This window comes from Drancourtella sp. An12 (genome assembly GCF_002160935.1).
Lineage (GTDB): Bacteria > Bacillota > Clostridia > Lachnospirales > Lachnospiraceae > Sellimonas > Sellimonas catena.
The window spans coordinates 57,672-106,128 of the sequence record NZ_NFLO01000010.1 but is presented as its reverse complement, the minus strand read 5'-3'; the positions used below and the strand labels follow the sequence as shown (position 1 = coordinate 106,128).

The window sequence follows — 48,457 nt, the reverse complement described above, 5'->3', positions numbered from 1 at the left end:
CTATTCACCTTTTCTTCTCTATTATAATATACACTTCTTCAATCATACCATTCTTAAAACAGGGGCGCAATTAAATTTTGGAAAAAACACTTTTCATTTTGAAAATTGTGATGTATACTTTACGTATTAAGTCAGTCAGGTCGAGTCAGACTATTTTTTCCCATGAGACCAGAATAGAAAGGAAAATAGAATATGATGGATATGAAAGAAAAATACGAAACGCTTTCACTGGCAGTACTGAAAGATGTGGCGAAAGCAAGGGGGCTGAAAGGAACATCCGCGTTAAAAAAATCGGATCTGATTGAACGCCTTCTTGAAGAAGATAGAAAAACACAGAAGACAGAGGAAACAGAACCTGTAAGAGAAAACAGGCATGATCATGAGCACGTCCAGAGAGAAGACGTAAGAGGGGAAAAGGGTGCCGGACTGGAACTGTCTGACCTGGACAGCGGTATGACGGCCCATGGAATCCTGGAAGTACTCCCGGACGGATACGGATTTATCCGCTGTGAGAACTATCTTCCGGGAGAGAATGATGTTTATGTTTCCCCGTCCCAGATCCGGAAATTCGGACTCAAGACAGGGGATATCGTTTCCGGAAATACGAGAATCAAGACACAGTCTGAAAAATTCAGTGCGCTGTTATTTGTAACGAAGATCAACGGACTTCCACCTGCGGTTGCAGTGAAACGGAAAAACTTTGAAGACATGACACCGATTTTTCCAAATGAGCGTCTGAGACTCGAAAATGAGAGAAGCAGCACAGCGATGAGAATTGTAGACCTGCTCTCGCCAATAGGAAAAGGGCAGAGAGGGATGATTGTATCTCCTCCGAAAGCAGGTAAGACGACACTGTTAAAAGAAGTGGCTCTCTCCGTTCTGAGAAACAACCCGGAGATGCATCTGCTTGTTCTTCTGATCGATGAACGTCCGGAAGAAGTAACCGATATTAAGGAAACAATCCGCGGGAAAAATGTGGAAGTCATCTATTCTACCTTCGATGAACTCCCGGATCACCATAAGAGAGTGTCCGAAATGCTGATTGAGCGTGCAAAACGTCTTGTTGAGCATAAAAAAGATGTTATTATTCTGCTTGACAGTATTACCAGACTTGCAAGAGCCTACAACCTTGTTGTACCTCCGAGCGGACGTACCCTTTCCGGTGGTCTGGATCCGGCGGCCCTGCATATGCCGAAACGCTTTTTCGGAGCCGCAAGAAACATGCGGGAGGGCGGAAGCCTTACCATTCTTGCCACTGCACTTGTAGATACCGGAAGTAAGATGGACGATGTCATTTACGAGGAATTCAAAGGAACCGGAAACATGGAGCTTGTCCTTGACCGGAAACTTTCAGAAAAGAGAATGTTCCCGGCGATTGACATTCCAAAATCCGGAACAAGACGGGAAGATCTGCTTCTTACCCCGGACGAGCAGGAGGCTGTTTACATTATGCGCCGGGCCCTCAATGGAATGAAGTCCGATGAGGCGGTTGATACGATTCTGAATCTGTTCAACCGGACAAAGCATAATACAGAACTCGTACAGACTGTCAAAAAAATGAAGTTTATTTAAAAAGAGGGTTGCAAAACAAAAACAGGTATGATACAATAAACCCGCTGTTTAGAAGACGATTAGTCGCAGAGAAATCTGTGTGAGACGAATAAAAGCAAGAAGAGGTGAAAATCATGAAAGAAGGAATCCATCCAGCATATCATCAGGCAACTGTAACATGCAACTGTGGGAATACATTTGTAACAGGATCCACAAAGGAAGATATCCATGTTGAAATCTGCTCCAAATGTCATCCATTCTACACAGGACAGCAGAAAGCAACTCAGGCTCGTGGCCGTGTTGACAAGTTTAACAAGAAATACGGAATCGAAAGCAAATAAGATTCAGAAGTACAGGGCTGAGGTTTTCATATCTCAGCTCTTTTTCGTTACTTTAGAAAACTGTTATTTAGCAGAGAAGGAGTTTCAATGAAGTCATCAAATGTAGGAGGACAGGCGGTTCTGGAAGGCGTGATGATGAAACACAAAGACCGGTACGCCGTGGCGGTAAGGAAGCCGGACGGGACGGTTGTTGTGGAGCAGGATGATTACAAAAGCATCGTCGGTTCCCACCAGAAGCTGCTTAAAACACCATTTATCCGCGGAATCTTCAATTTTATCGATTCAATGATTCTGGGTATGAAGACGCTGACGTGGTCAGCCGGCTTTGAGGAAGAAGAGGAGGAGGTGCTGACGGAAAAGGAGGCCAGGAAAAGGGAGAAACTGGATCAGGTGATCAACGGGGTCGTCATGGCGGTTTCTTTCCTGATTGCCATCGCAATTTTTATGGTTCTTCCGTATTTTCTGTCAGATCTGTTCAAGACGGTCATTCCGTCCTATGTTATCCGGACGATTCTCGAAGGCGTGATCCGGATTCTGATTTTTGTCGGCTATATCTGGCTGATCTCCAGGATGGAGGATATCCGGCGTCTGTACCAGTATCATGGTGCCGAGCATAAATGTATCAACTGTATCGAGCATGGACTGCCGCTTACAGTAGACAATGTCAGAATCAGTTCCAAAGAGCATAAACGGTGCGGGACGAGTTTCCTCATGTTTGTTATGATTGTGGGAATTGTCCTTCTGTTTTTTGTCCAGACGGAGTCTCATATTCTGCGGGTTGTAATTCGGATCGCGCTGCTTCCGGTCATTGCGGGAATTTCCTATGAGATTATCCGGCTGGCTGGAAACAGTGATAACGTGGTAGTTAACCTGTTAAGCAGACCGGGGCTGATGCTTCAGGGTCTGACGACAAAGGAACCGGACGACAGTATGATTGAGGTTGCGATTGCTTCTGTGGAAGCGGTCTTTGACTGGAAGGCGTACCTTGCAGAAAATTTTCCGGTCCGTGAAGAATCCGGAAGAAAAGAGGAGGCCGTATGACATTCCGGGAAGCACTGAACTGGGGAAAAGAAAAGCTTCAGCATGCAGGGATTCCGGAATATGATCTGGATGCCTGGCTTTTGCTGGAGCATGTGTCCGGCCTTTCCAGAGCCATGTATTTTGTGAGAGACAGAGAAGAGATGGAAGAATCGTGCCGGGAGCAGTACGAGGAGGCCATAAGAAAGCGCGAAAGCCGCGTCCCGCTCCAGCACATCACCGGGGTGCAGGAATTTATGGGATATGAATTCCACGTCAATGAGCATGTGCTCATTCCCCGGCAGGATACGGAGATCCTTGTAGAGGAGGCAGACCGGGCGGCAGATGATACAGGCGCGAAGCGGATTCTGGATGTCTGCACCGGATCGGGCTGCATCCTGTTAAGCCTTTTAAAAATGAATGAAAACCGGACCGGAACCGGATCCGATCTTTCGGAACCGGCCCTTAAGATGGCGGAGGAGAACCGCAGACTGCTTGAGATTCCGGAAGAACGGGCCGCATTTGTGCAAAGCGATCTGTTTGAAAGAATTGAGGGGACATACGATATGATCGTTTCCAATCCCCCCTACATCAGGACGGAAGAGATCCGGAAGCTCCAGGAGGAGGTCCGGCTCCATGACCCCTACGGGGCACTGGACGGAAAAGAAGACGGGCTGTATTTTTACCGCCGCATCATTTCAGAGGCGGGCGGTTATTTTGACCATCAGGGGACGTTGCTTTTTGAAATCGGATACGATCAGGCGGAGGATGTCAAAAGGCTGATGGAAGAGGCCGGCTACAGTCAGATCTATGTAAAAAAGGATCTGGCAGGGCTTGACCGTGTAGTAGGCGGCGTGTACAATAAAGCAAGAGAAAATGAGGAGGAATTAACAAATGTTTGATAAACTGGACGATTTGCTGATTCGTTTTGAAGAGATTATGGGAGAGCTTCAGGAACCGGACGTTGTCAATGATCAGACGCGGTTCCGCAGTCTGATGAAAGAGCAGAACGATCTGGCTCCGATTGTGGAAGCATATAAAGAATACAAAAAATGTAACGAGACAATCGAGGACAGCCTCGTCATGCTGGAGGAAGAGTCGGATGAAGAGATGCGGGAGCTTCTGAAAGAAGAGCTTGCCGATGCCAGAAAACGTGTAGAAGAGCTGGAGCATGAACTCAAGATCCTGCTTCTCCCGAAAGACCCGAATGATGACAAGAACGTTATCGTCGAGATCCGTGCCGGTGCCGGCGGAGACGAGGCTGCGCTGTTTGCGGCAGAGATCTACCGGATGTATATTCACTATGCAGAACGGAGAAGATGGAAATGTGAGATGATTTCACTCAATGAGAATGGAATCGGCGGTTTCAAGGAGGCAGTCTTTATGATCTCCGGACAGGGCGCTTATTCCAGACTGAAATACGAAAGCGGGGTACACCGTGTACAGCGTGTGCCTGAGACGGAAAGCGGCGGCAGAATTCATACATCCACCATCACGGTTGCTATCATGCCGGAGGCGGAGGAAGTGGATGTTCATATCGATATGAACGACTGTAAATTCGACGTATTCCGTGCTTCCGGAAACGGTGGACAGTGTGTCAACACGACAGACTCTGCTGTACGTCTGACCCATATCCCGACAGGTATCGTAATCTCCTGTCAGGATGAGAAGTCCCAGCTGAAAAACAAGGATAAAGCGCTCAAGGTTCTGCGTGCAAGACTTTACGAGCTGGAGCAGGCAAAGCAGCATGACGCTGAGGCTGAGGCAAGAAGAAGCCAGGTAGGAACCGGAGACCGTTCCGAGAAGATCCGGACGTACAACTTCCCGCAGGGACGTGTGACAGATCACCGGATCAAGCTGACACTTCACAAACTGGATACCGTGTTAAACGGAGATCTGGATGAAATCATTGATTCGCTGATTGCGGCCGATCAGGCGGCAAAACTTGCGAACATGCAGGAAAACTAACTGACAGACAGGATTCCCTATATCGGTATGGCACCGGATGTAGGGCTTTTGTATTCGTGGAAAAGAAGAAGGTATAATACAGTATGGATGAATGGAAATTTAACCGTGTCCAGCTAAAGGATCAGGAACTGATTAAGGAATATTTTCGGAAATACCCGTCAAGAAGCTGTGACAGAACATTTTTTGGAGTTATGCTTTGGGGAAGACATTATAATCTGGATTTTGCCTTTACAGGAAAAGCTATTCTGTTCCGGGAAAAGACAGAGAGCGGGTACGGTTTTGCATGGCCCGCAGGACCGGATGAGGAAATCCGGGAACTGATCCCGCAGATGGAGAAACACTGCGAGGAGCAGGGAGGAGAGTTTCATATGTACGGACTTTCCGAAGCACAGTTTGCCCTTGTCGACAGCTGGTATCCGGGAAAGTACCAGATTGAATATGACAGGGATGCGGCGGATTATATTTATGAGTCGGAAAAGCTTTGTACCCTGTCGGGAAAAAAGCTTCACGGTAAACGGAACCACATCAATAAGTTCAAGGCCACGTATGAGGACTGGGCATATGAGCCGCTCACAAAGGACAATCTGGAAGAATGCTTTCAGATGGCTCTGAAATGGAGAAACGAAAACGGATGTGACGAAGATGAAGAGAAAAACTGCGAGATGTGTGTAACGCTCAATTCTCTGAGACTGTTTCAGGAGCTGCATCTCAAAGGTGGAATTCTTCGTGTAAACGGTAAGATTGTCGCATTTACCGTCGGGGAACCGGTAAGTGATGACACGGTTGTTGTCCACATTGAAAAGGCATTTGCCGATGTGCCGGGTGCATATACAATGATCAACCAGCAGTTTGTGGAACATGAATGTATGGGATACCGCTATGTCAACAGAGAGGATGATGCCGGACAGGAGGGGCTTAGAAAAGCAAAGCTTTCCTATAAGCCGGCAATGCTGCTTGAAAAAGGAGTTTTATCAAAAGTACAGGAGGTATCAGAATGATTGCAGAGAAGATGAAAGGGATGGTGGCGAACAGTTCCGCGATCCGTGCGATGTTTGAGGAAGGAAACCGGCTTGCCGGGATTTACGGGGCAGAAAATGTCTATGACTTCAGCCTTGGAAATCCGAATATTCCGGCTCCGGAAGCGTTGACAAACGCCATGATGGATGTGCTGAAAGAGGAGGATCCGGTTGTGCTGCACGGATATACGAACAGCAATGCAGGGTATGCGGACGTCAGAGAGGCTGTTGCACAGAATCTGAACGAGCGTTTCGGAACTTCCTTTGAAGGAAAGAATATTACGATGACAGTAGGAGCGGCAGGCGGCCTGAATGTCATTCTGAAAACACTGATCAATCCGGGAGATGAAGTCATCGTATTTGCGCCGTATTTTGGAGAATACAGAAGCTATGTCAACAATTTTGACGGAGTGCTTGTGGAGATCTCCCCTGATACGGAGACATTCCAGCCAAAACTTGACGAGTTTGCCCGGAAGATTACGCCAAAGACAAAAGCAGTGATTGTCAACAATCCGAACAACCCGACCGGTGTCGTATATTCTGAGGAGACAGTAAAGAAGATGGCTTCCGTTATGGAGGAAAAGCAGAAGGAATACGGAACGGATATTTATCTGATTTCCGACGAGCCGTACCGTGAGCTTGTGTACGGGGATGCCGAAGTTCCATTCCTGACAAAGTATTACGACAATACGATTGTAGGTTATTCATTCAGTAAGTCCCTTTCTCTTCCGGGAGAGCGGATCGGATACCTTGTAATTCCGGATGAAGTGACAGACAGTGCGGATGTGATTTCCGCTGCCAACGTAGCAACCCGGATTCTTGGATTTGTCAATGCACCGACACTCCAGCAGAAAGCAGTGGCAAGATGTCTGAATGAGAAGGCGGACATCGCTTTTTATGACAAGAACAGAGAGACCCTGTACGAAGGGTTAAAGAAGGCGGGATTTTCCTGCATTAAACCGGAAGGAGCATTCTATCTGTTTGTCAAGTCTCCGGTGGAAGATGAAAAGGAATTCTGCAGCAGAGCGAAAAAATACAATATTCTGATGGTGCCGGGAAGCTCCTTTGGATGTCCGGGCTATGTCAGACTTGCATACTGTGTCGCATACGACACGATTGTACGTGCGCTCCCGAAATTTGAAGAACTTGCGGCCGAGTACCGCGGACAGGAGTAGACGCGTATGAGACTGGAAGAAAATATCCGCCGGGTGACTCCTTATGTTCCGGGAGAGCAGCCGCAGCAGAAAGTAATCAAACTGAATACCAATGAAAATCCGTATCCGCCTGCGCCGGGAGTGGAGCGGGCACTAAAGGAGATGGATGACGGAAGACTCCGTCTGTATCCGGATCCGGAAATCCGTATGCTGACAGAGAGCCTGGCCGAATACTGCCAGGTGAAACCGGAACAGATTTTTGTAGGAGTGGGATCAGATGACGTACTGTCAATGAGCTTTCTTACCTTTTTTAATTCCGGAAAGCCGATTCTGTTTCCGGATATTACCTATTCCTTTTACAAGGTGTGGGCAGAACTCTACCGGATCCCGTATGAATGCTGTCCGCTGGATGAGAAGATGCACCTCAGAAAAGAGGACTACTGTAAGGAAAACGGAGGCATCATTTTCCCGAATCCGAATGCGCCGACGGGAATTTATGAGAGCCTGGATGTGATTGAGGAGATTTTAAAGCAGAATCCGGACGTGATCGTCATTGTGGATGAGGCGTATATCGATTTTGCAGGAAAGCCGTCCGCCATTTCCCTGATTGACCGGTATGACAATCTTCTGGTGACACAAACCTTTTCCAAGTCCAGATCCATGGCAGGAATGCGGATCGGATTTGCGGCAGGGAACGAACGGCTTATTCGCTGGCTCCAGGATGTGAAGTATTCTTTCAATTCCTATACTATGTCCTATCCGGCTATTGTCTGCGGGACGGAAGCGGTAAAAGATACGGAGTACTTCCGGAAGACGACGGAAAAGATTGTCGCCACAAGAGAATGGAGCAAAGAGAAACTGGCGGATCTGGGATTTGAATTTCCGGATTCCAGTACAAACTTTATTTTTGCAAAACATCCGAAGTATGATGGAGAAAAACTGTTTCAGGCTTTAAAGGAACGGCAGATTTATGTCAGACACTGGAAACAGCCTGAGATCGCGCAGTATTTACGAATCACTGTCGGAACAGATGAGGAAATGAATCAGTTTTTTGACACGTTGGAAGAGATTATGAAAGAATAAGTCAGGAAAAGGAGGAATTAAAAATTCCTCCTTTCCTGATTTCTGAAATATTGTGTATGGATGATCATTGCCTGTCCCTCAAAGCCAGGAGGTTTGCATATTCCAGCAGATCCTGCTTTGACTTCGGGGAGAGAGACATGAAAACAGTTTTGAGCCGATACTGAATAATCCGTTCGTTTATGGCAGGCCCGGACGAAGAAACTTCGACCGGATGCGACTCCTTGCCGGAAATGAGATAATCGGTACTGACATGAAAAAACTGCGCAATCATATACAGTTTGTCATAGTCTGGCTGTCGGTTTTTGGTCTCGTATCCGGCGATGGTTGATCGGGATACCTGAAGGTATTGTGCTAGTTGGTCCTGAGTTACGTCTGCGTTTCTGCGCAGTAATTTTAGTCTTTCTGAAAACCCCATATATTGCCTCCTATCTTTAGTGTGGCTACATTTTAGCAATAGAAACGTGGGGAAAACAGGAAGTGTGGCGGAAAGGAACGTAGATGGAGCGATATGTGTCGAAAAGCATCAAAAGGAGCCGGAGACGAATCCCGTGTTGACAGGTATGAATAAAAATTTTATAATTTACTTAGAATAAAAGAAGAAAAATATGGAGGTAATCCGGATGTTAATTGCCAAAAATGATGAAAAAGAGAGAAGTTTCCTGTTTCGGATTGTAATCTGGACAGCGTCTGTTCTCATCATTGCGGTTGCAGCGTACTTCCTGATCCGGTCATTTGCAAGAAATCCGATTGCTGGGACATGGGAATATCAGGATGACAATATTACAATGACCATTCAAAGTGATGATAAAGTTAAACTTCAGTTTGATAATCTGCAGGATGTTCCGGAACTTGCGGTGACAATGGACTGTCAGGTGGATAAAACGGAAAAGACGCTGGTGATCGGCGGACTGCAGCAAAGTGAGATTGACAGAATCCTGGAGCAGTATGATGGACAGTTGACCCAGAGTGCTCTGGATACAGCGCTTTCCATGTTTACGACATCGTTTGACTACAGCATGGAACGGCAGACGTTGACGCTTACGGACCGCGAATACGGTGAACAGATGATATTTGATAAAAAATAGAACTTTCCCCTCTATACAGGAAAACGGATATGACGTGTGACTTGGGTAGAGGGGGATTTTATTCATGTAGAGGAGGAAGAGTATGCTGCGCACACAGACAAAAGTAATTCAGATAGGAAATGTAAAGATCGGAGGCAGTTATCCGGTTGCCATCCAGTCTATGACAAACACAAAAACAGAAGATGTAGAAGCAACGGTAAAGCAGATCCTGGCTCTTGAGCGGGCAGGCTGCGAGATTATCCGGTGTGCCGTTCCGACAATGGAGGCTGCAGAAGCACTCAGAGAGATCAAACGCAGAATTCATATCCCGCTTGTGGCGGATATCCACTTTGACTACCGGCTTGCCATTGCGGCCATTGAAAACGGAGCGGACAAGATCCGTATTAACCCGGGAAATATCGGGGATCAGGACCGTGTGAGAAAAGTAGTGGAGAAGGCCAAAGAATACAAGGTTCCGATCAGGGTAGGAGTCAACAGCGGCTCTCTGGAAAAGAATCTTGTGGAAAAATATGATGGCGTGACGGCCGAAGGACTGGTGGAAAGCGCGCTGGATAAAGTGCGTATGATTGAAAAAATGGGATACAACAATCTGGTTGTCAGTATTAAGGCATCTGATGTCATGATGTGTGTCAAAGCGCATGAACTACTTGCTCCGCAGTGTCCGTATCCGCTTCACGTCGGTATTACGGAAGCAGGGACTATCCTTTCCGGCAATATCAAATCTTCCATCGGGCTTGGAATCATTCTTTATCAGGGAATCGGAAATACCATCCGCGTCTCTCTGACGGGAGACCCGCTGGAAGAAGTCAAATCCGCAAAGCTGATTTTAAGGACATTGGGGCTGAAAAAGGGCGGCATCGAGGTCGTTTCCTGTCCGACCTGCGGCAGAACCAGAATTGACCTGATCGGCCTTGCAAACCAGGTGGAAGACATGGTGCAGGATATCCCGCTTGACGATGTGAAAGTGGCAGTCATGGGCTGTGTTGTCAATGGACCTGGTGAGGCGAAGGAAGCCGATATCGGGATTGCCGGAGGCGTCGGAGAAGGACTCCTGATTAAAAAGGGAGAGATTGTAAAAAAACTCAAAGAAGAAGAACTCCTCCCGGCCCTTAGGGAAGAGCTTCTGAACTGGAAAAAAGATTGAGGACGTATGACATATGGGAAAAGACTTTTTTGAAGTGTTTCCGACTCTGAACCTTTCGGAGGAGACAAAATTTCTGCTGAAAGATGTCAGGGTTACGAAAGTTTCAACGAATTCAACAAGAGATTTTATCCGGATTTATCTGTTTTCCACCCATCTTCTGCAGAAAAAGAAGATTTATGAACTGGAATATGCTATCAAGCACCAGTTGTTTGACCGGACGATGATCCAGGTGGAGATTCTGGAGAGCTATCAGCTGTCAGAGCAGTATACGCCGGAAAACCTGATGCACGAGTATTATGACAGTATCCTTCTGGAGCTGGAGCAGAGAAGCGCCGTTGAGAGAAGCATGTTTGAGCATGCGGACTATGATTTCGAGGACAGCGTTCTGAATCTGAAGCTTCAGAATTCTATCGTGGCAGAAGGAAAGAAGGAGGCGATTGTAAGCCTCCTTTCCGAAGTGTTTAATGACCGTTTTCATGTGCCTCTTTCCATTAAAGTCGGCTATCAACCGCCGAAAAAAAAGAGCGCGCTTGAGTTTAACGAACTTCAGCTTCAGGCAGAAGTGGATGAAATTATTGAGAGAAACGAGGCACTCCGCAAGGAGAAACGGAAAAATACGGAAGAGGCGGATGCCGGAGAAAACGGGACAAAAGAAGAGAAAACAAAATCTGCTCCAAAGACATTGAAAGAAAAGCGGTTTGGAAAAGAGATGAAGAAACCGTTTGTCAGACGTGATTTCAGAAAATCGGATGATCCGAACATGATTTACGGACGGGACTTCGATGATCCTCCGATCGAACTCTCCCAGGTGTTGGGCGAGATGGGCGAGATCACCATCCGGGGAAAGGTCATCAGCTTTGATACGAGAGAGATCCGGAATGAAAAGACGATCCTCATGTTTGCCATCACCGATTTTACCGATACGATCGTTGTCAAGATGTTTGCCAGAAACGACCAGCTCCCGGACCTGTTTGGCGACATTAAAAAGGGTGCATTCCTGAAAGTAAAGGGGATTACCACGATCGACAAATTTGACGGGGAGCTGACCATCGGTTCTGTGAGCGGAATCCGGAAAATCAGTGACTTCACCGTGCAGAGAAAGGATCTCTATCCGGAAAAGCGTGTAGAGCTGCACTGCCATACGAAAATGAGCGATATGGACGGGGTATCGGAAGTCAAAGATATTGTAAAGCGTGCGCATGACTGGGGACACAAAGCGATTGCCATTACGGACCACGGTGTCGTTCAGGCATTCCCGGATGCCAACCACTATATCGAATCTCTGGATAAAGACGATCCGTTTAAAATTATTTACGGCGTGGAGGCGTATCTGGTGGATGATCTGACGGAGATTGCCCAGGGGGCGAAGGACCAGACTCTTCAGGATACATATGTGGTATTTGACCTGGAGACGACCGGATTCAGCCCGATTCAGGACAAGATCATTGAAATAGGAGCGGTCAAGGTGGAGCAGGGCAGAATCACGGAGCGGTTCAGTACTTTCGTCAATCCGAAGATTCCGATTCCGTTTAAGATCACGGATCTGACCGGTATTACCGATGACATGGTGATGGATGCCGAGCCTGTCGAGGAAGTCCTTCCAAAATTTCTGGACTTTGTGGGAGATGCGGTTCTGGTAGCCCACAATGCAGGATTTGATGTCAGTTTTATTGAGCAGAACTGTAGATATCAGGAGATCGAGAAGGAATTTATATCGGTGGATACGGTGGCCCTCGCCCGGGTGCTCCTTCCGACTCTTTCCAAGTATAAGCTGAATGTTGTGGCAAAGGCACTGAACATTTCGCTGGAAAATCATCACCGGGCCGTGGATGATGCCCAGGCGACGGCCGAGATTTTTGTCCGGTTTGTCGAAATGCTGAAAGACAGGGAAATTTTTACATTGAAAGAGCTGAATCACTTCGGCTCCATGAATCCGGACGCAATTCGGAAACTTCCGTCCCACCATGCGGTCATTCTGGCGAAAAACGAGACCGGGCGTGTGAATCTGTACCGCCTGATTTCCATGTCCCACCTGCAGTATTTTTCCAGAATGCCGAGAATTCCAAAGAGCGAATTTTTACGGTACAGGGACGGACTCATTATCGGAAGCGCCTGTGAGGCAGGCGAACTGTTCCAGGCTGTCTTAAATGGAAAATCAGAAGAACAGATCGCAAAGCTGGTGAATTTCTATGATTATCTGGAAATCCAGCCGATTGGGAATAACCGGTTCATGATTGCAAGCGACCGGGTTTCCAATGTAAAAAGCGAGGAGGACCTGCGGGATCTGAACCGGAAAATTGTAAGACTTGGCGAGAAATTCTGCAAACCGGTTGTGGCAACCTGCGATGTTCATTTCCTGGATCCGGAGGACGAAGTCTACCGTAGAATCATCATGGCGGGAAAAGGCTTTTCTGATGCGGATGAACAGGCACCGTTGTATCTGCATACGACGGAAGAGATGATGGAGGAGTTTTCCTACCTCGGAGCGGCAAAAGCCCATGAGGTTGTAATTGAGAATCCGAATAAGATTGCGGACATGATTGAAAAGATTGCTCCGGTCCGACCGGACAAATGTCCTCCGGTCATTGAAAATTCCGATCAGACCCTGCGTGATATCTGTTATAAAAAAGCCCATGAAATGTATGGAGATCCCCTCCCGGACGTCGTGACGGAACGGCTGGAGAGGGAGCTTCATTCCATTATCTCCAATGGATTCGCCGTGATGTATATTATTGCCCAGAAGCTGGTATGGAAGTCCAATGAGGATGGATATCTGGTTGGTTCCCGTGGATCAGTCGGATCTTCCTTTGTCGCTACCATGGCAGGAATCACGGAGGTCAATCCGTTAAGCCCGCATTATTATTGTCCGCACTGCCATTACAGTGACTTTGATTCCGAGGAAGTACGCGCGTTTGCGGGGGGCTGCGGATGGGATATGAAGGACAAGGACTGCCCGGTATGCGGACATCCGCTCGTCAAAGACGGGTTCGATATCCCGTTTGAGACTTTCCTTGGGTTTAAAGGAAACAAAGAGCCGGATATTGACCTGAACTTTTCGGGAGATTATCAGAGTAACGCTCACAAGTATACGGAAGTCATCTTTGGAAAAGGGCAGACGTTCCGCGCAGGGACCATCGGTACCCTGGCGGACAAGACCGCATTCGGATTTGTGAAGAACTATTATGAAGAGCGGGGCAGCAGGAAGCGAAACTGTGAGATCGACCGGATCGTGCAGGGATGTACGGGAATCCGGAGAAGTACAGGGCAGCATCCGGGAGGAATTATCGTTCTTCCTCACGGTGAGGACATCAACTCCTTTACCCCGGTGCAGCATCCGGCAAATGATATGAATACGGATATCATTACGACTCATTTTGACTACCACTCCATTGACCACAACCTATTAAAGCTTGACATTCTGGGACACGATGATCCGACCATGATCAAGACACTGGAGGAGCTGATCAATTCGGACGCCATGGACAATGAATATGACGGCGTAGAGAATGTATTTGACGCCAGAGATATTCCGCTGGATGACCCGAAAGTCATGTCGCTGTTTGCCAATACGGAGGCACTCGGCATCACGCCGGATGACATTGACGGATGTCCGGTTGGATGCCTTGGTATTCCGGAGTTCGGAACGGACTTTGTTATCCAGATGGTAGTAGATACAAAGCCAAAGACCCTCTCCGACCTGATCCGGATTTCCGGGCTTTCCCACGGAACCGATGTGTGGCTGAATAATGCGCAGACGTTGATTCAGGAGGGAAAGGCAACGATTTCCACGGCGATCTGTACCCGTGATGATATTATGACTTACCTCATCAACAAAGGGATGGACAGTGAGCTCTCTTTTACGATCATGGAGAAAGTGCGAAAGGGAAAAGGACTCACGCCGGAGTTTGAAGAGTCGATGAAAGAGGCTGGAGTACCGGACTGGTATATCTGGTCCTGTAAGAAGATCAAGTATATGTTCCCGAAAGCGCATGCGGCCGCCTATGTTATGATGGCATACCGGATTGCCTACTGTAAGGTCAACTATCCACTTGCGTATTATGCTGCCTACTTTGGAATCCGTGCAGACGCCTTTTCCTATGAGCTGATGTGTCAGGGAAAGGAAAAACTGGCATACCATATCCGGGAATATAAAAGCAGACAGGACCGGCTGAGTAAAAAAGAGCAGGATACGATGAAAGATATGAAGATCGTGCAGGAAATGTATGCGCGAGGTCTGGAGTTTATGCCGATTGATATTTATGAGGCAAAAGCGACCAAGTTCCGGATTGTGGACGGAAAGCTGATGCCGCCCCTTTCCAGTATCGATGGAATGGGAGACAAGGCGGCAGAAGCGGTGGAACAGGCAGCGAGGGACGGCAGGTACCTTTCAAAAGATGATTTCCGACAGAGAACCAAGGCCAGCAAGACGGTGATTGATAAGATGTCGGAACTGGGACTTCTTTCCGATCTTCCGGAATCCAATCAGTTATCTCTGTTTGATTTTGCAGATTAATGCTTTAAACGAATAAAGGAATATGATATACTAAAGAGGATAAGCCAAAGAGGCGGGTCCTCTTTTTTCTGTGCAAAAAGCCGGAAAGGAAAGACTTCTGCACAGAAGGCATTGCATGGAACAGGGAAGCGTTTTATTCCCAAATTAATCTGACCAGGAGGAAGAAAAAATGATATGGGCAAAGGAGGAGACACTGCCTAGAGAAGAACTGGAAGAGATCCAGCTCCGGAAGCTGCAACAGACAGTTTCCTACATCTATGAGAGGGTGGCTCCTTATCGGGGGAAAATGGACAAAGCAGGGGTGGCTCCGGAAGATATCCGTTCGCTGGATGACTTGAGGAGACTTCCGTTTACAAGCAAAAAGGATTTCAGAGATAATTATCCGATGGGGCTGTTTGCGGTTGATAAAAAGGAACTGGTACGTTTTCACGCAAGTTCCGGCACGACCGGAAAACCGACGGTTGTCGGATACACGAAAAACGATCTGGATATCTGGCTGAATAATGTAGCAAGAGTTGCCTGCATGGGAGGAGCACGCGCAGATGACATCGTGCAGCTCTCCTTTGGATACGGCACCTTTACCGGTGCGCTGGGACTGCACGGAGGACTGGAAAAGATCGGAGCTGCCGTGATTCCGATGTCATCCGGCAATACGAAAAAACAGATCATGTTTCTAAAAGACATGGGTGTGACACTTCTTGTGGCGACACCGTCCTATGCGCTGCATCTTGGCGAAGAGATCCGCAGGGCAGGGATCGATCCGGCGAAGGATCTGTGCCTCCGGACCGGACTCTTCGGCGGAGAAGGGATGACCGAGGCGATGCGCGAGGAGATGCACCATGTATGGGGCGATCAGTTCTTCTGCACGCAGAATTACGGCATGAGCGAGCTCTGCGGACCGGGTGTGGCAGGCGAGTGCAGAGAGCTTTGCGGCATGCACGTAAATGAAGACTGGTTCATACCGGAAATCATCGATCCGGAGACAGAAGAAGTGTTGCCGCCGGGAGAGCGTGGAGAGCTTGTTGTGACCTGTCTTGGAAAGGAGGCTCTTCCGATTATCCGTTACCGGACCGGAGATATGACCCGGATTTTCTATGAGCCGTGCAAATGCGGAAGAACGACCGCAAGAATCGAAAATCTTTCCGGAAGGGCAGATGACATGCTTGTCATCCGCGGCGTCAATGTATTCCCGACGCAGATCGAAGAAGTACTGCTCAAGATCGATGAGATCGGACCACACTATGAAATCCTTGTAGAAAGAAAGAACAGACTGGACGTTATGACCATCACAGTGGAACTGATTGATGACAGGCTGCTTGACAGCTACGGAAAACTCAGCGAACTGGAAAAGAAGATCAAGGCGGGACTGAAATCCCAGCTTGGCCTCGCAACAGAAATCCGGCTGGTAGCGCCTTATTCTCTGCAGAGATTTGAGGGAAAGGCAAAGAGAATCAAGGATTTACGAAAGGATGGATTATAGAATGTCAGAATCAAAGAAAGTCATAATGCTTGGAAACGAAGCAATCGCAAGAGGGGCGTATGAAGCCGGAGTCAAGGTGTCGTCAGCCTATCCGGGAACGCCGAGTACGGAAATCAGCGAAAATCTCGTGAAATACAGGGATGATCTGTACGCGGAGTGGGCACCGAATGAGAAGGTGGCGGCAGAAACCGCGATCGGAGCCAGCATCTCAGGAGTACGTGCCATGGCATGTATGAAGCACGTGGGGCTCAACGTAGCTTCCGACCCGCTCTATACGGTTTCTTACATGGGAGTCAACGGAGGACTGCTCTTTATGGTGGCGGACGATCCGGGACTTTACAGCTCCCAGAATGAACAGGATTCGAGAATGATTGCAAGGGCTGCGGGCGTGCCGGTTCTGGAACCGTCAGACAGTGCGGAGGCAAAAGAGTTTGTCAAAATCGGATTTGAATTAAGCGAACAGTTTGACCGTCCGGTCATCTTCCGTATCACCACAAGACTGGCACACTCTCAGGGACTTGTGGAACTCAAAGACCGGGAGGAGATTCCGGACAAAACATATGAAAAGGATATCCGGAAAAATGTCATGATGCCTGGAAACGCAAAATTCCGGCATGTGGAAATCGAAAAGAGAAATAACGAATTAAAAGAAGCGGCAGATACGCTTCCGATCAATAAAATAGAGATGAACGATACCAGAATCGGAGTTATCACAAGCGGAATTCCGTATCAGTATGTGAAAGAAGCACTGCCTCAGGCTTCGGTCTTAAAGCTTGGCATGGTCAACCCGCTTCCGGAAAAACTGATCCGGGAGTTTGCATCTAAAGTTGAGACACTGTATGTGGTAGAGGAACTCGATCCTGTCATCGAAGAGCAGGTAAAATCCTGGGGTATTCCTGCCATTGGAAAAGAGATCTTTACCATTCAGGGAGAATACAGTGCCAATATGATCCGCAAGGCCATCCTCGGAGAAGAAGTACGGATGGATCCGCCGGCAGATGTGCCGCAGCGGCCGCCTATTCTCTGTCCGGGATGCCCGCACAGAAGCGTCTTCTATGTTCTCAACAAATTAAAGATGCATGCGGCAGGAGACATTGGATGCTATACACTTGGAGCAGTGGCACCGCTCAGCGTGGTGGACACGACAATCTGTATGGGAGCAAGTATTTCCAGCCTCCATGGAATGGAGAAAGCAAAAGGAAAAGAATACATCAAAAACTGGGTGGCAGTAATTGGAGATTCGACATTTTTACATACCGGTGTCAATTCCCTGATGAACATGGTTTACAATCAGGCTACCGGAACGGTGCTGATTCTGGATAATTCCACTACCGGAATGACCGGCCATCAGGATCATGCGGCGACCGGAAAAACACTTCAGGGAGATCCGACTTACGCAATCAACATTCCAAATCTGTGCCGTGCAATCGGTGTGCCGAATGTACAGGAAATCAATGCTTTTGACATTGTAGCGCTGGAGAAAGCGATTAAGGAAGAAGTGGCAAAAGACGAAGTATCCGTCATCATTACAAAGACACCATGCGTACTTCTTGACAAGAGACCAAAACCGCTCTATGCTGCGGATCCGGAAAAATGTAAAAAATGCGGCATGTGTATGAAACCGGGCTGCCCGGCCATGACAAGAAATGAAGACGGTACGATCCGGATTGACGACACCATGTGTACCGGATGCGGACTCTGTGAATCCCTCTGTAAGTTTGGAGCGATTGAACTGGTAAAGGCAGGTGAAAAGTAATGGGAGTAAAAAATATTATGATCGTCGGTGTCGGAGGCCAGGGAACACTTCTGACAAGCCGGATTCTTGGAGGACTTGCACTGGATGCAGGATATGATGTCAAACTTTCTGAGGTCCATGGAATGGCGCAGAGAGGAGGAAGTGTTGTAACCTTTGTCCGCTATGGAGACAAGGTGGCAGAACCGATCGTGGAGGAAGGCTGCGCAGATATTATTATCGCGTTCGAACGTCTGGAAGCACTGCGCTATGCACATTTTCTGAAAGAAGGGGGAGCACTGATCCTGAATGACTGGAGGATCGATCCGATGCCGGTTGTGATCGGCGCGGCCCGGTATCCGGAACACATCATTGAAACGCTGGAAGAGAAACATAAAGTCTACACTGTCAACGCGACGGAGGAGGCCAAGAAGCTTGGAAATCCAAAAGTATTCAATATGATTGTTCTCGGTATCGCATCCAGACATATGGATTTCACAAAAGAACAGTGGTACCGGGTGATTGAAAAGACGGTGCCGCCAAAGACAATCGAGATCAATAAAAAGGCATTTGAAACAGGAGCAGCACGATAGGAGGACGAAATGAAACAGGTATCGGTATTTGTGGAAAACAGACCGGGAAGTCTGATGGAAGTAACCTCAAAGCTGATGGAGGCGGAGATCAATATCCGTGCGGTTGCTTCGTTTGACACTCCGGAGTTCGGAATCCTGAGGATGGTGGTGGACCAGCCGGAACGGGCGAAAGAGACGCTGACCAGACTGGGATTTGTGGTACGGATCTATGACGTGGTCGGAGTAGAATTAAAAGATGAAAAAGGAAACTTAAACAGAATGCTGTCCATTCTGGCTGACGGACAGATCAATCTGAATTATATCTATTCCTTCGTGATCCGTGATAATAACGCACCGGTGATGGTATTTTCGACAGATGACATGGAACGTGCGGAAAAGATTCTTGCGAAGGCAGGAGTAAAGCTTGTCTCGGATGAGGAGTTATAGGAGGAAAAGAGCATGATAACAGACAAAACATGGAAGGAACAGATCCGTGATCCGCAAGCAGAATGTATGAGCGAAGATGAACGGATGGTACTTCAGGGGGAAAAACTGAAAAATCTTGTAAAAAGAGTGTACGGGGTCGTTCCTTTTTATACGGAAAAGATGAAAGAACTCGGTGTAGAACCGGGAGATATCAAAGGAATCGAAGATATCACGAAACTTCCGTTTACGACAAAGGAGGACCTGCGTGACAACTATCCGTTCGGATTTCAGGCAGTGCCGAATGAAAAGATCGTAAGAGTTCAGGGAACGTCCGGCACGACCGGAAAACTTACGGTCATGGCCTATACGCAGAAAGACGTGGACATCTGGGGCGAGTGTGTGGCGCGCTGCCTTACGATGGCCGGACTGACAGCGCAGGACCGGATTCATGTCTGCTATGGATATGGACTGTTTACCGGAGGAATGGGACTGGATTTTGGAGCGCAGAAGCTTGGAGCCATGGCAATCCCGATGTCAGCCGGAAATACGAAACGCCAGTTGATGTGTATGGAAGATTTTGGCGCCACGGCGTTTGCCTGTACACCGTCCTATGCGATGCATCTTGCAGAAGCCATGCAGGAAGCAGGTGTCGTTGAAAAGATGAAAATCAAGGCGGCAGTATGCGGAGCGGAACCTTGGACTGTGGAGATGCGGCACAAGATCGAGGAGATTCTGAAGATCAACTGCTTTGATATTTACGGGCTCTGTGAGATCAGCGGACCGGGTGTTGCGATGGACTGCATCCACCATGAAGGACTCCATGTGAATTCTGACTTCTTCTATCCGGAAGTACTCGACCCGGCCACACATGCGCCGTTGAAAGACGGAGAGACCGGAGAGCTGGTATTTACCACGCTGGACAAGGAAGCCGTACCGTTAATCCGTTACCGGACGAAAGACCTTACAAGCATCTGCCATGAGACATGCAAATGCGGACGTACAACACCGAGAATTTCCAAGTTCAAAGGACGTACAGATGATATGAAAGTCATCCGCGGCGTCAATGTATTTCCGACTCAGGTGGAAACAGCACTCTTTGGAATCGGAGAAGTCATTCCGCATTATCTGCTGATTATCGACAGAGAGGACAATATGGATGTACTTACGGTCATGGTAGAAGTGGATGAGAAATTTTTCTCGGATGAAATCCGGAAGCTGGATGCACTCCGCCATAAGATCGGTGATGTCTTAAAGCAGGCGCTTGGCGTTTCTGTCAGAGTCAAACTGGTAGAGCCAAAGACGATCGAGAGAAGTGAAGGAAAAGCAAAACGTGTAATTGACAACCGGAATCTTGTATAGGAGGGAAAAGCATGAGTACAATTCAGCAGTTATCGGTATTTCTGGAAAACAGAGAAGGAAGACTCGATGAAGTTCTGCATGCGCTTGGAACGAACGGCGTCAATATTGTCGCCCTCAGCCTTGCAGATACAACAGAGTACGGGATGTTAAGAATGATTGTCTCAGACCCGGAAAAGGGGAAAGAAGAGTTGAAGAAGATTGGAATCACGGCAATGCTCACACCGGTTATTGCCCTGAGAGTTCCGCATGCAACCGGGTCTTTGAGCAAAGCGATGCATCAGCTTGTGGAAGGCGGAATTAACGTAGAATATATGTACGCATTCGCGAACGGTAAAGATGCTTCCGCAGTCCTAAAGACAGATGAGCCGGAAAGAGCGGCAGACATATTGAAGCAAAGTGGATTCGGTGTCTGGAAAGCAGATGAGGCTTATAAGGCAAATTTGTAAAGAAACGTATCAAAAAAGGCTGTCATCGACAGCCTTTTTTGTAATCCAGATTCTATGGCTTTTAAATATCTAAATTGAAAAACGAATTTATATAAATAAAAGATGCATACAATTTCGATTATAACCTGGTCACATTAACAGCCTGAGGACCTTTTTCTCCTTCTGTTACTTCGAATTCAACAGACTGTCCTTCTTCCAGAGTCTTGAATCCATCCATATTCAGTCCGGTATAGTGTACAAATACATCGTTTCCGGATTCATCACAGATAAATCCATATCCCTTCTGGTTGTTGAACCATTTTACGGTACCCTTGTTCATAGTGCTACCTCCATAAAAAATAAAAACAATAAGCCATACATCGAATATACGATGTTACTAGAGCATAGCACTTTTTGCGTGAAAAGTCAATGATTTGTCGAGAAATATAGAGCGTAAAAGAAGAATTGTCCGAATTTCAATAAAATTCTGATAAATACGGAATGAGAAGCGGCCTTCACACCTTTCGTGGGAGTGCATAATCTGATGGTATGAAACAGTTTTGTGGAGGTTATTATGAAAAAGAAGCTTTTGTCCGCACTTCTTGTTGCTGCTCTCGCAGCATCTGTACTTGCCGGATGTGCAAAAGAAGAGACCGGTTCATCAGAATCGGACAAAAAGGAGGAAACCAGACTTACAAAAGTAACTTTGAATGAAGTTGCCCATTCCATTTTTTATGCCCCGATGTATGTGGCTGTCGAGGAAGATTATTTTAAGGACGAAGGGATCGACCTGGAACTTGTCACTGGATTTGGAGCAGACAAAACCATGACGGCAGTGCTCTCTGGTCAGGCGGACATTGGATTTATGGGATCGGAATCTTCCATTTACACGTATAATGAAGGTGCCAAAGACTATGTTGTCAATTTTGCCCAACTGACACAAAGAGCAGGAAACTTCCTTGTATCAAGAGAACCGATTGAAGATTTTTCATGGGAAGATCTGAAAGGGAAGACGGTCCTCGGTGGCAGAAAAGGAGGAATGCCGGAAATGGTCTTTGAATATATCCTGAAACAAAATGATATCGATCCGGAAAAAGATGTAATGATCAATCAAAACATTGATTTTGGTTCCACAGCAGCCGCTTTTTCCGGTGGGCAGGGAGACTTTACGGTAGAATTTGAACCGGGGGCCACCACACTGGAAGCTGCCGGAAAAGGCTACGTTGTTGCCTCGCTTGGCAAAGAGAGCGGTTATGTGCCTTATACGGCATTCTCAGCGAAAAAGAGCTATCTGGAGGAGCATCCGGACCTGATCCAGAGTTTTACAGATGCCCTTCAAAAAGGGATGGATTATGTAAATACACACACACCGGAGGAAATAGCAAAAGTCATCCAGCCACAGTTTAAAGAAAATGATCTGGAAACAATCACAATGATCGTTTCCCGGTATTATGAGCAGAAGACATGGAAAGAAGATCTGATCTTCAATCAGGACAGCTTTGAATTATTACAGGACATTCTGGAGGATGCCGGCGAACTGGATTCCAGGACTCCGTACGAAGATCTTGTCACAACGGAATTCGCAAAAAAGGCTGCGAAATAAATTTTTAATACTTTTTTGATATTTTGAACACACTTTCTTCACAATTGACATGTATTATGAAACTACAAAGTAAGTAATACTTTGTGAATAAACTTTTTCATAACTTTTTCCCTCAGCCAGTACATTCCCTGTACTGGCTATTAAAATGCAAAAAACAGGAAAGAGCACGTACATACGAAACTCTTTCCTGTCTTTTTATTTTGCAGATGTGTCCAGACGTCGGATGGAGTATCCGACAGCGGCACCGCCGATGATATTTCCTATCGTCACGCAGAAAAGCACTTTCAGGATCTGATCCGGGGCGATCGGGAAATTGAAAGTATATACGGACAGATAATACATATCCGCTACAATATGTTCAAATCCGCAGAAGACGAAGGCGGTGATAAAAAGCCACACATAAAAAATCTGGGCAAACGATCCCTGTTTCTGCCGGATTCCTCCGACGAAAACCGCGAACGCTACAAACAGGCCGCAGAAGATACCAAGAAGAATCAGGCTGACCGGGGAATCTCCGATCTTCGGTGTTACGATTTCTTTCACACGTTCAAGAATTCCAGCCTCAAATCTTGTAAAATGAATGAGTATGGCAACAATCAGTGTACCGATCCCGTTTCCGATCCAGGCAATCGCCATATCGCTGAACCGGTAAGAACGATCATAGGCCGCAAGAGGGCAGACCCTTGTAAATAACCGGTTGTGAAGATTCAACACAAGTAAAATACCTGTTGAGAAAAAGAAACTTGCGATGATCTTGTCCGGTATACTTAAATACACCATGGCGCCCATGGCAATGTATGCCCCTGCAATAATACTGCTGATCCACTTTTCTTTCATATTAACTCCTCATCACTTCTTAATCTTGTCGTAAAGATACTATGTACCGGAGAAATTGTACCCATATTTCCGACAAAAAGCAAGCTTTTTATCGAATAAAAAAATAACCAGAACATGCACACGCATATTCTGATTACCATTTGGATTCCCTTTTTGAAAGCCCCGGTATCGAAAACCCGGTCAAACCAAGGGCTCCTGACAGCAGATAACGGGAGTCGAACCCGCCTTTCCAGCTTGGGAAGCTAGCGTTCTACCGATGAACCATATCTGCAGATAAATACAGTATATCACTTCCCGGAGAAAATGCAAGGGAAAGACTTCCGGTTTTCCGGATTCCTTTCCCTCTGCATATTCCGCTATTTTACTGTGTACCGGAATCTATAAATTTTCACTGAAGAATTTCTGAAGTGTTTCAACTGCCTGATCTTCGTCTTCACCTTCAGCTGTCACTTTTACTTCCATGTCTTTCTTAACGCCAAGTCCCATTACACCGAAGATTGTTTTTGCGTTTGCAGCTTTGCCATCCTTTTCAATCTTGATGTCGCTTTTGAATCCTGCTGCAGCTTTTACAAGCAGTCCTGCCGGTCTTGCATGGATTCCTTCTGGATCAGTGATTACATAAGTAAATTCTTTCATTGTCTGTTTCTCCTTTTCTTTATTTACTTCCGTCCAAGTGCTGCCGCATCGTATGCACTGCCCTGGAAGGGTACTTCCGTTCAGTTTATGTACATACTGTCAGTACCTGTATTTATGCTAACACAAAAGTGTGCTAAAGGCAATAATTCGGGGACAAAAGCACTGCTTTTTTTAGGAAATATGGAAGGAAAAATGAGAAAATTCCATGTTCCGAAATAGAAATTTTCACATAAATTAGAGTGAGGAGGGGAATAGCCTCCCGGAAAAAAAGAAAGGATGGAAAAATATGGAACTGATTACGGAGTATATCAAACCGGAACTGATTGTAGTCGCAGTTGTATTGTATATTGTAGGTATCGGCCTAAAGAAAACGACTGTAGTGAAAGACAAATGGATTCCGGTGATTCTTGGAACCGCCGGTATTTTGCTCTGCGGCATCTGGGTATTTGCAAACGGACCAGTGGGCTCAGGACGGGAAGCGGCACTTGCGGTATTCACGGCCATTGTTCAGGGAGTTCTTGCTGCAGGAGCAAGTACTTACGTCAATCAGATTTTGAAACAGTTGAAAAAGGAGGAATAGGCTATGGCATATTATGCAGACATTTCCCGGTACAGGCCGGTTAAAGACTGGAGGCTTGTAAAAAGAAACTGCCCATTCTTGATCTCAAAGGCGACGGAAGGGACGGATTACACAGATCCTACGCTGGATGATTTTATCAGAGGCTGTGAGAACAATGAGATTCCATACTGGCTGTATGCCTATCTCCGGAACGGGAATGAACCGGCTCAGGCAGTCTTTCTGACAGAGGTTTGCAAGGCCAGAGCCGGTAAATATTTTGTCGGATACGCGCTTGATGCGGAAGAGGGAAATGCGGCCACCGACGTAAAGAGAGCAATGGATTATCTTGCCGGAAGCGGAAAGAAGTTCATGCTGTACACCGGTTATGCGGATTACAGCAGATATCAGGAGATTATCCGGTCACGCCCGTCCGGCTGCGCATGGTGGGAATCACGGTATGGCCTGAATAACGGGACTTATAATTCCGGCTATCCCTGCCACAGTGGAGTAGATCTTCATCAGTATACGAGTATCGGGCACTGCCCTGGAATTACCCCGCAATGCGATCTGAACCGGCTGACGGGAAGCAGGACGGAGGCGTGGTTTTGTACAGGAGAGCAGACAGCAGAAGATCCGGATGGAACAGTCCTTGACCATGCGGGCGTTTTTCAGGAGAGGAAGGACCGGAAAGGAGAAGTGTCCTACCAGGGTCATCTTCGTGGTATCGGATGGGCAAACTGGCAGTGTGACGGAGCAATGGCCGGCAGTACCGGACAGAGCAGGAGAGTGGAGGCACTGCGGATTTCTCCAGTGAAGCATATGGATGTGACCGTACATATCCGGGATATCGGCGACAAACTGTACAAAAATATTACAGAATCTACAATTATCGGAACAACCGGGCAGGAAAAACGGCTCGAAGCACTGAAAATTGAATCCGGGGATACAGTATATTTGTACCGTGTGCACCAGAAAAATCTCGGATGGAGCAGGTGGTGTGTCAACGGACAGTGGGCCGGTGAAAAAGGGAAGTCGCTGCAGATCGAGGCAGTGGAAATCCAAGTTGCGGATATTGCCTATCTGGCACATGTGCAGGGAAGCGGAGATACCGTCTGGATGGCGGACGGCATGACTGCTGGAACGACCGGATCCGCCCTCCGGCTTGAAGCCCTGCGGATTAAAAGCCAGCACTGCGGCAATATCGAGGCACAGGCCCATATTCAGGACGAAGGATGGATCGACTACGGGACAGTGAATCAGAATATCTTGATCGGAACGGCCGGGGAAAAGAAACGTCTGGAATGTCTGCGGCTGAAAGGAAATTTCGAGTGGAGAGCACATATTCAGGGAACCGGATGGACACAGTGGACCCGGGCGGATGGCGTGTCCACTCTTGGCACAGTCGGACGGTCTCTCAGAATGGAAGCAGTCGAAATGAGGAAAATATAAAAAACTCCGGAGGACATTCTCCGGAGAAAAATGAGGCGGATGTGACATTCAGGATCCGTTGAAGATATGAATATTATTTTTACCATTTGCCTTTGTGCGATAGAGAGCGCGGTCGGCTTTTAGGAGCAGACTTTCATAATCGTCTCCGGAGCCGCGTGAAGCGATTCCGGCACTGTAGGTGATCCGGATGGTAGTTCCCCCTATGCTGTCCGGAGAAAGCGCGGTATTCAGAACATACCGCGCTTTTTTTATGATATTTTCCAGCGCCTGGTCAACAAACAGAATCAGAAATTCATCTCCGCCAAAGCGGCAGATGTAATCTTCCGGTCCAAGCATGGAAGTGAGTTTACGCGCGGTCATACGTATGATTTCATCTCCGGTCCGGTGACCGTAAGTATCATTGATCCCTTTGAATTCGTCGACGTCTATGATCATCAGATGAACAGGAGTATCAGGTCTGGAACCGGTAAAACAGTAAAAATAGTATTCAAACATGGATCTAGTAGGAAAACGTGTCAGTCCGTCGCTTTTCGCCAGCAGATCTTCGCTGACCTGCATATAATTCATGATTTTCCCTTCTGAATTGCGAATCGGGATCAGACGGTTTTTGTCATGACCGATAAATACACCATTTTTCCGGTATCGTGTTTCATATTCCTGCGTTTCTCCGTCAGACGCACGGCACAGGATCTCATCTAGGCTTTTCACAAGAACATGCCCTCTTTCCAGCTGATACAGGGAAGTGGCCTCAGAATTGAAATAACTGCACTGAGCTGCCTGTCTGTTTTTATAGATAATGGTAGTATCCAGATTGCAGATGACAATTTTGTTCGGCATGTTATTGAGATAGAATTCCAGCCGCTCTCGTTCATATTTCAGACTTTTCATTTCAGTAATATCCATGATCGTGACATACCAGCTGTCATTTTCCGGATCGTATTTTGCGGTGTCGTGAATCCAGAAGATTTCCCCTTTTTTATTATGCATCCGGTATTCGAAGTCCAGATCTTTCCCAAGAGCGATATGTTCCTTGACCGATATCAGAATCGGGGCCACATCATCCACCACCAGATCGGCAAAACGGTTGCTGAATAAAATGGCAAATTCATCCTTCTCATAACCGATCATCTGATAAAAATAATCATTTGCGTACAATATGGTAGAGTACCGGTCGTTTTTACAATACAGTACGCCTGCGTGAATGTGATTCATTATAGTTACAACCCGGCGGTCTAAAGAAGTTTTTGACATAAGTACCTCCCGAAGAATTTCCTTTCTGGTGACAGTATTCCCATCAGTCCGGTTTTTTATAAAAGGGGAAGCAAAGCTGTTGAATCCGGACTGCCCGGATGACAGTTTTTTTAAAGTATGTTATACTGAAAAAAACTGAAAGGAGAAAAAGATGAAACAGTATGTAAAGAAAACAGTTGTTTTTATTCTGACAGCGTCACTTATGTTGCTGACAGGATGCCAGCAGCCGTTTGATGCGACAGGATATACACAGGCCGTTCTGGATATGGTGACAAGGGGAGAAACAAAGGCATACGAGGCAATTTCCGAGTCCAGCGAAGAAGAAGCGAAAAAACAGTACGAGGCAGCGATCGATTCCTACATGCAGGAATTTGATTCCCTTGGATTTTCGGAAGAGCTGACGGAAAAGTACCGGAGCTATATTCCAAACCTGATGCAAAAGACAAAATATACCGTGCAGGAAGCAAAAGAGCAGGATGACGGAAGCTTTGAAGTCGGCGTGGAAGTAGAACCGATCATTATGTTTGGAGGAATAGAAGAGCTGCTCCAGCAGAAACTGCAGGATTATCTGTCCCAGGTGCAGAACAATATTCTGAATAATCAGGCGGCGCCTACCGATGAGGAGATGACGGAGGCAGCGGGAGAGATGCTCTACGAATGTCTCAATACCGCCCTTGAAAATCCGCAGTACGGTGACAAGACGACCATTACCGTACATGTGCAGGAAAGTGAGACAGAAAATGTATGGGAGATTCCAGGGGAAGACGTGGATGCGCTCATGACGGCACTGATCGATACGACAGGCGCGGAAGAAGCATTTACCCTGTCCTGATCAGGCGTTTCAAAGGAAAGCCCTGGAGGAAAGGAGTGGGAGCTGTGATAATCAATACCGGGATGCGGACAGATATTCCTGCCTGTTACAGCGACTGGTTTTTCCGGAGGATCCGGGAAAAATATGTGCTTGTGAGAAATCCTTACTATCCGCAGCAGGTCACACGGTACCGTCTGACGCCGGATGTGGTGGATTGTCTTGCCTTTTGTACCAAGAACCCGGAACCGATGCTTGGAAGACTCGATGAGATTTCGGTATTTCCGCAGTTCTGGTTTGTGACGATCACACCCTACGGAAAAGAGATCGAACCGCAGGTACCGGACAAGAGAAAGGTACTGGAATCCTTCCGCGTGCTTTCCGAAAAGGTTGGAAAACGGGCTGTCAGCTGGCGTTATGATCCGATTTTTCTGTCGGACCGGTACAGCCTGTCCTTTCATATGGAGGCGTTTGAAACGATGTGTGCATACTTAAGTGGATATACCGATCAGTGTGTGATCAGTTTTATTGATCTGTATGCAAAAACGAAGCGGAATTTTCCGGAAGTCCGGCCGGTTCGCAAAGAGGAACGGCTCTGTATCGGAAAAGAGTTTGCACAGATTGCAGGGAAGTATCAGATCCGGGTACGTTCCTGCTGTGAAGGAACGGAACTTGCACCGTACGGCATCGATATTTCAGGCTGTATGACAAAGGAGATTCTGGAACATGCGGTCGGCATGGAAATGCAGATTCCGGGCGGGAAAAAGACTCCGAGAGAGGGATGCAGCTGTGTTCTTGGAAGTGATATCGGAGAATACAATACATGCGGGAACGGCTGCATTTACTGCTACGCAAATGAGAACAAGGATCTTGTACAAAAGAAGATGAGAGAACACGATCCAACCTCCCCGTTACTGACCGGACATCTCCGGCCGGAGGATGAGGTAAGGATCGCAAAGCAGGAGAAATACTGTACAGGACAGATGACGTTGTTTTAAAAGAAGATGCCCGTCTGCGGAAACTTGCCGCAGGCGGGCATCCCTTTTTCAGGATTGATCAGAGCCTTTTTGGGATTTGATTTTTGGAGCAGTATAGGCGTAGACTTCTTCATAAGACTGAAGTTCTGCTTCAGACTGCGGTGCGGATGGAATCAGGCCGGTACAGTCGTTGGCAGAAGCAGAATTGGCCAGATAATCATAAGAATCTGGATTCTTCCGGGCTTTCTTTACAGTTGAATCTTTCTTCATTTGGATCACCTCAATCAAAAGTATGGACGGAAATGAAAGAAGTATGTATCATTGTTCTTAATGGAAAAATATGTTAAACTAAAGCAGTAAAGTAGAAAAGATATAAAGAAAGAAGGGATCTTTTTGAAAATCTTAGTAGATTCACATTCTCATACTGTGGTAAGCGGGCATGCCTACAGTACGAGAATGGAGATGATTCAGGCCGCAAAAAACAGGGGACTGGAGGCGCTTGCCTTGACGGAGCATGCACCGGAGATGCCTGGAGCGTGCCATGAATTTTATTTCCAGAATTATACAGTCGTACCAAGAGAAGTGGACGGGCTTCACATTCTGATGGGTGTGGAACTGAATATCATGGACGAGTACGGTACGGTAGATCTTCCGGCAGGTGTTTTGAAGTCGATGGATCTGGCCATTGCGAGTATCCATGGACCGTGCTATGGAGAAAGCCGTTCCAGGGAGCTGAATACACAGGCCTATCTCAACGTGATGAAAAATCCGTATATTCATATTATCGGCCATCCGGACGACGGCCGGTTTCCGATCGATTACGAAAAACTTGTCAGAGGAGCGAAGGAGACCAATACGCTTCTCGAGATGAATAATTCCTCTCTGCGTCCGGGCGGATTCCGTGTGAATACTGAGGTCAACGCAAAGGAAATTCTGGAACTCTGCAAAAAAGAGGGCGTTTATATCACAACAGGCAGTGACGCACATATCGACGCAGACGCCGGAGAGTTTAGCTGTATCGAAAAAATTCTTCAGGAGACCGATTTCCCGGAAGAACTGATTGCCACAACGTCTTATGAAAAATTTTACAGTCTTATCAAACGGAAATGATAACAACTGCTGGACTTTATGAGTTTAGTGTGCTAAAATAGTACTCGGCAGAAACATTGCCCGACGAACAAGATATGGAGGGTAGATATGAGTAGGAAAATTAAGACAGAGGCTGTGGACAATCTGTTTGAAGGGATTCTCAGCCTGAAAAATAAGGAAGAGTGTTATATTTTCTTTGAAGACATCTGTACGATCAATGAGCTCTTGTCTTTATCTCAGAGATTTGAGGTGGCAAAAATGCTGCGTGAGCAGAAGACGTATCTGGAGATTGCAGAGAAGACCGGAGCATCAACCGCGACGATCAGCCGTGTAAACCGTTCTTTGAACTACGGCAATGACGGGTACGATATGGTATTTGACAGAATTGAAAACAAAGAGTAATCATAAAGACGCTGAAAGCCTCACGGCCCTCAGCGTCTTGTTTTTTTATTTTTTCTCATCGGAGAAAGAATCAATCAGTTTTTCGATAATTGTCTTTTTGATGTAGACATCAAAGCTCAGCGAGCAAATAAATGCAAACAGCTGCAGATATTCCTGATCCTCCTTCGGTGCATCCTGATAAGTCCGGGAAGATTCCTCCCAGAGATTTTTGATATCCTCCTGAACTGAAGTGATCCGGCTCTTTTCCAGCTGGCAGACCTCTTTGTACACCGCAGACAGATCAAAATCTTCTGATGTCTGGAAATACTTCTCGGTCAGAGGCTTCAAAAGCAGCTCAATGTCGTGGATCGAAAGCAGATTTTTAAAATAGTAGATAAAAATCAGAACAAGAAGGTGCTCTTTGGAATATTTCTTCTTTACCGGAGCTGGAAGAAGATGATTCTTGGCATAATTGTTAATCATCGTCTTCGTAAGAATCTTGTCCTGCTCGTAGCGCTTCGTGGAACTTAGCTGTGTCTCCATAAATGTCGTAACCTGATCCATGTATAAATCAATATTCGGGATTTCACCCGGATGGATATAATCGATTCTGGAAAGGCTGTCTAAAATACTGTTTAATAAATCATTTGTGTCAATCGTCATAACGTCAAAACCCCTCGTGTAAAAACTTCATATATACATTATATAGTTTTAAAAACTAGATGGCAAGTTTTTTGTGAAAGGTTGGGCCAGAAGAATCTTCCAATACCTTGAAATATCGAACAGATGTATGGTATACTGATAAAACTACGAACAGAGATGGGAGTACATAGAAAATGAGTATTTATGATTCGTTGAATGATATGCAGAAAAAAGCGGTCTATCAGACAGAAGGACCGGTTCTGATTCTGGCGGGAGCCGGATCGGGAAAGACGAGGGTGCTGACGCACCGGATCGCCTATCTGATCGAGGAAAAAGGGGTCAACCCGTGGAATATTCTCGCCATTACATTTACCAATAAAGCCGCGGGCGAAATGCGGGAGCGGGTGGATCAGCTGGTCGGATTCGGATCCGAGAGTATCTGGGTCAGTACGTTTCATTCTGCCTGTGTGCGGATTTTGAGACGATTTATTGATCGGCTCGGATATGACACAAACTTTACGATTTACGATACGGACGATCAGAAGTCGCTGATGAAGGAAGTATGCCGTTATCTCCAGATCGATACGAAGATGTACAAAGAACGGGCACTTTTATCAGCGATTTCTTCCGCAAAGAATGAAATGATCAGTCCTGAGGAGTACCGACTTGATGCGGAGGGCGATTTTTCCAGAAAGAAGATTGCCGAAGTCTATGCGGAATACGAAAAGCAGCTCCGTGCCAACAATGCACTGGACTTTGACGATCTGCTCGTGAAGGCCGTCCAGCTGTTCCAGACACAGCCGGATGTGCTGGAGTATTATCAGGAGCGGTTCCGTTATATTATGGTGGACGAGTATCAGGATACGAACACGGTGCAGTTCCGTCTGATCCAGATCCTGTCATCCAAATACCGGAATCTGTGTGTGGTAGGGGATGACGACCAGTCCATCTACAAATTCCGGGGAGCCAATATCAAGAATATCCTGGACTTTGAAGAGGAATTTCCGGATGCGGTGGTAATCAAGCTGGAGCAGAATTACCGTTCCACCTCCACCATCCTGAATGCGGCCAATGCCGTGATCCGCAACAATCACGGCCGGAAGGACAAGACACTCTGGACCGAGAATCCGGAAGGGGAGAAGCTGGTCTGCCGTCAGTTTGACAATGCCTACGACGAGGCGGACTATATTGCGGGAGCCATTCAGAAGAAAGTCAAGGAAGAGGGCGCTTCCTATAATGAATGTGCCGTTCTGTACCGAACTAACGCACAGTCTCGTATGTTTGAAGAGCGCTTTGTATCCACCAACATTCCATATAAAGTGATCGGAGGCGTCAACTTCTATGCAAGACGGGAGATCAAGGATCTGCTTGCCTATCTCCGTACCATCGAAAACGGGCGGGACGATCTGGCAGTACGCAGAATTATCAATGTGCCAAAACGGGGAATCGGACTGACTTCCATCAACCGGGTGCAGGAATATGCTATCCAGAAAGAAATCGGATTTTATGAGGCGCTTCGGGCAGCGGACCTGATTCCGAATATCGGACGCGCCGTTTCCCGTCTGGAATCTTTTACCGCCTTGATCGAGCATTTCAAAGAGGAATCAGGCCGGATGACACCGCTTGCCCTGTTAAATGATATTATCGAGACGCTGGATTATGAAAGCTATCTCGAAGAGATCGATATGGAAGACGCCGAAAGCCGGATCGAAAACGTGGAAGAATTAAAAAGCAAGGTGGCTTCCTACGAGGAAACCTGTGAGCAGACCGGAGAACAGCCGACTCTGTCCGGATTCCTAGAGGAAGTGGCGCTGGTGGCTGATATCGACAATCTGGACGAGGAGAGCGATTATGTCGTTCTGATGACTCTTCACAGCGCAAAAGGACTGGAATTCCCGTATGTCTTTCTGGCGGGAATGGAGGACGGGCTCTTCCCAAGTTATATGACCATCACAGCAGATGATCCGATGGAACTGGAAGAGGAGAGACGCCTTTGCTACGTCGGTATTACAAGAGCCATGAAAGAGCTGACGTTGACCTGTGCAAGGAGAAGGATGGTACGGGGCGAGACCCAGTACAACAAATCTTCCCGGTTTTTACGGGAGATTCCGGAAGAACTTCTGGGCGGGCACAAAGAGCTGCACAAAGAAAAACCGCAGATAGAGATTGCAAGAAACCAGACCTACGCCAAGGCAAAAGCAGCTTTTCATTCTCAGGCATTCGGTATCAAAAAGCCGGTGCAACAGTTTAAGGTGGCTTCCGGAGAAGGACCGGGTTATGACGTGGGAGACCGTGTCCGTCATATGAAGTTCGGTGAAGGACTGGTGACAGCGATCACAGAAGGCGGCCGGGACTACGAAGTAACGGTCGAGTTCGATACGGTCGGAGTGAAAAAAATGTTTGCGGCATTCGCAAGACTCAAGAAGGTTGAGTAGGCGCAGATCAGACAGGCGGTCAAAAGGTGAGAGTGAATTGTAATTTTAAAAGTACGGTTACCCCCAAACCGCCGTCCGCGTGCACACTCGTTGTGCTTCTGAGTGTGGTGTGAACAGAACTCTTATAAAATGACAAAATCAGGAAAAGTTCACATAAAAGGATGGCATTCTGTCTATGATAGTGGTATAATTACCAAAAAGAATAAGCGTTGAGATGGCAACATCGGAAAGGAGAGGGAGCATGAGCGGAAAGTTTGAAGAGATTATGGCAGCTTCCAAATTAAGCGAATTATTACAGAAAAAAGATGAAGATAATACGAAAAAGGTGATTGTTTGGGTACTGGCGATTATTGGAGCCGTAGCAGCGGTAGCAGCGATTGCTTACGCAGTATACTCATTCTTTACACCGGATTATCTGGAAGATTTTGAAGAAGATTTCGATGATGATTTTGACGACGACTTCTTCGACGACGAAGATGAAGTAGAGTAAAACTTGGAAAAGCAAGAGAAGATAGGGTAGGAAATCAACTTCCTGCCTTATTTTTTTGAGAATCAATACAGGAGAGAGAAGAACCATGAAAAAAGGAACCATATATGAAGGAACTGTCTGCTGCGTCAAATTTCCAAACAAAGGAATCGTGAAAGTGGAAGGCGAAGAGCAGGATATCGTCGTGAAGCATGTGATTCCGGGGCAGAAAGTAAAAGTGGCAGTCAATAAAGTGAGAAAAGGGAAAGCTGAAGGACGGCTTCTGGAAGTCCTTGAGACATCGAAGGATGAGATCCCGTCGCCATGCCCGCATTTCGGGCAGTGCGGAGGATGCTCCTACCAGAGCCTTCCGTACGAAAAGCAGCTGGAGCTCAAAGAGTCCCAGGTGCGGGAACTTTTGAAAGACCGGATTCCGGAAGGAGTATTTGAAGGAATCAAGGAAAGCCCGGTGCGGGAAGCGTACCGAAATAAGATGGAATTTACGTTCGGCGATGAATATAAGGACGGCCCGCTGGCTCTTGGTATGCACAAGAGGGGAAGCTTTCACGATATTGTGACCGTTTCCGACTGCCGGATCGTGGATGAGGATTTCCGGATGATTCTGGAATGCACCAGAGAGTATTTTGAACAGCAGAAGGTGCCGTTCTATCACCGGATGCGCCATGACGGATATCTCCGCCACCTGCTTGTAAGAAAGGCGGTAAAAACCGGAGAGATTCTGGCGGACCTGATTACAACATCCGCTTATACAGGAGAAGAAGCTCTGCTACGTGGATGGAAAGAAGCACTGCTGGCATTGCCACTGAAAGGAACTTTTGCGGGAATTCTGCATACGAGAAACGACAGCCTGGCTGATGCGGTAAAAGATGAAGGAACAGAAATTCTGTATGGACAGAACTATTTTTATGAGGAACTTCTGGGACTGAAATTCAAGATTACACCATTCTCCTTCTTCCAGACCAATTCTCTGGGGGCCGAGGTACTGTACGAGACAGCACGGGAATATATCGGAGATACGAAGGATAAAGTTGTCTTTGACCTGTACAGCGGAACAGGCACCATCGCCCAGATCGCGGCACCGGTAGCAAAAAAAGTGGTCGGCGTCGAGATCATTGAGGAAGCGGTTGAGGCAGCGAGAGAAAATGCGGCATTGAATGAACTGGATAACTGCAGCTTCTGGGCCGGAGACGTGCTGAAAGTAGTCGATGAGCTGCAGGAAATACCGGATCTGATTATCCTCGATCCACCACGTGATGGCGTACATCCGAAAGCACTGGAAAAGATCATTGGATTTGGGGCAGAGAGGATCGTTTATATCTCCTGCAAACCGACCAGTCTGGCGAGAGATCTGGAACTGCTGACAGGAAAAGGATATGTGCCGGAACGGGTAAGCTGTGTGGATTTATTCCCGGGAACGGTGCATGTCGAGACTGTGTGCCTCTTGAGCAACCGAAAACCGGATACTACGGTAAAGATCGGTATAGATATGGAAGATTACCGCAGAATCAGGGATAAGGAAAAAGCAGAATAGAAGCCTATCTGCCATTGAAAATAGTATACGGAATCGAAGTTGAGAAGCTGTTGATGCGTTAGAGAAAAACGTGTCAGCAGCTTTTTTGCATTGGGTGCGTGGTCGAAACTTCGAGGAGGTGGCGCCTTTGGGCAGAGAGAATTAAAAATGGTGATGGAGGCAAGTCTGTAATAATTCTAAGGTCTGATCAAATCTGAAAGGAGTCAATTCTATGGCAAAGAAAAGTGTAAGAAATATGAAGGTCTGTGGACAGAGTGCTTATCAGTATAAGACGATCCCGTCTATCATGCTGAAGGGACAGTGGCTGAAGGACTGGGGATTCGAGATTGATGATGCGATTGTGGTGAAATGTGAGGATGGGAAACTGGTGATTTCCAAGGCTGAAGACGAGCAACGGGAGTTTGCCGGAGTGAGCCAGATGGTTGCGGAAGGCGTTAAGAAATATGGAAACTGAGAATGATAAGAAAATCAGAGTCAAAGGAGGCAATGCAGATATGGGTAAGATTATGATGTGCGGATCATTTAAAGGGGGAGTTGGCAAGACTGCCAGCTCCTGGAATCTGGCGTATTGTCTGGCAGAGTTGGGGAGGAAGGTTCTGGCTGTAGATTTTGACAGCCAGGCTAATCTTTCCACCTGTTTTGGAATTGAGGATCCGGCGGCGGTACCGTTGACCATCGGGCATCTGATGATGAGTCAGCTGGAAGATGAGAAACAGCCGGGTCCGGCGGAGTTTATTCAGAGAAGAAATGGTGTGGATTTTATCCCGTCATCCATGATGCTGTCTGCTGTGGACAGTAGGCTGCGGATGGAGATGGGGGCAGAGAAGATGCTGGCAAGTATCCTGGAGCCGCTCAGGGATCGGTATGACTTTGTGATAGTGGATACATGCCCTTCGCTGGGATCATTGACCATCAATGCGCTGGCTGCAGCAGATGAAGTGATGATTACCGTCAATCCGCAGCTCCTGGCTATGATGGGGCTTCAGGATTTTATCCGGACAGTGAGAAAAATACGGAGTAGGTTGAATGAGAGGCTTCAGATTGCAGGTATCTTGTTGACAATGTGTGACGCTAGAACGAATCTCTGCCGGGTGATCACGGAGCAGGTGATGGAGGTGTTTGAAGGGCAGATCCGGATCTTTGAGAGTGTGATCCCGAATACGGTCAAAGTGGGAGAGTCTATTTATTACAGTAAGCCGTTGGTGGAATATGCGCCGGGAAGCAAGGTGTGTGAAATGTACCGGAGCCTGGCAAGGGAGGTGGCAGGTTATGAAGGCGAATAGCCCGAAACGGAAGGTATTCCAGGACGCCTTGGATTTGCTGACGGAAGACATGGCAGTAGATAAGGCTGTGTCTGAAAATGGTATTCTGCAGATTGCTATTGATAAGATCACGCCGTTTCACGACCATCCTTTCCGGTTGTATGAGGGAGAACGCCTGGCTGATATGGTGCAGAGCATCCGGGAGCATGGAGTCCTGAATCCGGTGATCGTAAGACGTACAAAAAAGGGATTTGAGATGCTGGCCGGACATAACCGGGCAAACGCTGCCAAACTGGCGGGATTGAAGGAGATTCCTGCTATCGTGAAGGATAAGCTGACAGAGGAAGAGACGTATGTTTATGTGATTGAGACGAACCTGATCCAGCGGTCCTTTACAGATCTCCTGCCGTCAGAAAAGGCGGCAGTGTTGAAGGAACGGCATGAGAAGATTTCCTGTCAGGGGAGACGGAATGATATTGTGAAAGAGATTGTTGCTCTGGAAGGTGCATCACAGAAATCAACTTGTGGTCACAGTGACCACAAGTTGAGAAGCAGGGATAGCGTTGGAAAGGAATATGAACTGTCAGGAAGCTCTGTTTCCCGGCTGATGCGCCTGAATCATCTGATTCCGGAGTTTAAGGAACAGGTGGATGATGGAAGGTTGCCCTTTATGGAGGCGGTCCATCTGTCCTATCTGAATGAAGAAGAGCAGAACCTGATCTGTCAGGTTGCGGAGCAGGAAGGCAAGAAGATTCGCCCCAAGCAGGCGGAACAGCTTCGGAAACAGAACGGGAAGATTGACCAGGAGGCAGCGGAGAATGTATTCCGATGCCCCGAGAAATCCAGGGCTGAAAAGAAGACAGTCAAGATATGGATCGACGCAGGAGTTTACAATGCGTATCTGGCGGATGTTGGAGAAGCAGATGTTTCTGAAATCATGGAGAAAGCATTGAAAATGTATTTTGGAAAGGCGGTGTGAAGTGTTTTCAGAGAGGGAATTAAAGGGACTGGATCGGGGCTATTTTAACATTATTATGGCAAATGACTATGATCTGACATTGATGAGCAAAAATACCGGCCACTACTGGTATTTGCATAATCCGGAGTATCCGGAAGAAGGAACGGTGATCATATTTCATCGTCATAATGGACAGCTGCCGTATCATCTGCACAGTAAAAGCAGCACGCTGAGCCAGGCGGTAAAGCAGATCAAAGCCCATGATGCGTTCCAGTTGAACGGCCGGCGGCCGGTCCGCAGATGATGAAGTATTAGCAGACAGCACTGCAGGAGATGCCTGTGGTGCTGTCTGATTTTACGCCTGATATTGAGAAAAGTAAGTCTTTAATTTCATATCTTGTTATCGCTTTTAACTGATGTTCATTCTCGAGAAACTAAAGATTATTCGTTGTGAAAATTGAGGAGCTGTGATATACTGAAAATTGATTGGTAAATTAGTTCCTGTAAAAGAATTTGAAGATGACGGACATGAGGTGTACGGCATGAAAATAAGCTATAAAAAATTATGGAAGCAGCTGATCGATGAAGATATGATGAAGAAAGATCTGCAGCAGAAAGCGGGGATCAGCTGGGCTACGATGACGAAAATGTCTAAGGGTGAAGTGGTAAGCACGGAAGTGCTGATGAAGGTATGTCAGGTGCTGCATTGTAATGTAGGGGACATCATTGATTTTATTGAAGATGATCCGGAATAGATCAGGGATTTTTATGGGACAGCAACCTTGTAATAATTAGAATGGGAATGTAAGGAAGGTAAGCAGCGGATGGCGGGAAATCAGATGGTAAGCCCATATAAGGGAAGCGGCCAGATCACAAGAGAGAAATTTTTGTTTTATGAGATGCGGACTGCTGCAAGATTGATGGAGGAAGGGTTAAGTGATTCAGATGTGGAGGAACGGATCGTAGAGGATAATCTATTCCAATACCCCACAGAGAAATCCATTCGACAAATGGCTAAGACTTGTATCCGGCGTCTGCATGGCCTTCAGGATGAAAGCCTGATAGCGGCAGTTGCGGCAATGCCTCAGGATGCAGCAAAGCAAATCTGTTTATATGCGATGATGAAGCAGTATCGTTTGGTATGGGATTTTATGATCACGGTGATCGGTGAGAAATACCGGATGCAGAATTTCTCCTTCAGCCAGATGGATGTGAATGTTTTTTTCATGCAGCTTCAGGAACAGGATGATTATGTGGCTGGATGGAGTGAGAGCACGATGAAGAAAATCCGGCAGATTTTGATCCGGGTGCTTGCGGAGAATGAGTATCTGGATGACATCAGGGCGGATCACATCAATCCGGTATGGCTGAATCCAGTGCTGGAGAATGCCATAAGAAGCAATAACGATGACAGAGCACTGGCGGCGTTCAACTGCTTTTCATAGGAGGAGAACATGAACAACATAAACGAAAGATTGGATAATCTGAAATTAGAGATACAGAAGCCGGAGTTTCTGGAAGGTAAGGGACTCAGCAATGAGGTGAATATTCGTATTTTCTGTTATGATGCCCAGGATGAAATGATCGTCAGGCATTTTACGGAGCAGCTGATTGTAGACCAGTCGCTGGACTGCCATTTGATTGAGCGAAATCTGTACAAGGTATTCTTGTCTATCTGTGATGATAAGCGTATCACGGAAAAGGCGGTACAGATGGAGGAAAAGAAAGGCAAAGAGTTCCTGTTCCATAATCTGCAGAAGTTTGCCAATAATAAGAGCTTTGTGGAGAAGATGCAGTATGAACCGCATGAACCGGGGGATGTGCTGCTTCTGACCGGCGTTGGGGAAGTTTTTCCGTTTATGAGGATTCATTCCCTTCTGGAAGCATTGCAGCCTGAATTTCCGGATATCCCGATTCTGGTGATGTATCCGGGAACATATGACGGAAGATTTGTGCGTTTGTTCGATAAGCTGGAACCGAATCCATATTACCGCGCATTTAATATTATTGGAATCGATGGTTCCAACCATCATGTATTGTAGGAGGTACTGACAAATGAGAATACAGGAAATGTTTTATGACGACATCGACCGTAAGATCAATGGCGTCGTTAAGGTAGACCAGGATGCCGCTGATGTACTGAAGCAGGAAGTTAAGGAATATGTCATCACGCGGGATATCCGTAAGCACATGATCACCTTTTTCAATAATTATGCCGAATCTTTTCGGGAGCCAACGGCAGATGTGGGCGTGTGGATCTCCGGATTCTTCGGAAGTGGTAAATCTCATTTCCTGAAAATGCTGTCATACCTTCTGGAAAACAAGGAAGTGGATGGAAAAAAGGTCGAGGATTATTTCCGTGAGAAGTTTGATGATGAGGCGACTTTCATGCAGATCGCAAGCGCGATCCGCGGAGAAACCGACACGATCCTGTTCAATATAGATATCGAGGGATCCATCAATAAGGATAAAACTGCTGTTCTGCGTGTATTCGCAAAGATGTTTTACAACTATCTGGGCTTCTATGGTGAGAACCTGAAGTGCGCGAAGATGGAACAGTTTATTGATAAGAAGGGAAAGACGGAAGAGTTCCGCAGAGTGTTTGAAGAAAAGAACGGTTCCCCATGGGTAGAATCCCGGGATGCTTTCGCATTCTTCGAGGATGATGTGGTAGATACTCTGGTTGAAGTGCTGGGCATGAGCGAGACCGCTGCTCATAACTGGTTTGACGGCACGGAGACCGTTGAGACTTCCATTGCACAGCTTGTATCCGAAATGAAGGAATACGTGGATGCCAAGCCGAAAAATTTCAGACTGCTGTTTATGATCGATGAGGTTGGCCAGTATGTGGGCGACAGTATTGATCTGTTGATGAACCTGCAGTCGCTTGTGGAGAAGATCGGAAGCGAGTGCAACGGAAAGATCTGGGTGGTATGTACCGGACAGGAGGCGATCGATGAAATCATCAAGACCAGACAGGATCAGTTCTCACGTATCCAGGCGAGATTCAAGACCAGGCTCTCCCTGACGTCTTCCTCTGCAGATGAAGTGATCCAGAAGCGTATCCTCAGAAAGAAGGATGAGGTAACACCGCAGCTGGAACAGGTATATAATGAGAATGATTCCGTGCTGAGAAATCTGTTCAGTTTTAATTATTCTGCCGGTGATGCGGTTTTGGATATTAAAGGTTTTAATGGCCCAGGGGAGTTTGCAAGGGACTTCCCATTCGTACCGTATCAGTTCATCATCATGCAGAAGGTATTTGCCGAGATCCGCAAGCACGGTAATTCCGGAAAGCATCTGTCCGGCGGTGAGCGTTCCATGCTGTCCGGATTCCAGGAAGCGGCGCAGAAAATCGAGGATAAGGACGAGTTCGCACTGGCGCCGTTCTATCTCTTCTACGATACAGTTCACACATTCCTTGACAGTTCTATCCGCCGGGTCATCGAGCGCTGCCAGAAGGCGGCTGACACCAATGCCGGCATTGAGCAGCAGGATGTGGCTGTGCTGAAGCTTTTATATCTGGTTCGCTATATCGACGACATCAAGGCAAATTTAGATAATATCGTTATCCTGATGGCGGATGATATCCGCATGGATAAGATCATCATGAGGGAACAGGTGAGGGGATCCCTTGACCGCCTGATGAGCCAGAACTATATCGGACGCACGGGCGATACTTATAACTTCCTGACGGATGAAGAACAGGATATTCAGAGAGAAATCAAGAATACGCCGGTTGATACCGCGGCGATCGTGGAGCGTATCGCACATATGGTATTCGGCGATATTTATACAGCAAAAAAGTTCCGCTATGGCAAGTATGACTTTGCCTTTGATCAGATGGTGGATCATACCACGGTCGGAGCGGTGACAGGCGGCATGAGGCTGAAGATTATGACCGTGGCAGCGGATTCTGAGGAGAAGGCAGAACTTCGCCTGATGACAGAATCCTCAGGCCAGGCTATTGTGGTACTGGCTGATACGCCGTATTATGAATCGCTGGAAAATGCAATGAAGATCCGCAAGTATGTGAAGCAGCGGAATGTGGCTCAGCTTCCAAAGAGCGTGAGAGACATCATTGCAAATTATCAGAATGAAGCTGATAAATATGAGCAATCTGCACAGACGGATCTGGCAGACGCTATAACCAATGCGCAGTTCTATGTGGACGGTGAGAAAATCGAGATCAAGGCAGCAGCCGTTTCCTCAAAGGAAGAGGATCCGGTGAAGAGGGATTATGAGATCAAGAAGGGCAAGGCGAAGAGTGTCATTGACCAGTCCCTTGATTATCTGGTGTCCCACGTGTACAGTGACCTGGATCTGATCGTGGAGAATGTTGAATCGGATGCGGATATTCTGGCGCTTCTGACTGGCGCCGTCACGATGCTTCCGGGAACGGAGCCGAACAGGGATGCTGCTGCCAAGGTGGAAGAGTATCTGGAAATGCAGGACAGAAAGCATCTGCCAACTTCCATGGCGGATGTTCAGAAAAGATACCAGGCGATTCCTTATGGATGGCGTGAGATTGATATTGCGGCTGTCGTGGCTCTGCTGATTGTAGGGCAGAAAGTGACGATCAAATATGCCGGTTCAACGGTGCAGCCGAACAATCCGAAGCTTCCGGATATGCTGAGAAAGAAGAGTGAGATCGGGAAGACGCAGATTTCCAAGAGACAGGTGGTATCCGCAACAAGGATGAAGGCGGTTAAAGATTTTCTGCGGGATTACTTCAATCTCATGGATGTGCCTGCGGATGAAGACGGCCTGATCCAGTTCATCATTGATAAGTTTGAAGACCTGCAAAAGCACTATGAAGACCTTCTGGCAAAATACGAGGGTCATAAGTATCCGGACAGGAATGTGGTCAGCAATGCACTTCAGATTATAAAAGATGTGCTGTCACAGCAGAAGGATAATGTGGCTCTGATTGAGCGCGTTCTTCAGCGAGAAGACAATCTGTATGATGCTCAGGATGCCATGCAGAATGTGGAAGCCTTCTTCAAGACACAGATTTCCGTATTTGATACGGCGGTGAAGTTTGAGCAGGATCTGAGAAATGACCTGGACTATCTCAAGAAGGATGAAGAGGCAAATCAGGCGCTGAACACGATTCGCCTGATTACCATGATCCCTTCCAATGGGAAGTATGATTACAGGAGAATTCCGGAATTGAATGCTCTGATGGCGAAGGTAAAGGCTTTCCATGATGCGATGCTGGAAGAGAAGCGCACAGAGCTTCTGGAAGTAGTCCGTCAGTGTATGGCGGAGATCCATCAGGCGTTAGACGATGGTAATTCGACAGCCAAGACAATCAGCGATAAGGCTGATGTGTACTATGGACAGCAGAAGGAAAAGATTGCAGAGACGACAAGCCTGGCATTGATGGAAGGCTTTCCGATTCCGATGTGGAATTACCGGGATGATGCTGTTTCCAAGATCGAGTTTAGCAAGCGGCCTCCGAAACCGGTTGATCCGAAGCCTGTAGATCCCGTGAAGCCGGTTGCGAAGAAGACGTATAAGCCGATATTCCGTCAATCGCTTTTGAAGGCGGCAAGGCTGGAAAGCGATGCTGAGATTGACGCGTATGTGGACAAGCTGAGAGATCAGTTGAAGATATTACTGAAGGGTTCGGACGGTATCGAACTTAAGTGAGGAGGCAAATCTTTGATTTGCCTAGCTGAACCTATGCGGAGTTAAGTAAAGGAAGAGTCAACTTATGGATAAAAATGCGATAAAGAAATATGCGGTGTGGGCGCGTAAGGAGTTGATTGCGCGTGTCACACAGAAGGCAGAGCAATATGAAATTACGGAGAAGAAGACTACTCCTGCGGATGCGGATAGCATCGGCGGCAGGGTGCTTACTGCAGCAGAAAAGAAGCAGAGGCAGGCATTGATTGCAAAAATCAACCAGGATGGATTTGAACAGGTGATGGAAGAAGTGGCCTATACCTGGTTCAACCGCTTTACTGCGCTCAGATTCATGGAAGTAAACAATTATCTGCCGAGCCATACCAGGATCTTCACCAATGAGAAGGGCGAGTTCAAGCCGCAGATTCTGGTGGATGCGATACAGTTGGATCTGGAAGGCTTGAATATGGACAAAGTTTTTGAGTTGAAGGATGCGAACAAGACGGAAGAACTGTATAAATATCTTCTGATCACTCAGTGTAATTCTTTGTCCGGTATTTTGCCGCGCATGTTTCAAAAGATTGAGGATTACACGGAACTTCTGTTGCCGGATTATCTGCTCCGTGAAGGTAGTATCATTGATAAAATGATAGATATGGTTCCGGAAGATAATTTTGATATTCGGTCTGAGAATGGACAAGTTGAAATTCTTGGCTGGCTTTATCAATATTATATTTCAGAAAAACATGATGAAGTTGTTAATATAAGTAATAAGGAACCTGTTAAGAAAGAAGATATACCAGCAGCAACCCAGTTATTTACCACAGATTGGGTGGTACGCTATATCATTGATAACAGTATCGGAAAATATTGGATTGAAAGAAAGCCTAATAGTACTTTAAGAGAACAATTAGAATATTTTGTAGCCCCTAAGAATGGTGAAATCTCGTATATTGAAGATAATATTACACCACAGGAGATGACGATATTTGATCCTTGTATGGGGTCAGGACATTTTCTGGTGTATGCTTTTGATGTTCTTATGAAAATTTATACAGAGTATGGATATTCTGAAAGGAAAGCAACCGTAGAGATTATCGAGCATAATATTTTTGGAGTTGATATTGATGTGCGTGCAGCCCAGTTAGCGTACTTTGCGATAATGATGAAAGCTCGTCAGTATGACCGCCGCTTCTTTAGCCGTGGTGTTCAGCCCCATGTGTATGCCATTGTAGAGAGCGGACATACTGATAAAGATGGGAAAAAGCATAAAAATTATGATGAATATGCGCTTGAGTATTTTTGCAATGGGGATGTAAAACTGAAAACCGCTATGGATACCATTATCAGAGAATTGCATGATGCAAAGGAATATGGTTCTATTTTGACTGTCACACAGCAGAGCTGGTCTGCCTTGTATGACCGTTTTGCTGAGATTACGGAAGATATAAATATGTCCCGTGATATAGTATTAAAGGAACTGTTGCCTTTAGTCGAAGTTGCACAGACCCTATCTACCAAATACACTGTTGTGGCAACGAATCCACCGTATCTTAATAAGTATAATTCTAAGCTGAAAGACTATTTGACAGATAATTATAAGGATTATTCAGGAGACCTTTTCAGTGTATTCATGTTTAGAAATTTTGAATTTTGCAAAAAATCTGGATATTTAGGATTTATGACGCCATTTGTATGGATGTATATTAAAACCTATGAAAAGTTGAGAAAGCACATTATTGAAAATAAAGGCATTTCAACACTGATTCAAATGGAGTATTCAGCATTTGAAGAAGCAACTGTTCCTATTTGCGCATTTGTATTGACTAACGATAAAAGTAGAAAGGTGGGTCAGTATTTTGACTTATCTAAATTTGTTGGAGGAATGAATATTCAAAAGGAAAAAGTCTTAGATGCAATTCATCATCCAGAATGCACATATTTTCATGATTTTGATCAGGATAACTATAAGCGTATTGATGGAAGTCCGATTGCATTTATGACAAGTGAAAAGTTGTTGAGAATATTTGAAACAGCTGATCCATTAAAGAGAATTGCAGAACCTAAGGTTGGTTTACAAACAGGAAATAACGATGATTTCTTGAGACTATGGTATGAGGTGGATAAGAAGAATATAGGATTTGGAATGAAAACTTTAGATGATGCACAAAAATGCGGTAAAAAGTGGTTCCCGTATAATAAAGGCGGGGATTTCAAAAGATGGTATGGAAATCGCAACTATGTTGTTAATTGGGAGAATGATGGCTATGCTATCAAGCATTGTTTTAATAGTGAAGGGAAACTGAGATCCAGACCACAAAATCAAGCATATTATTTGAAACCGTGTATTACATGGTCAGATATTACAAGTGCACAATTTTCTGGAAGATACTGTGAAGGGGGATTTCTCTTTGACGTAAAAGGATCAAGTGGTTTCCCGAAAGTGGATGAATTGTTGTATGTTTTAGGATTCCTTAATTCTAAAATATCACAAAAATGCATTAAAATATTGAATCCGACTATAACAACACAAGTTGGTGATATGGCACGTATTCCGGTGTATTTTGAAAAAGAAAAGAAGGAAAAGATAGATTTATTAGTCGATGATTCTGTAAAAAGTGTTAGAACGGATTGGGATTCCTTTGAAACCTCATGGGATTTCCAGAAGCATCCTTTGCTCCGCAAAGTTTCTACTATTGCCGAAGCCTTTGACAAGTGGCAGGCTGAATGTGATAACCGTTTTAATCAGCTGAAAGCCAATGAGGAAGAACTGAACCGCATTTTCATCGACATTTACGGCTTGCAAGACGAGTTGACACCGGAAGTTGAGGACAAGGATGTCACTGTCCGCAAGGCTGACCTTGGCAGAGATATTCGTTCTTTCATTTCTTATGCGGTTGGCTGTATGTTTGGTCGTTATTCTTTGGATGAGCCAGGGCTTATATTGACGGGGCAGCGTTTCTCAGAGCATTTTTATGAAGCATCGGCTCCACAAGCGGGAACTGGGTATGTAGGAGCACCAGGACCGTATATGCCAATCGGTGAATTTTATTATAAGAAGGAAAATGGTATAGCTAAATGTACATATTCTCCAGATAAAGATAACATCATTCCAATCTGCGATGATGAATATTTTGATGATGATATCGTCGGCCGTTTCGTAGGATTTGTGAAGACAGTCTATGGCGAGGACACTCTGGACGAAAACTTGAAATTCATTGCTGATGCCCTAGGCGGCAAAGGTCAGCCGAAGGATGTGATCCGGAACTATTTCCTGAATGATTTTTACAAAGACCATTGCAAGATTTATCAGAAACGCCCGATTTACTGGCTGTTTGACAGCGGTAAGAAGAATGGTTTTAAGGCTCTGATTTATATGCACCGCTATCAGCCGGATACCATTGCCCGCATACGCACGGACTATGTCCATGAACAGCAGAGCCGCTACCGCACGGCGATGGCTGATCTGGAAAAACGTATTGATAATGCTGCGGCCAGCGAGCGTGTGAAGTTGAACAAAGAACTGAATAAGCTGCAGGCACAGGCGGAAGAAATTCGTGTTTATGAAGAAAAGATTCATCACCTTGCGGATCAGATGATCAGCATTGATTTGGATGATGGTGTGAAACATAATTACGCATTATTTCAGGATGTACTGGCAAAAATTAAATAAACGGAGGTGTTTGGGATGATTTATACAGTATATTGTGATGAAAGCTGCCACCTTCAGAATGACCAATCTTCTGTAATGGTACTCGGTGCGATGTATTGTCCTAAAGAGAAGAAGAAGGATATCTATTCGGATATACGTGCAATTAAGAAAAAGCATGGTTTAAGTAGCTATTTTGAAATTAAATGGACAAAAGTTTCTGAATCAAAAGAAAAATTTTATTTGGATTTACTGGATTATTTTTGGCAGAATAAGGATCTCCATTATAGAGGACTCGTTGCAACTGGTAAGGAACAATTGGATCACCAGAAATTTAATGAAGGAGACTATGATTTGTGGTATTATAAGATGTACTTTTTGATGTTAGATCCAGTGGTATGTCCGGACAATGAATATCACATATTAGTTGATATTAAAGATACGAAAGGCGGAAGGCGAGTTCAAAAGCTGAGAGAGGTGCTGTGCAATAATATCTATGATTTTAATGGAGAAGTCATTAAGCATATTAGTCAGATTAATTCACGGGAATCAGAACTGTTGCAACTTGCAGATTTATTTAACGGAGCTTTAGCATACCATTATCGAAAACTTGAAGAAAATACTTCGGCAAATAGAGGTAAAATAGCATTTATTGAGAAGCTTCAGTCAAAGCAAGACATAGATAGGGCAACTTCACGTTATGCGTCAAAATTTAATCTATTTGTGTGGAGACCACAGAGGTAGGGAGATAAAAATGTCAGGAAAACTTAGGCCGATAGAAATAAAAGAAGAGGATACGCTAGCTGAATTTTTTGATAGATGCCATGAGATGTTTAAAACGACAATCGCGACAAAAAACAGACCGACATTTGGAGAACGCGAGATTTATGTCCCACTCAACTGGATAGATAGAAAAGCGGAAATTTTTTGGCATTCTGCTAGCATTGAACAAAAACCTCGATTAGACATAAAACCGTGCAATAATGATATCTTATCCGCTTATTGCGATGAAAATTGTGTAACTGGGCTTGAAGCCATTGTCATGGATAACGGAGACACAAGAGCTAAATGTATTTTTAGAGCAGCAAGAGTGGGGTGGATTCGGGAAATTATCATGATGTATAATGCAGGTGATTCCCGCGTGAAATATTGGGAAAAAATAAACTCCAATAAAAAGAACAGATTATACCTGAGGTATCAGGAAGATGAGATCGACTATCTGGTGGTATTGGAAGATAAGAGCGAAAAACGGGTGACATTGATTACTGCGTTTCCGGTATTTTTTATCAGTGCGAAAAAAGATTATGAGAAAGATTATCAGAATTACATAAAAAGCCAACCAAAATAAAAAACCGGTAATCGCTATGCGAAAACCGGATTCTCCTTCTAAACATGTTAGATGAGTT

Annotated in this window: 46 protein-coding genes and 1 tRNA gene; 39 read left to right on the top strand and 8 right to left on the bottom strand. The window is 46.2% G+C overall.

Annotated elements, in window-relative coordinates; all coding sequences use genetic code 11:
* Positions 1-110 precede the first annotated feature (110 nt).
* The 9 genes from B5E64_RS18750 (at position 111) to hisC (ending at position 8,130) form a co-directional block, all read left to right on the top strand.
* Positions 111-305, top strand: a complete 195-nt coding sequence (locus B5E64_RS18750; RefSeq protein WP_343284060.1) for a hypothetical protein — start codon at positions 111-113, stop codon at positions 303-305.
* Positions 247-1,572 (top strand): transcription termination factor Rho, encoded by a 1,326-nt coding sequence (gene rho / locus B5E64_RS10490; RefSeq protein ID WP_343284059.1) that lies wholly within the window; start codon positions 247-249, stop codon positions 1,570-1,572. Before B5E64_RS18750 ends, rho begins: the two co-directional genes overlap by 59 nt.
* 113 nt (positions 1,573-1,685) lie before the next feature.
* Positions 1,686-1,892 carry a 50S ribosomal protein L31 gene (rpmE, locus tag B5E64_RS10485; RefSeq protein WP_087168467.1) on the top strand — a complete coding sequence of 69 codons (207 nt, stop codon included), beginning with the start codon at positions 1,686-1,688 and terminating at the stop codon, positions 1,890-1,892.
* Between the two features lie 87 nt (positions 1,893-1,979).
* Positions 1,980-2,933, top strand: coding sequence for a DUF1385 domain-containing protein (locus tag B5E64_RS10480; RefSeq protein ID WP_087168466.1), 954 nt, complete (start codon positions 1,980-1,982; stop codon positions 2,931-2,933).
* Positions 2,930-3,811, top strand: coding sequence for a peptide chain release factor N(5)-glutamine methyltransferase (gene prmC, locus B5E64_RS10475; RefSeq protein WP_087168465.1), 882 nt, complete (start codon positions 2,930-2,932; stop codon positions 3,809-3,811). The genes B5E64_RS10480 and prmC overlap by 4 nt, the downstream gene beginning before the upstream one ends.
* The gene (gene prfA / locus B5E64_RS10470; protein ID WP_087168464.1) at positions 3,804-4,877 is read left to right on the top strand and encodes a peptide chain release factor 1; all 1,074 of its coding nucleotides are present in this window, start codon (positions 3,804-3,806) and stop codon (positions 4,875-4,877) included. The genes prmC and prfA overlap by 8 nt, the downstream gene beginning before the upstream one ends.
* 83 nt (positions 4,878-4,960) lie before the next feature.
* Positions 4,961-5,875, top strand: coding sequence for a phosphatidylglycerol lysyltransferase domain-containing protein (locus B5E64_RS10465; RefSeq protein WP_087168463.1), 915 nt, complete (start codon positions 4,961-4,963; stop codon positions 5,873-5,875).
* Entirely contained in the window at positions 5,872-7,068 is a 1,197-nt protein-coding gene (locus B5E64_RS10460; protein ID WP_087168462.1) for a pyridoxal phosphate-dependent aminotransferase, read from the top strand. The genes B5E64_RS10465 and B5E64_RS10460 overlap by 4 nt, the downstream gene beginning before the upstream one ends.
* A gap of 6 nt (positions 7,069-7,074) precedes the next feature.
* On the top strand, positions 7,075-8,130 hold the full coding sequence (gene hisC / locus B5E64_RS10455) for a histidinol-phosphate transaminase (RefSeq protein WP_087168461.1): 1,056 nt from the start codon (positions 7,075-7,077) through the stop codon (positions 8,128-8,130).
* 64 nt (positions 8,131-8,194) lie between these two features.
* On the opposite strand, the gene B5E64_RS10450 is transcribed toward hisC, so the two are convergent.
* On the bottom strand, positions 8,195-8,545 hold the full coding sequence (locus tag B5E64_RS10450) for a helix-turn-helix transcriptional regulator (RefSeq protein ID WP_087168460.1): 351 nt from the start codon (positions 8,543-8,545) through the stop codon (positions 8,195-8,197).
* 205 nt (positions 8,546-8,750) lie between these two features.
* Between B5E64_RS10450 and B5E64_RS10445 the strand changes: the two genes are divergently transcribed.
* The 9 genes from B5E64_RS10445 (at position 8,751) to B5E64_RS10405 (ending at position 20,887) form a co-directional block, all read left to right on the top strand.
* Positions 8,751-9,215 carry a hypothetical protein gene (locus B5E64_RS10445; protein ID WP_087168459.1) on the top strand — a complete coding sequence of 155 codons (465 nt, stop codon included), beginning with the start codon at positions 8,751-8,753 and terminating at the stop codon, positions 9,213-9,215.
* Between the two features lie 82 nt (positions 9,216-9,297).
* On the top strand, positions 9,298-10,359 hold the full coding sequence (ispG, locus tag B5E64_RS10440) for a flavodoxin-dependent (E)-4-hydroxy-3-methylbut-2-enyl-diphosphate synthase (RefSeq protein WP_087168458.1): 1,062 nt from the start codon (positions 9,298-9,300) through the stop codon (positions 10,357-10,359).
* Between the two features lie 13 nt (positions 10,360-10,372).
* Positions 10,373-14,872, top strand: coding sequence for a PolC-type DNA polymerase III (locus B5E64_RS10435; protein WP_087168457.1), 4,500 nt, complete (start codon positions 10,373-10,375; stop codon positions 14,870-14,872).
* A 169-nt stretch (positions 14,873-15,041) separates the two neighbouring features.
* On the top strand, positions 15,042-16,352 hold the full coding sequence (locus tag B5E64_RS10430) for a phenylacetate--CoA ligase (protein WP_087168456.1): 1,311 nt from the start codon (positions 15,042-15,044) through the stop codon (positions 16,350-16,352).
* Position 16,353: 1 nt separating this feature from the next.
* On the top strand, positions 16,354-18,108 hold the full coding sequence (iorA, locus tag B5E64_RS10425; RefSeq protein WP_087168455.1) for an indolepyruvate ferredoxin oxidoreductase subunit alpha: 1,755 nt from the start codon (positions 16,354-16,356) through the stop codon (positions 18,106-18,108).
* Positions 18,108-18,677, top strand: coding sequence for an indolepyruvate oxidoreductase subunit beta (locus B5E64_RS10420; protein ID WP_087168454.1), 570 nt, complete (start codon positions 18,108-18,110; stop codon positions 18,675-18,677). The genes iorA and B5E64_RS10420 overlap by 1 nt, the downstream gene beginning before the upstream one ends.
* Before the next feature lie 9 nt (positions 18,678-18,686).
* Positions 18,687-19,103 carry an ACT domain-containing protein gene (locus B5E64_RS10415; protein ID WP_087168453.1) on the top strand — a complete coding sequence of 139 codons (417 nt, stop codon included), beginning with the start codon at positions 18,687-18,689 and terminating at the stop codon, positions 19,101-19,103.
* 12 nt (positions 19,104-19,115) lie between these two features.
* Positions 19,116-20,441, top strand: coding sequence for a phenylacetate--CoA ligase (locus tag B5E64_RS10410; protein WP_087168452.1), 1,326 nt, complete (start codon positions 19,116-19,118; stop codon positions 20,439-20,441).
* A gap of 11 nt (positions 20,442-20,452) precedes the next feature.
* Complete coding sequence (locus tag B5E64_RS10405) at positions 20,453-20,887, top strand: amino acid-binding protein (protein WP_087168451.1); 435 nt, start codon at positions 20,453-20,455, stop codon at positions 20,885-20,887.
* 118 nt (positions 20,888-21,005) lie between these two features.
* Here B5E64_RS10405 and B5E64_RS10400 read toward each other — a convergent pair whose 3' ends face one another.
* A complete protein-coding gene (locus tag B5E64_RS10400) occupies positions 21,006-21,206 on the bottom strand; it encodes a cold shock domain-containing protein (protein ID WP_087168450.1) in 201 nt (66 codons plus the stop codon).
* 234 nt (positions 21,207-21,440) lie between these two features.
* Here B5E64_RS10400 and B5E64_RS10395 point away from each other — a divergent pair, with 234 nt between their 5' ends.
* Complete coding sequence (locus B5E64_RS10395) at positions 21,441-22,469, top strand: ABC transporter substrate-binding protein (protein WP_087168449.1); 1,029 nt, start codon at positions 21,441-21,443, stop codon at positions 22,467-22,469.
* A gap of 195 nt (positions 22,470-22,664) precedes the next feature.
* Here the strand turns inward: B5E64_RS10395 and B5E64_RS10390 are convergent, their stop codons facing one another.
* The 3 genes from B5E64_RS10390 to B5E64_RS10380 form a co-directional block, all read right to left on the bottom strand.
* Positions 22,665-23,306 carry a formate/nitrite transporter family protein gene (locus B5E64_RS10390; RefSeq protein ID WP_087168448.1) on the bottom strand — a complete coding sequence of 214 codons (642 nt, stop codon included), beginning with the start codon at positions 23,304-23,306 and terminating at the stop codon, positions 22,665-22,667.
* A gap of 200 nt (positions 23,307-23,506) precedes the next feature.
* Positions 23,507-23,577: transfer RNA gene (locus tag B5E64_RS10385), tRNA-Gly, on the bottom strand.
* 107 nt (positions 23,578-23,684) lie between these two features.
* Positions 23,685-23,942, bottom strand: coding sequence for an HPr family phosphocarrier protein (locus tag B5E64_RS10380; protein WP_087168447.1), 258 nt, complete (start codon positions 23,940-23,942; stop codon positions 23,685-23,687).
* Between the two features lie 286 nt (positions 23,943-24,228).
* Here B5E64_RS10380 and B5E64_RS10375 point away from each other — a divergent pair, with 286 nt between their 5' ends.
* Positions 24,229-24,522: a phage holin family protein gene (locus B5E64_RS10375; RefSeq protein ID WP_087168446.1), complete on the top strand. Its 294-nt coding sequence runs from the start codon at positions 24,229-24,231 to the stop codon at positions 24,520-24,522.
* Positions 24,523-24,525: 3 nt separating this feature from the next.
* A complete protein-coding gene (locus B5E64_RS10370; RefSeq protein WP_087168445.1) occupies positions 24,526-25,950 on the top strand; it encodes a GH25 family lysozyme in 1,425 nt (474 codons plus the stop codon).
* Positions 25,951-25,998: 48 nt separating this feature from the next.
* Here the strand turns inward: B5E64_RS10370 and B5E64_RS10365 are convergent, their stop codons facing one another.
* Positions 25,999-27,201, bottom strand: a complete 1,203-nt coding sequence (locus B5E64_RS10365) for a diguanylate cyclase (protein ID WP_087168444.1) — start codon at positions 27,199-27,201, stop codon at positions 25,999-26,001.
* Positions 27,202-27,352: 151 nt separating this feature from the next.
* Here B5E64_RS10365 and B5E64_RS10360 point away from each other — a divergent pair, with 151 nt between their 5' ends.
* On the top strand, positions 27,353-28,033 hold the full coding sequence (locus tag B5E64_RS10360; protein ID WP_087168443.1) for a hypothetical protein: 681 nt from the start codon (positions 27,353-27,355) through the stop codon (positions 28,031-28,033).
* Positions 28,034-28,077: 44 nt separating this feature from the next.
* Positions 28,078-29,007 (top strand): DUF1848 domain-containing protein, encoded by a 930-nt coding sequence (locus tag B5E64_RS10355; protein ID WP_087168472.1) that lies wholly within the window; start codon positions 28,078-28,080, stop codon positions 29,005-29,007.
* A gap of 48 nt (positions 29,008-29,055) precedes the next feature.
* Here B5E64_RS10355 and B5E64_RS10350 read toward each other — a convergent pair whose 3' ends face one another.
* Positions 29,056-29,256, bottom strand: a complete 201-nt coding sequence (locus tag B5E64_RS10350) for a hypothetical protein (RefSeq protein WP_087168442.1) — start codon at positions 29,254-29,256, stop codon at positions 29,056-29,058.
* Between the two features lie 123 nt (positions 29,257-29,379).
* Between B5E64_RS10350 and B5E64_RS10345 the strand changes: the two genes are divergently transcribed.
* On the top strand, positions 29,380-30,096 hold the full coding sequence (locus B5E64_RS10345) for a phosphatase (RefSeq protein WP_087168441.1): 717 nt from the start codon (positions 29,380-29,382) through the stop codon (positions 30,094-30,096).
* Positions 30,097-30,183: 87 nt separating this feature from the next.
* Positions 30,184-30,477 (top strand): YerC/YecD family TrpR-related protein, encoded by a 294-nt coding sequence (locus tag B5E64_RS10340; RefSeq protein WP_087168440.1) that lies wholly within the window; start codon positions 30,184-30,186, stop codon positions 30,475-30,477.
* A 45-nt stretch (positions 30,478-30,522) separates the two neighbouring features.
* Here B5E64_RS10340 and B5E64_RS10335 read toward each other — a convergent pair whose 3' ends face one another.
* Positions 30,523-31,119 carry a DUF1836 domain-containing protein gene (locus tag B5E64_RS10335; protein WP_087168439.1) on the bottom strand — a complete coding sequence of 199 codons (597 nt, stop codon included), beginning with the start codon at positions 31,117-31,119 and terminating at the stop codon, positions 30,523-30,525.
* A 173-nt stretch (positions 31,120-31,292) separates the two neighbouring features.
* Here B5E64_RS10335 and pcrA point away from each other — a divergent pair, with 173 nt between their 5' ends.
* The 14 genes from pcrA (at position 31,293) to B5E64_RS10265 (ending at position 48,399) form a co-directional block, all read left to right on the top strand.
* A complete protein-coding gene (gene pcrA, locus B5E64_RS10330; RefSeq protein ID WP_087168438.1) occupies positions 31,293-33,533 on the top strand; it encodes a DNA helicase PcrA in 2,241 nt (746 codons plus the stop codon).
* Between the two features lie 241 nt (positions 33,534-33,774).
* A complete protein-coding gene (locus B5E64_RS10325) occupies positions 33,775-34,023 on the top strand; it encodes a DUF4366 domain-containing protein (protein ID WP_087168437.1) in 249 nt (82 codons plus the stop codon).
* Positions 34,024-34,108: 85 nt separating this feature from the next.
* On the top strand, positions 34,109-35,551 hold the full coding sequence (gene rlmD, locus B5E64_RS10320) for a 23S rRNA (uracil(1939)-C(5))-methyltransferase RlmD (RefSeq protein WP_087168436.1): 1,443 nt from the start codon (positions 34,109-34,111) through the stop codon (positions 35,549-35,551).
* A 211-nt stretch (positions 35,552-35,762) separates the two neighbouring features.
* Complete coding sequence (locus tag B5E64_RS10315) at positions 35,763-36,005, top strand: SymE family type I addiction module toxin (protein WP_087168435.1); 243 nt, start codon at positions 35,763-35,765, stop codon at positions 36,003-36,005.
* 40 nt (positions 36,006-36,045) lie between these two features.
* Positions 36,046-36,834, top strand: a complete 789-nt coding sequence (locus tag B5E64_RS10310) for an AAA family ATPase (RefSeq protein WP_087168471.1) — start codon at positions 36,046-36,048, stop codon at positions 36,832-36,834.
* Positions 36,821-37,792, top strand: a complete 972-nt coding sequence (locus B5E64_RS10305; RefSeq protein ID WP_087168434.1) for a ParB N-terminal domain-containing protein — start codon at positions 36,821-36,823, stop codon at positions 37,790-37,792. The genes B5E64_RS10310 and B5E64_RS10305 overlap by 14 nt, the downstream gene beginning before the upstream one ends.
* A gap of 1 nt (position 37,793) precedes the next feature.
* On the top strand, positions 37,794-38,075 hold the full coding sequence (locus tag B5E64_RS10300) for a hypothetical protein (RefSeq protein WP_087168433.1): 282 nt from the start codon (positions 37,794-37,796) through the stop codon (positions 38,073-38,075).
* Positions 38,076-38,253: 178 nt separating this feature from the next.
* Positions 38,254-38,526, top strand: a complete 273-nt coding sequence (locus B5E64_RS10295) for a helix-turn-helix transcriptional regulator (protein WP_343284058.1) — start codon at positions 38,254-38,256, stop codon at positions 38,524-38,526.
* Between the two features lie 69 nt (positions 38,527-38,595).
* Positions 38,596-39,216, top strand: coding sequence for a DUF1819 family protein (locus B5E64_RS10290; protein WP_242960146.1), 621 nt, complete (start codon positions 38,596-38,598; stop codon positions 39,214-39,216).
* A 9-nt stretch (positions 39,217-39,225) separates the two neighbouring features.
* Positions 39,226-39,813 (top strand): DUF1788 domain-containing protein, encoded by a 588-nt coding sequence (locus tag B5E64_RS10285; protein ID WP_087168432.1) that lies wholly within the window; start codon positions 39,226-39,228, stop codon positions 39,811-39,813.
* 13 nt (positions 39,814-39,826) lie between these two features.
* Positions 39,827-43,426, top strand: a complete 3,600-nt coding sequence (gene brxC / locus B5E64_RS10280) for a BREX system P-loop protein BrxC (protein WP_087168431.1) — start codon at positions 39,827-39,829, stop codon at positions 43,424-43,426.
* 64 nt (positions 43,427-43,490) lie between these two features.
* Positions 43,491-47,075, top strand: a complete 3,585-nt coding sequence (pglX, locus tag B5E64_RS10275) for a BREX-1 system adenine-specific DNA-methyltransferase PglX (protein ID WP_087168430.1) — start codon at positions 43,491-43,493, stop codon at positions 47,073-47,075.
* A gap of 15 nt (positions 47,076-47,090) precedes the next feature.
* Positions 47,091-47,795, top strand: a complete 705-nt coding sequence (locus B5E64_RS10270; RefSeq protein WP_087168429.1) for a DUF3800 domain-containing protein — start codon at positions 47,091-47,093, stop codon at positions 47,793-47,795.
* Positions 47,796-47,805: 10 nt separating this feature from the next.
* Positions 47,806-48,399 (top strand): hypothetical protein, encoded by a 594-nt coding sequence (locus B5E64_RS10265; RefSeq protein ID WP_087168428.1) that lies wholly within the window; start codon positions 47,806-47,808, stop codon positions 48,397-48,399.
* The last annotated feature ends 58 nt before the right edge of the window (positions 48,400-48,457 follow it).

Coding starts and splice junctions, on each gene's coding strand:
- prmC (WP_087168465.1), top strand. CDS start 2,930: ATGACATTCCGGGAAGCACTGAACTGGGGAAAAGAAAAGCTTCAGCAT.
- rlmD (WP_087168436.1), top strand. CDS start 34,109: ATGAAAAAAGGAACCATATATGAAGGAACTGTCTGCTGCGTCAAATTT.
- rpmE (WP_087168467.1), top strand. CDS start 1,686: ATGAAAGAAGGAATCCATCCAGCATATCATCAGGCAACTGTAACATGC.
- B5E64_RS10430 (WP_087168456.1), top strand. CDS start 15,042: ATGATATGGGCAAAGGAGGAGACACTGCCTAGAGAAGAACTGGAAGAG.
- B5E64_RS10465 (WP_087168463.1), top strand. CDS start 4,961: ATGGATGAATGGAAATTTAACCGTGTCCAGCTAAAGGATCAGGAACTG.
- prfA (WP_087168464.1), top strand. CDS start 3,804: ATGTTTGATAAACTGGACGATTTGCTGATTCGTTTTGAAGAGATTATG.
- B5E64_RS10270 (WP_087168429.1), top strand. CDS start 47,091: ATGATTTATACAGTATATTGTGATGAAAGCTGCCACCTTCAGAATGAC.
- B5E64_RS10390 (WP_087168448.1), bottom strand. CDS start 23,306: ATGAAAGAAAAGTGGATCAGCAGTATTATTGCAGGGGCATACATTGCC.
- B5E64_RS10315 (WP_087168435.1), top strand. CDS start 35,763: ATGGCAAAGAAAAGTGTAAGAAATATGAAGGTCTGTGGACAGAGTGCT.
- B5E64_RS10340 (WP_087168440.1), top strand. CDS start 30,184: ATGAGTAGGAAAATTAAGACAGAGGCTGTGGACAATCTGTTTGAAGGG.
- iorA (WP_087168455.1), top strand. CDS start 16,354: ATGTCAGAATCAAAGAAAGTCATAATGCTTGGAAACGAAGCAATCGCA.
- B5E64_RS10480 (WP_087168466.1), top strand. CDS start 1,980: ATGAAGTCATCAAATGTAGGAGGACAGGCGGTTCTGGAAGGCGTGATG.
- B5E64_RS10265 (WP_087168428.1), top strand. CDS start 47,806: ATGTCAGGAAAACTTAGGCCGATAGAAATAAAAGAAGAGGATACGCTA.
- B5E64_RS10360 (WP_087168443.1), top strand. CDS start 27,353: ATGAAACAGTATGTAAAGAAAACAGTTGTTTTTATTCTGACAGCGTCA.
- B5E64_RS10375 (WP_087168446.1), top strand. CDS start 24,229: ATGGAACTGATTACGGAGTATATCAAACCGGAACTGATTGTAGTCGCA.
- B5E64_RS10420 (WP_087168454.1), top strand. CDS start 18,108: ATGGGAGTAAAAAATATTATGATCGTCGGTGTCGGAGGCCAGGGAACA.
- brxC (WP_087168431.1), top strand. CDS start 39,827: ATGAGAATACAGGAAATGTTTTATGACGACATCGACCGTAAGATCAAT.
- B5E64_RS10460 (WP_087168462.1), top strand. CDS start 5,872: ATGATTGCAGAGAAGATGAAAGGGATGGTGGCGAACAGTTCCGCGATC.
- pcrA (WP_087168438.1), top strand. CDS start 31,293: ATGAGTATTTATGATTCGTTGAATGATATGCAGAAAAAAGCGGTCTAT.
- B5E64_RS10290 (WP_242960146.1), top strand. CDS start 38,596: ATGGCGGGAAATCAGATGGTAAGCCCATATAAGGGAAGCGGCCAGATC.
- pglX (WP_087168430.1), top strand. CDS start 43,491: ATGGATAAAAATGCGATAAAGAAATATGCGGTGTGGGCGCGTAAGGAG.
- B5E64_RS10325 (WP_087168437.1), top strand. CDS start 33,775: ATGAGCGGAAAGTTTGAAGAGATTATGGCAGCTTCCAAATTAAGCGAA.
- B5E64_RS10370 (WP_087168445.1), top strand. CDS start 24,526: ATGGCATATTATGCAGACATTTCCCGGTACAGGCCGGTTAAAGACTGG.
- B5E64_RS18750 (WP_343284060.1), top strand. CDS start 111: ATGTATACTTTACGTATTAAGTCAGTCAGGTCGAGTCAGACTATTTTT.
- B5E64_RS10400 (WP_087168450.1), bottom strand. CDS start 21,206: ATGAACAAGGGTACCGTAAAATGGTTCAACAACCAGAAGGGATATGGA.
- B5E64_RS10415 (WP_087168453.1), top strand. CDS start 18,687: ATGAAACAGGTATCGGTATTTGTGGAAAACAGACCGGGAAGTCTGATG.
- B5E64_RS10435 (WP_087168457.1), top strand. CDS start 10,373: ATGGGAAAAGACTTTTTTGAAGTGTTTCCGACTCTGAACCTTTCGGAG.
- B5E64_RS10405 (WP_087168451.1), top strand. CDS start 20,453: ATGAGTACAATTCAGCAGTTATCGGTATTTCTGGAAAACAGAGAAGGA.
- B5E64_RS10365 (WP_087168444.1), bottom strand. CDS start 27,201: ATGTCAAAAACTTCTTTAGACCGCCGGGTTGTAACTATAATGAATCAC.
- B5E64_RS10305 (WP_087168434.1), top strand. CDS start 36,821: ATGAAGGCGAATAGCCCGAAACGGAAGGTATTCCAGGACGCCTTGGAT.
- B5E64_RS10410 (WP_087168452.1), top strand. CDS start 19,116: ATGATAACAGACAAAACATGGAAGGAACAGATCCGTGATCCGCAAGCA.
- B5E64_RS10445 (WP_087168459.1), top strand. CDS start 8,751: ATGTTAATTGCCAAAAATGATGAAAAAGAGAGAAGTTTCCTGTTTCGG.
- B5E64_RS10350 (WP_087168442.1), bottom strand. CDS start 29,256: ATGAAGAAAGATTCAACTGTAAAGAAAGCCCGGAAGAATCCAGATTCT.
- B5E64_RS10450 (WP_087168460.1), bottom strand. CDS start 8,545: ATGGGGTTTTCAGAAAGACTAAAATTACTGCGCAGAAACGCAGACGTA.
- ispG (WP_087168458.1), top strand. CDS start 9,298: ATGCTGCGCACACAGACAAAAGTAATTCAGATAGGAAATGTAAAGATC.
- B5E64_RS10395 (WP_087168449.1), top strand. CDS start 21,441: ATGAAAAAGAAGCTTTTGTCCGCACTTCTTGTTGCTGCTCTCGCAGCA.
- hisC (WP_087168461.1), top strand. CDS start 7,075: ATGAGACTGGAAGAAAATATCCGCCGGGTGACTCCTTATGTTCCGGGA.
- B5E64_RS10335 (WP_087168439.1), bottom strand. CDS start 31,119: ATGACGATTGACACAAATGATTTATTAAACAGTATTTTAGACAGCCTT.
- B5E64_RS10310 (WP_087168471.1), top strand. CDS start 36,046: ATGGGTAAGATTATGATGTGCGGATCATTTAAAGGGGGAGTTGGCAAG.
- B5E64_RS10380 (WP_087168447.1), bottom strand. CDS start 23,942: ATGAAAGAATTTACTTATGTAATCACTGATCCAGAAGGAATCCATGCA.
- B5E64_RS10285 (WP_087168432.1), top strand. CDS start 39,226: ATGAACAACATAAACGAAAGATTGGATAATCTGAAATTAGAGATACAG.